The following is a 57,010-nucleotide window of genomic DNA, read 5'->3' as shown; positions in this document are numbered from 1 at the left end:
CGCATCGGCCGCCGCGGTCAATTTTGCCGGCGTCGCGAAGCACGCGACCAGCTCGGCGGCGAGGCGATCCGGGGTGAAGGCGGTCTGCTTCAGGGCGAGCGCCGCGCCGATCGCGTCGAGGGTCGCGGCGTTGGCGGCCTGGTCCTGGTCGAGGGCGCCGGGCAGCGGCACCAGGATCGAGGGCCGGCCGATCGCCGCGAGTTCCGACACCGTCGAGGCGCCCGAGCGCGAGACCACCAAGTGGCTGGCGGCCATGCGGGCCGGCAGGTCCTTGAAGAACGGCGCCGCCTCGATCCCGGCGAGGCCCATGGCGAGGTAGCGGTTCTGCACCGCCGTCAGGTCCTCGGGCCGGACCTGCTGGACGAGGTGCAGGCGGGCTCTCAGGTCGGCGGGCAGGCGCTCGATCGCCTCGGGCACGACCTCGCCCATGACCCGGGCGCCCTGGCTGCCGCCGAACACCAGGAGCTGCAAGGCATCGCCGGCGCCGAAGGCGGGATACGGGATCCCGGCCGCCTCGATCACCGCCGGGCGAAGCGGGTTGCCGGTGTGGATCCGTGGGGCGCGCGCCTTGTCGGGCACGCCGCGGACGTCCTTGAAGCCGGTGGCGATGGTCCGGGCGCCCCGCGCCAGGAAGGCGTTGGCCCGGCCCATCACGGCGTTCTGCTCGTGCAGCACCGTCGGCACCCGCAGGATCTGGCCGGCGAGCACCGGCGGCACGGTCGGGTAGCCGCCGAAGCCGACGATCGCGGCCGGGTTGATCCGGCGGATCTCCTTGGCGGCGACGCCGAAGCCGCGGCCCAGCGTGAGCACGGCGGCGGCCCGCTTCAGCGGCGAACGGCCCGACGGCGTGGCCGAGGCGATCGTGACCACCTCGGAGGCCGGGAACTCGCTCGAGATCGCGTCGACCCGGGCGTCGGTGGCGAGCGCCACCCGGATGCCCCGGGCGCGCAGGGCGTGGGCGAGGCTCTCGGCCGGGAACAGGTGCCCGCCGGTGCCGCCGGCACAGAGCAGGATCGTGGGGGTGAAGACGGTCACCGCATCACTCCGGCGACGGTGGCCGAGGCGGTGCCGGGGGGCTTCTGGCTCAGCAGGACGGTGCGCGGGCGCTTGCGGGTCAGGGCGACCAGGAAGCCGGTGCCGAGCGCCAGGGAGATCATCGACGAGCCGCCGAAGGAGACGAACGGCAGGGTCATGCCCTTGGCCGGCATCAGCTGCGTGTTCACCGCCATGTTGATGCAGGCCTGCAATCCGAACAGGGTGGTCAGGCCGGTGATCGCCAGGCGCGAGAAGGTGTCGTCGGTGCGCCGCGCCAGCTTGAGGCCGCGCAGCACGATGAAGGCGAACAGGGCCACGAGGCACAGGCAGACGATCACGCCGAACTCCTCGCCGGTGACGGAGAAGATGAAGTCGGTATGTGCGTCCGGAAGGTGCCGCTTGGCCACCCCCTCCCCCGGGCCGGTGCCGAACCAGCCGCCGGAGCGAAACGATTCCCGCGACCAGAAATCCTGGAAGCCGCCGCCGGAATCGCGGTCGAGGAACTTGTTGAAGCGCTCGCGGACGTGGTGGAAGAACAGGTAGGCCGCGAACACGCCGCCGAGCCCGAGCACGCCGAGCAGCGCCACCCAGATCAGGTGCAGGCCGGCGACGAAGAACAGCGCGCACCACACCATGGTGATCAGCATGGTCTGGCCGAAATCCGGCTGGAGCAGCAGCGGCACGATGGTGACCGGCAGGAGCAGCATCGCCAGGAAGCCGCCCGGCATGTCGCGGCGCTGCGCGCCCTCCGAGAAGGCCCAGGCGGCCACGACCACGAAGGCCGGCTTGACGAATTCCGACGGCTGCAGGCCGATCGGCCCGAACTGGATCCAGCGATGCGCGCCCTTGATCTCCGGGCCGAACTTGCCGGCGAGCAGGCACAGCGCGACGCCGCAGATCCAGGTGACCAGCGCCAGCCGCCGGACCCCGCGCAGGGACAGGAACGACACCGCGCAGATCAGCAGGATGGTCGGCGCCAGGTAGAGCGCCTGCCGGTTGAGGAAGTAGAAGGTCGGCAGGCCGATGCGCTCGGCGACCGGCGGGCCGCCGCCCATCAGGAAGACCAGGCCGGCCACCATCAGCGCGAACAGCGCTGCGAGCAGCCCGCGGTCCACCGTCCACCACCAGTCGGTGAGGGGTGTGCGTTCCGCGCGTGAGATCATGCCGGGCAACGACTCCAGGCCACACGGAGGCCGGTCCGCGTGGGTCGGGCCGATCCTGTGGGGGAATGGTAAACGGAGCCTTATGGCCGGGCGGCCCAGCGGCGGGCGGCGCTTCCGCGGCCGCGGGGAGCTACCGTATTTGACCGCCCTGTACTGTGGCCGATGTCATCGAATGTTAATCCTCGCCACGCAACCTTGAGGTGCATCGCCATCAGGTTCTGGAAGCGGCCCGTCGCGCGCCGCCGCGCCAGGCCCAATCTCCCCACAGCAGAAGTCGGTCCGCCATGTTCGCTGCCCTGAAGGCTCGTGAAACGTCCGCGAAGCTGGCCGCCCTCGACCGCGTGCAGGGGATGATCGAGTTCGATCTCGACGGCCGCATCCTCTCGGCGAATACCAATTTCCTCGACGCGGTCGGCTACACCCTGCCGGAGGTGGTCGGCCAGCACCACAGCCTGTTCGTCGATCCGGATTACCGGGATTCCGCGGAATACCGGGCGTTCTGGGATCGCCTGCGCGCCGGCGGCTTCGAGTCCGGCCAGTTCCGGCGGGTCGGCCGCGGCGGCCGGCCGATCTGGATCGAGGCGTCCTACAATCCGATGCTCGACGCTCGGGGGCGGCCCTACAAGGTGGTGAAGTTCGCCACCGACATCACCCGGCAGCGCACCGAGGAGGCCGACCGCGCCGGCCAGATCGCGGCGATCCACAAGGTCCAGGCGGTGATCGCGTTCGACCTCGACGGGATGGTGATCGAGGCCAACGACAACTTCCTGGCCGCGATGGGCTACGGGCGGGACGAGGTGGTCGGCCGGCACCACAGCCTGTTCGTCGAGCCTGCCTATCGCGACAGCGAAGCCTACCGGGTGTTCTGGGCGGCGCTGCGGAACGGCACCTATCAGGCCGCGCAGTTCCGGCGCCTCGGCAAGGACGGGCGCGAGGTCTGGATCCAGGCCTCCTACAACCCGATCCTCGACGCCGCCGGCCGCCCCTACAAGGTGGTGAAATTCGCCACCGACATCACCGAGCAGGTCCGCCTGCTCGCCGATCTCCGGAAGCTGATCGACACCAATTTCGGCGCGATTGAGCACGCGGTCCTGCACTCCACCGATGCCGCCCGGCTGGCCTCCTCGGCGGCGGATTCGACCTCGGGCAACGTTCAGACCGTCGCGGCCGCGGCCGAGGAGCTGGCCGCCTCCGTCGCCGAGATGTCCCAGAGCATCGTGCGCTCCCAGAGCGCCACCGACACCGCCTATGCCTGCGTGCGGGACGCCGACGGCCACACCAAGCGGCTCGCCGACAGCGCGACGGCGATGTCGAGCATCGTCGGCCTGATCCAGAGCATCGCCGGCCAGATCAACCTGCTGGCGCTCAACGCGACCATCGAGGCGGCGCGTGCCGGCGAGGCCGGCCGCGGCTTCGCGGTGGTCGCCTCCGAGGTGAAGGCGCTCGCCGATCAGGCGGCCCGCGCCACCGGGCAGATCAACGGCGAGATCGCGAGCGTGCAGCAGGTCTCGCAGGAGGTGGTCTCGGCGCTCGGCTCGATCGGGACCTCGGTCTCGGTGATGCGCGAGACCGTGGTGACCACCGCGGCGGCGATCGAGGAGCAGAGCGCGGTGACCCGCGACCTCGCCGAGAGCATGCAGAGCGCCGCCGGCGCGGTCACGGCGATCACCGGCAATATCGGGGCGATCGTGCAGGCGGTGGCCGACGTCTCCGAGGCGGTCGGCACCACCCGGGACGCCGCCAAGGTGCTGGCGCGCTGACGGGGATGCCGTCTCAGGGCAATCGCAGGCTGGACGATGGTCTTCGAACCTGCGCGATGGCGTGATTGCTCGTCCTTGCGGCGACGCCGGGACCCAGCACGCCGCCTTGCCGGGGCCGCGACGCGGAGCCCGAACCCTGGAAACATAGGTCGAGCACGACCTTGCGCCGTCGGCGGCTCCGGATTCGAAGCGCGCCTACGGCATCCTGGAATGACGGGCAGCGTTCGGGCGTCGATGACGGCCCTTGGCGCCCCTCAGGGCAGCGCCCGCACCAGCTCCCGGAACCGGTCGCCGCGGATCTCGAAATTGCGGAACTGGTCGTAGGAGGCGCAGGCCGGCGAGAGCAGCACCACCGGCTCCGGGGCGCCCGAAGCGGCGGCGTTCTCGGCGGCCTTGGGGACCGCGACCTCGAGGGTCTCGCAGCGGGTGTAGGGCACGACGCCTTCGAGGGTCGCCGCGAAGGCGTCCGAGGCCGCGCCGATCAGGTAGGCATGGGCGACCCGCTGGAAATACGGTACCAGCGGAAAGATCCCGCCCTCCTTGGCCTTGCCGCCGAGGATCCAGTGGATATCCCGGAAGGCGGTCAGCGCCTTCTCGGTGGAATCCGCGTTGGTCGCCTTCGAATCGTTGACGAACAGCACGGCGCCGCGCCGTCCGACCTCCTCCATCCGGTGCGGCAGCCCCGGGAACGAGGACAGGCCGGCCTGGATCGCCTCGCCGGTGAGGCCGAGGGCCCGGGCCACCGCCACCGCGACGGCGGCGTTCTGCCAATTGTGCGCCCCGCGCAGCGAGCCGATGCCGTTGACGTCGGCGAGCGCCGTGCCGTCGGGATCGCGGACGATGCCGTCGCGCACGGTCAGGGCGTCGGTGCAGAGGGCGTCGCCGGTGGGCACGTGGACCCGCACGAGGCCGCCCGCGCGCCGCTCGGCGATCGCCCGGCTCGGGCCGTCATCGATGCCGACCACCGCCAGGCCGGCGCCGGCGATCAGGCGCTCCTTGATGGCGGCGTATTGCTCCATGGTGCCGTGGCGGTCGAGATGGTCCGGCGTGATGTTCATCAGCACGCCGACCGTCGGGTCGAGGCCCGGGGTCAGGTCGATCTGGAACGACGACATCTCGATCACGTGGACGCGGCCGGTATCCGGCGGCTGCAGCGACAGGATGGCGGTGCCGATATTGCCGCCCATCTGCACGTCGCGCCCGGCCTGGGCCAGCACGTGGGCGATCAGCGCCGTGGTGGTCGACTTGCCGTTGGTGCCGGTGATCGCCACGAACGGCGCCTCGGGCGCCCGCGCCCGGCGCTCCCGGCAGAACAGCTCGATATCGCCGATGATCTCGATCCCGGCCTCGCGCGCCAGCCGGACGGTCCAGTGCGGCTCGGGATGGGTCAGGGGCACGCCGGGGCTGAGCACCAGGGCCGCGAAGCCGGACCACTCGGCCTCGCGCAGATCCTGCGTGCCGATCCCCGCCTCCCGCGCACGCGCGACGCTGTCGGCATTGTCGTCCCAGGCGATCACCTCGGCGCCGCCGGCCTTCAGCGCGTTGGCGGTGGCCAGCCCCGAGCCGCCGAGCCCGAACAGGGCGACCTTCTGGCCCGCGAAGACGGTGACGGGTGTCATGGGAAACTCAATTCAACGTGGCAACATCGCCGATCCCACCCAACCTCCTCATCCTGAGGTGCCCGCGCCAGCGGGCCTCGAAGGAGGCCCCCAGGATCACGCGGCCTTCTGGAGGGCTCCTTCGCGGCGCCCGCTTCGCGGCCGCACCTCAGGATGAGGGCCCGTTTGGGATCGGCCTTCGTGGGATACTTCTAACACATCTTCTCAGCGCAGCTTCAGGGTCGCCAGGCCGGCGAGCGCCAGGATCACCGCGATGATCCAGAACCGGATCACGACCTGCGGCTCCTTCCAGCCCTTCTGCTCGAAATGGTGGTGGATCGGCGCCATCCGGAAGACGCGCTTGCCGGTGAGCTTGAACGACGCGACCTGGATGATCACCGACATCATCTCGAGGACGAACAGGCCGCCGACGATCGCCAGGACGATCTCGTGCTTGGTCGCCACCGCCACCGCGCCGAGCAGGCCGCCCAGCGCCAGCGAGCCGGTATCCCCCATGAAGATCTGCGCCGGCGGCGCGTTGAACCAGAGGAAGCCGAGGCCGGCGCCGATCACCGCGCCGCAGACGACGGCGAGCTCGCCGGTGTCGCGGACGTAGTTCACCTGCAGATAGCTCGCGGTGAACGAGTTGCCGACGAGATACGCGATGATCCCGAACGTGCCGCAGGCGATCATCACCGGCACGATCGCCAGGCCGTCGAGGCCGTCGGTCATGTTCACGGCGTTGCCGGCGCCGACGATCACGAAGGCCCCGAACAGGGCGTAGAACCAGCCGAGGTTCAGCAGCGCGTCCTTGAAGACCGGGAAGGCGAGCTGGTTCTGGAGGGCGGCGGGCGAGTAGATCGAGATGGTCGTGCAGGCCGCGATGGCGATCAGCGCCTCGAGCGAGAGCCGGAACTTGCCGGAAAAGCCCTTGTGCGACTGCTTCGTCACCTTGAGATAGTCGTCGTAGAAGCCGATCGCCCCGAAGCCGAGGGTCACGGTCAGGGTCACCCACACGTAGTGATTGCGCGGATTGGCCCAGAGCAGGATCGCCACGACGGCCCCCGCCAGGATCATCAGGCCGCCCATGGTCGGCGTGCCGCGCTTGGTCAGCAGATGGGTCTGCGGCCCGTCCTCGCGGATCGGCTGGCCCTTGCCCTGGCGCAGGCGCAGCAGGGAGATGATCCACGGCCCGAACCAGAACACGAACAGGCCCGCCGTGAACAGCGCGCCGCCGGTGCGGAAGGTGATGTAGCGGAAGACGTTGAACGGCGTGAACGTGCCGCTCAGTTCCGAGAGAAGGTACAGCATCCGGGCGCTCGGCCCCTTTTGTTCAGGCGCGGGTTTCGGGGGGCGGCACCGATCGTCGCGAACGCTCGGGCGTGCCGATCATCGGGTGGGTCACGGCGCGGCGGCGAGACCGCGCCGGGCCGGGTTGACCGCGTAGCGGGCTTTCAGGACCTCGACAATCCGCCCCATGCGGCTGCCGTTCGATCCCTTGACCATCACGGCGTCGCCGGAGCGGAGGTTGCGGGTCAGCGGCTCGATCAGGTCGGCGGCGGTGTCGGCGACGCCGCCGCGGCGGCTCACCGGCAACGCCTCGAACAGGTTGCGCATCAGCGGACCGGAGGCGAAGACCAGATCGATCCGGGCGGCCTCGATCGCCTCGGCGAGGCCGCGATGCAGGTCGGGCGAGGCCGCGCCGAGCTCGAGCATGTCGCCCAGCACCGCGATGCGGCGGCCGCGCGGTCCGGTCTCGATGCCGGCGAGCGTGGCGATCGCGGCCCGGACCGAGGCCGGGTTGGCGTTGTAGCTCTCGTCGACCAGGTAGGCGGTGCCGCCGTCGATCTCGAGGGCGGTGCGCTCGCCGCGCCCGACCGGCGGGGCCAGCCCGGCGAGCGACAGGGCCGCCTCGGCGAGGTCGGCGCCGAGCGCGTGGATGACCGCCATCACGCCGAGGGAGTTCAGCGCCGTGTGCCGTCCGGCGGTGCCGAGCTTGTAGGTGACCGGCTGCCCCATCACGACGGCGTCGACCACCGACAGGTCGGGGCGGAGCACGATCGTCTGGGCGCGCACATCCGCCTCCGGATGCTCGCCGAAGCTCACCACCCGGCCGGCGCGCGACGCCCGCGCATGGGCGAGCAGCCGCTCGAAGGTCGCGGTGTCGCGGTTGATGATCGCCACGCCCCCGGGCTCGAGTCCTGAAAAGATCTCGCCCTTGGCGTCCGCGATCGCCGAGACCGAGGCGAAATGCTCGATATGGACCGGCTCCACCGTGGTGATCAGCGCGATGTCGGGCCGGACCTGGGCGGTCAGCGGCACGATCTCGGCCGGGTGGTTCATGCCGATCTCGAACACGCCGTAGCGGGTCGCCTGCGGCATCCGGGCGAGCGTCAGGGGCACGCCCCAATGGTTGTTGTAGGAGGCCGCCGAGGCGTGGGTCTCGCCCTGCCCGGCCAGCACGTGGCGCAGGGCCTCCTTGGTCCCGGTCTTGCCGACGGAGCCGGTCACCGCCACCACCTGGGCATCGGTGCGCGCCCGTGCGGCCTCGCCCAGGCGGGTCATCGCGGTCAGGACCGGGTCGGCGCCCGCATCCGGGACCGCCAGCACCGGGCCGTGGGCCGAGAGGTCGGCGGCGCGGGCCTCGCTCACCACCGCGGCGCCGGCTCCCCGCTTGAGCGCGTCGGCGACGAAGTCGTGGCCGTCCCGCGCCTCGCCCCGGATGGCGAAGAACAGGTCGCCGGGCTCCAGCGTGCGGGTGTCGATCGACGCGCCGCCGATCGGGCGGTCCTCGCCGATCAGCCGGCCGCCGGTGGCGGCTTCGAGGTCGTCTCGGGTCCAGAGTGCAGTCATGGTCAGCCCCCGTCCCCCATCCGGCCGCGCCATCAGCGTGCGGCCTCGGCGATTGCGGCGCGCAGGACCTCGTGGTCCGAGAACGGCAGGGTCCGATCTCCCACGATCTGGCCGGTTTCATGGCCTTTGCCGGCCACGACCAGCACGTCGCCGGGTCCGAGGCGGCGCACCGCTTCGTGAATCGCCGCGGCGCGGTCGCCGATTTCCTCGGCCTGCGGAGCGGCTTCGCGGATCGCCCGGCGGATCGCCGACGGATCTTCGGAGCGCGGGTTGTCGTCGGTGACGATCACGACGTCGGCCAGCCGCGCGGCGATCGCCCCCATGATCGGCCGCTTGCCCCGGTCGCGGTCGCCGCCGCAGCCGAACACCACCATGAGGCGGCCGGACGCGAACGGCCGCAACGCGCCCAGCACGCTCTCCAGGGCCTCGGGCTTGTGCGCGTAATCGACCAGGCACAGGCCGCCCCGCGCCTCGCCGACCCGCTCCATTCGGCCCGGAACGCCGGTGAGGTGGTCGAGGGCCGCGAACACGCCGTCCGGATCGGCGGCCCCTGCCGGGGTGGCGAGCACCAGGCCCGCCGCCACCAGGGCGTTCTCGATCTGGAACTCGCCGACCAGGGGCAGGCGTACCGTCCGGGTCGCGCCGTCATGCGAGAGCGTCACGGCCTGGGCGAAACCCTCCGTCGTCGCCGAGACCAGCCGAATATGCCGGCCCCCGCGCCCGACCGTGCGCACCGGCCGCCCGGCGCCCTCGGACGCGGCGATCACCCGGTCGGCATAGGCGCCGTCGGCGTTGACGATCGCCGGGCAGCCGTCCGGCAGCAGGTCGGTGAACAGGCGCAGCTTGGCCGCGAGGTACTCCTCGATGCTCGCGTGGTAGTCGAGGTGGTCCCGGCCGAGATTGGTGAAGCCCGCAGCCGTGAGCCGCACGCCGTCGAGGCGCCGCTGCTCGATCCCGTGCGAGGACGCCTCCATGGCGAGTTCCGTGACGCCCTCCCGGGCGAGCCGCGCCAGGGTCTGGTGCAGCGTCACCGGGTCGGGGGTGGTGAGCGAGCCGTATTCCGCGCCGCGATTCGTGACGATCCCGACGGTGCCGAGGCTCGCGGCGTCGCGGCCGAGCCGGGCCAGGATCTGGCGGACGAAGTCCGCCACCGAACTCTTGCCCGCCGTGCCGGTGACCGCCACCACGGTCCCGGGCTGCGCACCCGCGAGCCGTGCGGCGGCGAGCGCCAGCGCCCGGCGAGCATCCGGAACCGCGATCCACGCCACCGCCTCGGGCAGGTCGGCGGGACGATCCCCCTCCCCGGAGACTGCGACGGCGCCGCGTCCGGCGGCCTGGGCGGCGAACAGCCGGCCGTCGGCCTGCGTGCCCGGCACGGCGACGAACACGCCGCCCGGCACGACCTTCCGGCTGTCGGCGGTCAGCGCCGACACGGTGAGGTCGGCGGCCGGGCCGGCAGCCTCCGGGAAGAGATCGGCGAGCCGGGCGCTCATCGCTGCACCATCATGGGCCGCCCAGCTGGTTGACGTGGTAGGCGTTGAGCTTGACCATCTGGGGGAACGGCCGCACCGGCGGCTCGAATTGCGGCGGCAGGCCGAGGATCGGGGCTACGCGCTCGATCACCTTGCCGGTCACCACGCCCGAGTTCCAGGCCGCGGTGGCGTAGCCGCCCGATTCCGGCAGGCCCTGCGGCTCGTCCATGATCGTGACGAACAGGTATTTCGGATCGTTCATCGGCGCCGCCGCCATGAAGGTGGTGAACAGGCGGTTGTGGATGTAGCGGCCGCCGATCACCTTCTCGGCCGTGCCGGTCTTGCCGCCGACGAAGTAGTACGGGACCGACGCCTTCTTGGCCGAGCCCTCGGCGGCGTTCAGGCGCATGATGTAGCGCATCGCCTCGGAGGTCAGGCCCGACAGGACGTGCGTGGCGCGCGCCTTGTCGTCGGGCGCGGCCTTGAGGAAGGTCGGGGTGATCAGGTCGCCGCCATTGGCGATCGCCGCCACCGCGGCCGCCGCCTGGATCGGCGCCACCGCGATGCCGTGGCCGAACGCGATGGTGATCGTGTTGATCTCGCTCCAGCGGGACGGGACGATCGGGGCCGCGCTCTCGGGCAGCTCGGTCCGCAGCCGGTCGAGCAGGCCCATCTTCTTCAGGAACGCCTTGTGGCCGGCGACCCCGACGCCGAGCGCCATCTTGGCCGAGCCGATGTTGGAGGAATGCGTGAACACCTCCGGCATGGTGATGACCCGGTTGGTGCCGTGATACTCGTGGATCTTCTGCCGGCCCCAGTTCAGCACGCCGCCGCGGGTGTCGAAGGTCGAGTTGACGTTGTACTTGCCGGAATCGAGCGCCATGGCGAGGGTCATCGCCTTGAAGGTCGAGCCCATCTCGTAGACGCCGACATTCATGCGGTTGATGCGGTCGGGCGAGAGCGCGTCCTTCGGGTCGTTCGGGTCGAAGTCCGGCATCGAGACCAGGGCGATCACCTCGCCGGTCTTGACGTCGAGGATCATGGAGGCGCCGGCCTTGGCCTTGAAGTGGTCGATGCCCCAGGCCAGCTCGTCGCGCACCGCGAACTGGGCGCGCAGGTCGATGGAGAGCTGCACCGGCTTGAGGTCGGCCTGCTTGCTGACCAGCCCGAAGCTGTTGAGCGCCTGGAGCCCGGTCGAATCGATGTACTTCTCGATGCCGGCGATGCCGACGCCGTCGAGGTTGGTCGCGCCCAGGATGTGGGCCGCGGCGGTGCCGTTCGGATAGACCCGCTTGTGGTCGGGCAGGAAGCCGATGCCCGGGATGCCGAGCCGGTGGACCTCGGCCTGCTGCTTCGGGGTCAGCTCGCGCTTCACCCAGACGAAGCCGGCACCCTTCTTGTCCTTGCGGGAGGACAGCTTGGCGCGCAGCTCCGAGGCGTTGAGCTCCGGCAGGACCGCGGTGAGCAGCTCCACCGCCTCGTCCTTGTCGTAGATGTTGCCGGGCTCGGCGAAGACCGAGACGGTGCGGATGTCGGTGGCCAGGATCTCGCCGTTGCGGTCGACGATGTCGGGCCGGAACGCCGTCGAGGAGGCGGCCGCGACCCGGTGCTCCTGGCTGGGCGGATCGCCGAACACGGCCATCATCAGGAGCTTGGCCGAGATCGTGCCGAACACCATGACGAAGACCAGCCCGACCAGGGCGACGCGCATATGCGAGCGCTCGATGGCGAGCCGGAACATGCTCCGCACGAACGCCTTGGCGCGGGCGGCGCGCAGGTCCGGCGTCAGGGCCCGGGCGGCGGCCTCGAGCGCGGCGGCATCCTGCTCGGACACGGCGTAATGCGCCGCGTCGTGAGCCGGTGCGTCGTGCTCCGAGATCTGCACCTCGGCGGCCGCGTGTCTGATCTGGTCGGCGTCTTCGGACACGGGTGATTACCTCGAAACGGTATTCGGGGTGCGGGTCGTGGTGACGGTGCGGGTGATCGAGCCGGTGGTGCGCGGCTCGATGCTGCCCTTGTCCTTGGGCGTCGCGGTCGCGGCGAGCAGCCGGCCGATCTCGTCGCCGCGCTCCGGGCGGGCGGGCAGGTCCGACAGGCGAGCCAGGTGGCTGGTCCCGATCGGCTCCAGGGCGAGGTGCTTGTCCACCGCCGCCTGCAGCCGGTCCGGCCGGGTCAGGAGCTGCCACTCGGCGCGCAGCACCGCGATCGCCTGCCGCTCCTTGTGGAGCGCCGTCTGCAGCTTGGAGACCTGACCGCCCTGGTAGAGCGTGTCGTACTTGATCGAGTAGGCGTAGATCGCCGAGGCCACGAGGCCGGCGACCGCCAGGAGGTTCAGCAGGCGGATCATCGGCGATGGCCCCCGCGGGCGGCTTCGGGCAGGCTCGCCAGCGCGTGGAGCGCGGCGAGCGGTTCGGGCGTCTCGGATTCGGTGCGTTCGGCGGCCCGGAGCTTGGCCGAGCGGGCACGCGGGTTGCGCGCGGTCTCGGCCTCGCCCGGCAGGACCGGCCCCTTGGTGACGAGCCGGAAGCTCCGGATCGTCTCGGTCTGGCCGCCCGGCAGGTGGCGCGAGCCCTGGGCGGAGCGGCCGCTGCGTGCGGCGAAGAACTGCTTGACGATCCGGTCTTCCAGCGAATGGAACGTCACCACGGCGAGCCGCCCGCCGGGCGCCAGGACCCGCTCGGCGGCGTGGAGCGCGCGCACCAGCTCGCCGAGCTCATCGTTGACGGCGATCCGCAGGCCCTGGAAGGTCCGGGTCGCCGGGTGGATGTGGCTGCCGGGCTCGCTCCAGACCACGCTGGCCACGAGCTCGGCGAGCTGGGCGGTGGTCTCGATCCGGCCGCGGCGGCGGGCCTCGTGGATGGTCCGGGCCACGGCGCGCGAGCGCCGCTCCTCGCCGTAATGGTAGATGATGTCGGCGAGCACGGTCTCGTCGGCCTCGTTGACGATGTCGGCGGCGCTCGGGCCGTCATTGCCCATGCGCATGTCGAGGGGGCCGTCGTTGCGGAACGAGAAGCCGCGCTCCGGCGCGTCGAGCTGCATCGACGAGACGCCGATATCGAGCACGACCCGGTCGGCCTTGGCCTCGCCGGCCTCGCCGAGCAGCGCGTCGAGGTCGCCGAACCGGCCGGGCACGAGGCGCAGGCGCCCGCCCGCCTCGCCGACCAGGGTCTGGCCGTTCGCGATCGCCTGCGGGTCGCGGTCGATGGCGATCACCTGCAGCGTCGGGTCGGCGGCCAGCAGCGCACGGGTGTAGCCGCCGGCCCCGAAGGTGCCGTCGACGGCCAGGCCGCCGTCGAGCTTGAGCGACTCGACGACCTCGTCGAGCAGCACCGGCACGTGGGGCTGGGTGGAGACCGGGCCATCGCAGCGCGCGGCGGCCGCGATCTCGGCCGGGGGGCGGCGCCGAATCATGCGCGCCTCGCCGGGCCGGCGCCGGGACAATCGGTGTTTCGACGCGATCCGGGAATTCCGGCGCGGATGCGGCTCGTGCGTCTCATGGTGCCCTGTGCCGGGCCGCGCGAGCGCGGCGCGCGTGACGGGAACGGCACCGGATGCAGAGCGCGCGAAACGCCGCGCACGGACGGGACCTGCACCAGTGCAGGTTACGCCCGGCGATCCGATACACGCCGTTGACGGGAGGATGCCGGGTATCATGGGCCTCGGAGGATCGTCAACGCGCGAGCCTGGCGCTGGCGAGCCGACCGATCTGACCCCGGTACGGTTAACCGAAGGTTTTTGCCGCGCGCGAAATCCGCGCCTTGCGCCGCCCGGCAAAGCGCGGGCACGCGCAGCGTGGCGGGGTTCCGGGGGCGGTGGGATCAGCCGGCCTATAAGCCGGGTTCTGTAAGGCCGGAGCGCTCGCGCGCGCCGACGTGGCGGCCATTCCTCTGGGACGGTCGTTGCCGACCGCCTCGAGCAACCAACCCGGGCGACTGGCCTGGAGAGCGGGCCTGCCCTTCTCGCGAAGGGCGCGCCGCCCCTATTCGGTCTTGCTCCCGGTGGGGTTTGCCGTGCCGTCCGCGTTGCCGCGTCCGCGGTGCGCTCTTACCGCACCCTTTCACCCTGACCCCGGACGCATCCGGGGCGGTCTGCTTTCTGTGGCACTGTCCCTGGGGTCACCCCCGCCGGACGTTATCCGGCACCGTCTCTCCATGGAGCCCGGACTTTCCTCCCCGGACGCTGATGCGTCCGGAGCGGCCGCCCGGCCGGCTGATCCGCGGGCAGATGGGCCCGCACCGCCGTCCGGGTCAAGGGCGCCGGGGTCTTTACCAGCTGCCGGTATTCTCCATCGACGCCCACGGCTCCTGCGGCTCCTTGGCCGAGCCCTTCTGCAGGATCTCGATGGAGATCCCGTCCGGCGACTTCACGAAGGCCATGTAGCCGTCGCGGGGCGGACGGTTGATGGTCACGCCCTTGTCCTGGAGCTCGGCGCAGAAGGCGTAGATGTCATCGACCTGATAGGCGAGGTGGCCGAAATTGCGCCCGCCCGTATAGGTCTCCGGGTCCCAGTTGTAGGTCAGTTCGAGCAGCGGCGACTTGGTCGCCTGCGCCCGCTCGACATCCCCGGGGGCGGCCAGGAAGACCAGGGTGAAGCGGCCCTTCTCGTTCTCGACCCGGCGGACCTCCTTCAGGCCGAACGCGTCGACGTAGAAGGCGAGCGCGCGATCGAGATCGGCCACCCGGACCATGGTGTGCAGGTATTCCATCAGGCGGCTATCCCTCTGTCGGAGCGAGGGCCGTCGCGACGCCCTCTGCGGAAACGGACATGGCCGGCGGGGCCGGTCGCTGTCCTAGCTAGAGCGCGCCTCCCCGGCCGAGTAGGCCGCGCCGTCCATGTCACGGCTTCCCGATGCCGATATCGGCCGCCACGTCCTGCAGCCGGTCCGGCGCCCGCTCCTTGCGCTCGCTGTAGCGATCGACGAGATACCCGGCCCGCTCCCGGGTCAGCAGCGTGAACTTCATCAGCTCCTCGCAGACATCGACCACGCGCTCGTAGAGCGGCCCCGGCTTCATCCGGCCGGCCTCGTCGAATTCCTTGTAGGCCATCGGCACCGAGGACTGATTGGGGATGGTGATCATCCGCATCCAGCGGCCGAGCAGGCGCAGGCTGTTGACCGCGTTGAAGCTCTGCGAGCCGCCCGAGACCTGCATCACCGCGAGCGTGCGCCCTTGCGTCGGGCGCACCGATCCCTCGCTGAGCGGCAGCCAGTCGATCTGGCTCTTCATCACGCCGGTGAGGTTGCCGTGCCGCTCCGGCGAGACCCAGACCTGCCCCTCCGACCAGAGCGAGAGCGCGCGCAGCTCCTGCACCTTCGGGTGGTCGGCGGTGGAATCGTCGGGCAGCGGCAGGCCGTGCGCGTCGTAGATCCGGACCTCGCCGCCCATGGCTTCGAGGAGGCGGGCCGCCTCGTAGGCGAGGAAGCGGCTGAACGAGCGCGCCCGCAGCGAGCCGTAGAGGATCAGGAAGCGCGGCGGGTGCGCGAAGGGTTGCGCCACCGCGAGCTGACCGGAGGTCGGCACCGCGAAATGCGGCCGGCTCAGGTTCGGGATCCCGTCGGCGAAGGGTTGCGCAGGCTTGTTCACGGGCACGCTTTCTCGTATGATCGCACGATCGTTTGAATGTTGAAACGAAAATGGACGAGTCGCAAGCCCTCGCGGCCTTCATGGCCCTGGGCCAGGAGCACCGGTTGCGGGCGCTCCGGGCGCTGGTGAAGGCCGGCCCGGACGGCATGGCCTCGGGGGCGCTCGCCAACGCCATCGGGGTCTCCGCCTCCACCATCTCCTTCCATCTGAAGGAGCTGCAGCAGGCGGGACTGATCGGCTCCCGGCGGGCGGGGCGCTCGATCATCTACAGCGTCGCCTATCCGGTCCTATCCGGGCTGGTCGAATTTCTGATGACGGATTGCTGCCAGGGTCACCCGGAGGTCTGCGCGCGGGCGCTGGCCGCCCTGTCGGCCTGCGGCCCCAACACGAAGGACGTGGACCATGCCTGATCGCGCCATCGACGTGGTGATCTACCACAACCCGGATTGCGGCACCTCGCGCAACACCCTGGCGATGATTCGCAACGCCGGCATCGAGCCCCACGTCGTCGAGTACCTGAAGACCCCGCCCGCGCGGGCGCTGCTCAAGCAGCTCCTGGCCCGCGCCGGCCTCTCGGTGCGCGACGCCCTGCGCGAGAAGGGCACGCCCTACGCCGAACTCGGGCTGGGCGATCCCGCGCTCAGCGACGACCAGCTCCTCGACGCCATCGCGGCGCACCCGATCCTGCTCAACCGGCCGCTCGTGGTCAGCCCGAAGGGCGTCCGCCTGTGCCGGCCCTCCGAGGCGGTGCTCGAGCTGCTGCCCGCGCAGCAGGGCGAGTTCGTCAAGGAGGATGGCGAGCCGGTCGTCGACGCGCAGGGCCGCCGCGTCGGGCTCGCCTGAGCCGCTGCGGACGAGACTCGCACAAGCATGCTCGCGCTCGCCATCTTCGCCGTCACCCTGGTCTTCGTCATCTGGCAGCCCGGGGGATTCGGGATCGGCTGGAGCGCCCTGATCGGCGCGGGCGTCGCCCTGGCCACGGGGGTCATCCAGCCGGCCGACGTGCCGGTGGTCTGGCACATCGTGTGGGACGCGACCTTCACGTTCGTCGCCCTGATCATCATCTCGCTGCTGCTCGACGAGGCCGGGTTCTTCCACTGGGCGGCGCTGCATGTCGCGCGCTGGGGCGGCGGACGCGGCCGCCGTCTGTTCCCCCTGGTCGTGGTGCTCGGCGCCGCCATCGCGGCGGTGTTCGCCAATGATGGCGCCGCCCTGCTGCTGACGCCGATCGTGCTGGCGATCCTGCTCAAGCTCGACTTCAAGCCTCAGGCGGCTCTGGCCTTCATCATCGCCTGCGGCTTCGTGGCGGATTCCACCAGCCTGCCGCTGGTGATCTCCAACCTCGTCAACATCGTCTCGGCCAACGTCTTCGACCTGAGCTTCGGGCGCTACGCCGCCGTGATGGTGCCGGTCGATCTGGTCTCGCTGGCGGCGACCCTGGCGGTGCTGGGTCTCTATTTCCGCCGCGCCGTGCCGGCTGCCTACCCGGTCGGCAGGCTGGAGCCGCCCCGCGAGGCGATCCGCGACCCGCTCCTGTTCCGGGCGGCGTTCCCGCTGCTCGGGCTGCTGCTCGTCGCCTATTTCGTCACGGCGCCGTTCGGGGTCCCGGTCTCGGTCGTGACCTGCGCGGGCGCGGCTCTGATGCTGGTACTGGCCCGGCGCGGCGGCCGCATCCCGATCCGGACGGTGCTGGCCGGCGCGCCGTGGCAGATCGTGCTGTTCAGCCTCGGCATGTATCTCGTCGTCTACGGCCTCAAGAATGCCGGCCTGACCGACGGGCTGGCGCGCGGTCTCGTCTGGCTCACCGGCTACGGGCCGGTGGCGGCCACCGTCGCGGCCGGCTTCGGAGCCGCGATCCTGTCCTCGGTCATGAACAACATGCCGAGCGTGCTGATCGGCGCCCTGGCGATCCAGCAGGCCCCGGATCTCGCGCCGCTGATGCGCGAGCTCCTGGTCTACGCCAACGTCATCGGGTGCGACCTCGGGCCGAAATTCACCCCCATCGGCAGCCTCGCGACGCTGCTCTGGCTGCACGTCCTGGCCAGCAAGGGCTACCGGATCGGCTGGGGCCAGTACATGCGGGTCGGCCTGGTGATCACCGTGCCGGTGCTGCTGGCCGCGCTGCTGGCGCTGGCTCTGTGGTTGCCGCTGCTCGGCCCCAGCTGATCCGATGGCCGATCGGACCCGTCGCTGGCCGGTGATCTCAGCCCTCGGCGTGGTCCAGATCCTCGCCTGGGGCTCCTCCTTCTACATTCCCGCCGTGCTGGCGGAGCCGATCGCCCGGGACACCGGCTGGCCGCTGGCCTGGATCGTCGGCGGCTTGTCCCTCGGCCTGCTGGTCGCGGCCTTCGCGTCGCCGCGGGTCGGCGCCGTCATCCAGAGGCGCGGGGGACAGCCGGTCCTGGCGGCGGCGGCCCTGCTGCTCGCCGCCGGGCTCGCGGTGCTCGGCCTCGCCCCCACGCTCCCGGTCTTCCTCGGCGGCTGGTTGATCCTCGGCCTCGGCATGGGCTGCGGCCTGTACGATCCCGCCTACGCCACCCTCGGCCGGCTCTACGGCGCCGAGGCGCGCTCGGCGATCACCGCCCTCACCCTGATCGGCGGCTTCGCCAGCACCTTGTGCTGGCCGCTCTCGGCCTTCCTGGTCGCCCATCTCGGCTGGCGGGGGACGTGCTTCGCCTATGCCGGCCTGCACCTCGCGGTGACGCTGCCGCTCGTCCTCGTCCTGATCCCCCCGGCCCCGCCCCTGGCGATGGCGGCGACCGGGCGGGTGCGGCCGGTCGCGCCGCTGGCGCCCTGGCAGGCGCAGGCCTTCCTGCTGATGGCGGGCGTGCTGGTGCTCGGCGGCACCATCATGGCGCTGGTCTCGGTGCACCTGCTGACCCTGCTCCAGGCCCGGGGCGAGACGCTGGCGGCCGCGGTCGCCTATGGCGGGCTGATCGGGCCGTCGCAGGTCGGGGCGCGGCTGATCGAGATCGCCAACCGGGGCCGGCACCACCCGCTCTGGACCCTGACCGCCGCCTTCGTGCTGGTCGCCCTCGGCCTGCTGCTCTTGGCCGCGCACGGGCCGGTGATCGGCCTCGCCCTGGCCGTCTACGGGGCCGGCAATGGGGTCTACTCGATCGCGCGAGGCACCGTGCCCCTCGTGCTGTTCGGACCGGAGCGCTACGCGGGGCTCGTCGGCCGGCTGGCCCGGCCCGGCTTGGTCGCCCAGGCGCTCGCGCCGCCGCTCGGCGCGTTCCTGCTGGTGCGGATCGGGCCCGACGCCCTATGGGGCCTGCTGGCGCTGCTCGCCGCGATCAACCTCGTCCTGATCGGCGGGCTGTGGCGCATGAAGGGCATCGCCGCCACATCGTCCTGACCCCGGGCCCGCCGCGCCTTTCCGATCCGTGATCCGAGCTGCGCGCCCGCGTTGCGCCGGGCCGCGCGAGGGACCAGAACGGGCCGAACCCGATCCGGAGAGAGAGCCGAATGCGCACCGAGACGCCGCCGCTGATCCGCCTGGAGGAATACCGGCCGAGCGACTACCTGATCGACCGCGTCGATCTCGACATCCGCCTCGACCCGCACGCCACCCGGATCGACGCGACCCTGGCCCTGCGTCCGAACCCGGCGGGCCGCGCCGGCGCGCCGCTGCATCTCGACGGCGACGACCTTCGCCTGGTCTCGGCGGATCTCGACGGCGCGGCGCTCGCAGCGAGTTCTTACACCGCGACCCCGTCGGGCCTCACCCTGCACGCCCCGCCCCAGCAGCCGTTCGCTTTACGCCTCGTCACCGAGGTCGATCCGACCGCCAACACCAAGCTGATGGGCCTCTACCGCTCGAGCGGGGTCTATTGCACCCAGTGCGAGGCTGACGGCTTCCGCCGGATCACCTACTTCCTCGACCGCCCCGACGTGATGGCAATCTACACCGCCCGCATCGAGGCGGACCGGACCGAGGCGCCCGTGCTGCTCGGCAACGGCAACCTGGTCGAATCCGGCCCTGCCGGGGCCGATCGGCACTTCGCGATCTGGCACGACCCGCATCCGAAGCCCGCCTACCTGTTCGCTCTGGTGGGCGGCCGGCTCGGCAAGGTCGAGACCCGCTTCACCACCCAGGAGGGACGCGCCGTCACCTGCGCGGTCTATGTCGAGCCCGGCAAGGAGGCCCGCGCCGACTACGCCCTCGATGCCGTGATCCGTTCCATGAGGTGGGACGAGACCGCCTTCGGCCGCGCCTACGACCTCGACGTATTCAACGTCGTCGCCGTGTCCGACTTCAACATGGGCGCCATGGAGAATAAGGGCCTCAATATCTTCAACGACAAGTACGTTCTGGCGAGCCCCGAGACCGCGACCGACGGGGATTACGCGGCGATCGAGGCGATCATCGCCCACGAGTATTTCCACAACTGGTCGGGCAACCGGGTCACCTGCCGGGACTGGTTCCAGCTCTGCCTCAAGGAGGGGCTGACGGTCTTCCGCGACCAGGAATTCTCGTCCGACATGCGCTCCCGGCCGGTCCACCGGATCTCCGAGGTCCGGTCCCTGCGGGCGCGCCAGTTCCCCGAGGATGCCGGCCCCTTGCGCCATCCGGTGCGGCCGCGGGCCTATGCCGAGATCAACAACTTCTACACGGCGACCGTCTACGACAAGGGTGCCGAGATCGTCCGGATGCTGCGGACGCTGATCGGCCCGGAGGCGTTCCGGGCCGGCATGGACCGCTACTTCGCCGACAATGACGGCCGCGCCGCCACGGTGGAGGACTTCCTAGCGGCCTTCGCCACCGTGACCGGGCGCGACCTCTCGGCCTTCGCCCGCTGGTACGAGCGGCCCGGCACGCCGCGCCTGTCCGTCGCCCTAGCCTACGATCCGCAGGCCGCCCGCTGCACCCTGCGCTTCGCCCAGAGCCTCCCCGGCGAGACCGGCCAGGACACGCCGCCCCTGGTGATCCCGGTGGCGCTCGGCCTCGTCGGCGCTGCGGGGCCGCTCACGAACGCCACCTGCCCGGATGTCCGGAACGGGGTCTATGTCCTCGACCGTGCCGAGGCCGAGATCGTGTTCGAGCAGGTCACCGAGGAGCCGGTGCCCTCGCTCCTGCGCGACTTCTCGGCCCCGGTGCGTCTCGATTTCGACCTCACCGACGCCCAGCGCATGCGGCTGCTGGCGCAGGACAGCGACCCGTTCAACCGCTGGCAGGCGGCCCAGGACGTCGCCCTGCGGCTGATCCTCGACCCCGATCCCGCCCGGGCCGACGCCTTCGCGGACGCGCTCGGGCGCTTCCTCGACGGCGAAGCCCTGGCTGACCCGGCCTTCGCGGCCCTGGTGCTCACCCTGCCGAGCGAGGGCGAAGCCGCCGATTCCCTGTCCGCCGACGTCGATCCCGACGCGATCCACCGGGCGCGGTTCGACCTGCGGGCGCGCCTCGGCCGGACCCTGCGGCCGCGCCTGGAGCATCTCGACGCCGCCCTCGCCCCGGCCGACGGCGCGGCCTACAGCCCGGACGCTGCCTCGGCCGGGCGCCGGTCCCTGCGCAACGCCGCCCTCGACCTGATCGCCGCGGGCGATCCCGAGGCCGGGACGCAGCGCGCGGCCGAGCGCTTGGCGAACGCCACCAACATGACCGACCGGCTGGCGGCGCTCGGCACCCTGGCGCTGATCCCCGGTCAGGCCCGGGAGGACGCGCTGGCGGGCTTCGCGGAGCGCTTCGCCGACGAGCCGCTGGTCCTCGACAAGTGGTTCGCGATCCAGGCGCAGATCCCCGAGCCCGGCACCCTGGAGCGAATCACCCGGCTGAAAGCGCACCCGGCCTTCACCATGACCAACCCGAATCGGGTGCGCGCGCTGATCGGAACCTTGGCGTTCGGCAACCCGACGCAGTTCGCACGGGCCGACGGCGCCGGATTTTCCCTCGTCGCCGACACGGTCGCGGCGCTGGATTCGACCAACCCACAGGTTGCCGCGCGCCTGCTGACGGCCTTCGGATCCTGGCGTCGGCTGGAAAAATCGCGGGCCGCGAAAGCCGGCGAAATGCTTAATCGGATCAAGGCGATCCCGGGCCTGTCGCGGGACACGGCCGACATCGTCGCACGCACCCTGGGAGGTGGCTAAGTACCTGAACCTGCGGTAGAAATCGATTCTGTCGCTGAGTCGTAACCCATAGGGTCCGTCAAGGCCGAATGGTAAAAAATCCGTGGACAAACGCCCCTCGAAGATGGTTCTATCGCGTCAGATTCGAGGGGCGCGAGACGCCACGGACGGATCGCAGTTCCCTTGGGTGAGGTTCGGCCATGCCGGAGGCGGCTTCCGCTTCCTTCTCCGCGCGTGCGGATTCGAGTCTCGCCGTTTCCTGGCCGATGCGCGTCCGGGATCCGCGGCTCGGTCTGATCGAGCGGTGGCTGCGCTACGCCGTGCCGGGCATCCTGGCGGTCTTCCTGGCCTGCCTGGTCGGGCTCGCGGCGCTCCACATCCAGGGGCAGCGTGCCGAGATCCTGGCCGGCGCCAAGGCCGAGGTCGAGGGCTTCGCCCGGCTGGCCGCCCGGGCGATCGTCCCGAGCGCCGGTAAGGCCTCGGACCTGCGCGTGCTGATGCCGGAGAGCGAGCGGCATCCCGGCCGGCGCCTGCTGCTGGTGCGGCCCGATACCCGCATCGCCGCCGCCCATCCGCCCCTTCCCTCAGACGCCACGACCCTGGCGCAGGTGCTCGGCGACAGCGAGCCGCTCTCCGGCCTCGGCGAGCGCGCCGGCGCCATGGCCCTCGACCTGCCCGGCGGCGAGAGCGTGCTCGCGGCCATCCACAGCCTGCCCGACGGGGCCGGACAGGTCGCGGTGCTGCAGCCGATCGAGCCGCTGATGCGCGGCTGGAGCGCCCGGGCCCGGGACCAGATCGTGCTGGTCGGGGCCGCGATCCTGGTGATCGTCGGCGTCGGCCTGGCCTACGGGCTGCAGAGCCGGCAGGCGACCCGGGCCGACCGCGCCCGCGAGCAGATCCGCGGCCGGCTCGAGACCGCCCTGCGCCGCGGCGCCTGCGGGCTATGGGATTGGGACATCGCCCGGGGCCGGATCTACTGGTCCGATTCGATGTACGCCCTGCTCGGCTACCAGCGGCAGCACGAATATCTCTCCTTCGGGGCCGTGAACGCCCTGGTCCATCCCGATGACGGCGACCTCTACAGCCTCGCCCGGGGTCTCGCCGCCGCCCAGACCTGCGTCGACCACGCCTTCCGGATGCGGGGCGCCGACGGCGCGTATGTCTGGCTGCGCGCCCGGGCCGAGGTCATGCCCGACGCCACCGATGGCGGGCGCCACCTTGTCGGCATCGCCACCGACATCACCGAGCAGCGCGCCCTGGAGGAGACCAACGCGGCCTCCGACATGCGCCTGCGCGACGCCGTCGAGGCGATCTCCGAGGCCTTCGTCCTCTGGGATACCGGCAACCGCCTGGTGCTGTGCAATTCGAAGTTCCGCCACCTTCACGCCCTCAGCCCCGAGGATGCGCAATCCGGCCGGAGCTACACCGACGTGATGGGGCGGGGCGTGCTGCCTCAGGTCCGACGGGAATCCCCCGAGGCCGGCCTCGCCCTCACCGACATGGCCGCCCGGACCTTCGAGGCCGAGCTCACGGACGGCCGCTGGCTCCAGATCAGCGAGCGCCGCACCAAGGATGGCGGCTACGTCTCGGTCGGGACCGACATCACCAGCCTGAAGCGCCACCAGGAGCAGCTGCAGGCGTCCGAGCGCGAGCTGATCGAGACCGTCAAGGACCTCAAGCGCTCCCGCCGCACCCTCGAACTCCAGACCCAGCAGCTCGCCGACCTGGCCGAGCGCTACCTCGACCAGAAGGCCGCCGCCGAGGCCGCCAGCCAGGCCAAGTCCGAATTCCTGGCCAATATGAGCCACGAGCTGCGCACGCCGCTCAACGCGATCATCGGCTTCGCCGACGTGATGGAGAATGCGGTCCTCGGACCGCTCGGCACCCCGCGCTACACCGAATATTGCCGCGACATCCGCGAGAGCGGCTCGCACCTGCTCTCGATGATCGACGATATCCTCAACATGGCCCGGCTCGAGGCACGCCGGGTGCGGCTGAACCCGCGGCCGATCCCGGCTGAGGCCGCCGTCGCCTCCGCGCTCGGGCTGGTCGAGGCGGCCGCCCGGGACAAGGGGATCGCGCTGGGCGTCGACGTCCAGCCCGGAATCGAGCTGCTGGCCGATCCGAGCGCGATGCAGCAGATCCTGGCGAACCTCGTCCAGAACGCCGTGAAGTTCACGCCGGCCGGGGGGCGCGTCGCGGTCCGGGTCCGCCGGGCGGGCGCCAGCACCCACCTGTTCGTCGAGGATAGCGGCATCGGCATCCCCCGGGCCGACCTCGCCCGGCTCGGCCGGCCGTTCACCCAGGTCGAGGCGCAGATGACCCGCAGCCACAAGGGCTCGGGGCTCGGGCTGGCGATCACCCGCTCCATGGTCGAGCTGCACGGCGGCTCGCTGCGCATCCGCTCCGAGGAAACGGTCGGCACCGTCGTCCTCGTGCGCCTCCCGGCCCCGGCGGCCGAGCAGAAGGAGCAGCCGGGCCGTGCCGCCGGCACGAAGCGGGAGGCCGTACGTCCGGGCGCACGCCGGTCGGCCGCGGCCTGAGCCGGCCGCCGATTCACCGGCGCGGATCGAGGCCGCCCAGACGCGCCAGCCGACCCTGCTCCACCTGCCAGCGCGCATCCGCCACCGCCCGGGAGAGACGCCGGATCCGCCAGCGCCGGTAGAGCGTCAGGAGAGCGGGGCCGCCGAGCCCGGCCTGATGATGGCGCAGGCGTCGCAGCAAATCCGGCAGCACCGACGCCGCGGCATCGGCGGTGGCGATCTCGATCGCCCGCAATTCGGCCCGCAACCCGGCCTTCCAATCCTCCATGGCGACCCGGGCCCCTCGGCGAGGAATCGTCCGGGCCGGCGGAGCAGGATCCCCCCGCGACACGGATGCGCCCCCGAGAACGCGCGTCGCGCACCGGCGTTTCCCCCTTAGAGGATCCGCCCGGCGGATCGCCATGGAAAGAGACGATCGATGCGCTCCAGGACCACGCTCCGCTTCACCCTCGCGGCCCTGCTCGGGCTGGCCGCGGCCCCGGCTCTGGCGCAGAGCGTCGGCTACGCCACCGGCTTCCCCGGCAAGGACCCGGCCGGCGACGAGGAGATCGGCTGGGGCCCAGCCTATCGTCCGGAGACGAGCTTCGCCCAGCCCGGCACGCCGCCCACCCCCGGCCAGATCGCCGGCAGGGCCTATCGGGCCCGGACCGGACACGGCGTCTACGACCAGGTCCAGGGCGAGGGTCCGTACCGCAACCGGTAGGCGTCGGATTCAGCGCCGCCGCAGAGCCCGCTTGGCCGCGGCGCGCGCCGCGTGCTCGAACCGGGCGAGCCGCAGGCGTCGCTCCAGGGACAGGGTGCGATCCCCCGGCGGCAAGGCGATGATCTCGGCGATACGGGTTCGCTCGCGGTAGAGGCTCTCCAGGGCCGAGCCGTCGAGCGTCGCCGAATCGAGCGTGTCCGCAAAGCCGGTCTCGTGGCAGGCGCGCACGATCTCCGCCTCCAAGAGCAGGCCGGGCGCGTGGCTGCGCAGGTCCTCGTCGTAGGCGGTCTTCAGGAGCGTCGCTCTGCCCCCACCGACCAGGGCCAGGCTGATCGCGATCGGCCGGCCGTCGAGCGTGAGGGCATCCGCCCGGACGCCGACGGGGCCGGGCCGTTCGGCGAAGAGAGCCCGCGCGAGTGCCGCCGTGTCCAACCGGCAAGCCATCGCGGTGCCGGCCTGACCCTTCCAGCCCTTCCGCTCGAGGGCCAGGAAATCGGCCACAAGCCGCGCCAGTTCCGGCCCGCCCGCGGCGCCGACATGGGCCACAGTGCCGGCCTCGGAGAGGCGGCGGGTGCGCCGACGCAGATCCTTGAACCGGGACCGGTTCGGGTGCCCGGTCAGGAACGCGTCGTGATCGACCCGCCGCACCATCAAAGGGCGCTCGAACGCCGTCACGATGCCGATGGCCCAGCCGCGCGCCCGCATCGCCGCGAGCATCTCGGGGACGGCCCCGTCTTCCGTCGGCAGGAGCGGCCAGCGCCAGGCCCGTCCGCCGGACGCCTGTTCCAGCCCGGCGACCAGGGCCTGGATCGCCGCCGCGCGGTCGGGTCCGTCGATCACCTGGGGCGCTGTGGCGGTCACCAAGGGCGACAGGAACGGCTGCGCCACCCGGCCGCCGAGACCGGCGAGATCGCGCCGCAGCGTGAAGGGCAGGAGCGCGACCGGATCGCCGCCGCGGTGGACCGTGACGAAGCTGAGCGCCCCGGGCAGCAGCCCGGCTTCCCGATGGGCCGCGACCGCGTGGTGCGTGTAGTGCGGGTGCGGGGCGGCGCTCGACGCGTACAGCGCGTCCCACGCCGCCGGCTCGGGCGCGGGGCCGACCGAGACCGACAGGCCGGATGTCGTCCGCTTGGATTGCGCCAGGGCGTTCACCGGATCGCTCCCGCGGACCAGATCGGGGTCGGCAGCCCGTGCAGGCGGCCGGCGGCGCGGGCGAGCAACGCGGCGCGCGCGATCGTAGCCAGCGCCACCGCCAGGGCGGCCCCCAAGGTGCCGAAGAGCGGGATCAGCATCAGGCATAGGGCGCAGGCCACGATCAGCATGAGGGCGGTGATCCCGGCGCAGAGGCGCTCGCCGCCCAGCATGGTCAGGAGATCCTCGCCCGGTCCGAACAGGCTCGCCGCGACGCTGCCGGCGACCAGCACGGCCAGGATCGGCACGCTGGACCCGAGGCCGGGGCCGAACATCGCCAGCAGCAGGGGGCTCAAGCCCACGATCGCGCCGCCGACCAGGGCCGTGGCACCCGCGGTCAGCCGGCCCTGGCGGCGCACCAGATCGGCGAGCAGGGCACGGTCGGCCCGGGCATGGGCGGCGCTGTAGCGCTGGAGCGTCGCCGCGCTGGCGGCGAAATGCACGAACACCACGAATTGCTGGATCCGGGTCGCGGCGAAATACAGGCCGAGCTCGGCCGGGCTCACCAGGGCCCCGAGCACGATCACGTCGACGAAGGTGAAGCCGGCATTGGCGAGGTCGACCCCGGCGATCGGCAGGCCGGTGCCGAGCCAGGTCCGCCACCGGTAGCGCTGCGGACCGGCGGGCAGATCCGCTCGCAGCCGCGCCACGAGCAGGCCGGCCTGCAGCGCGGTGGCGATGGCGGCGGCGACCAGCATGCAGGCCATCGCGACCTCGGCCCGGGGCGGCGCCCCGAGCAGCACGGCGCCGACCATGCAGGCCATCATCAGGCCCTGGCGCAGCAGGTAGGGTGGCGCGATGGCGAGCCCGACCCAGTTCTGGCTGCGCGCCACGCCCTCGAGATAATCCTGGAGCGCGAAGAGCGGCATCACGCAGAGCGCGACCGCGATCGGCGCCCGGTAGGCCGGCGCGAACAGGCCGGGCTCCAGCCACAACAGGGCGGCGCCGAGACCGGCCACGCTGAGCGCCGCCCCGCCGGTGACCAGGGCACCGGCCCGGATATAGCCGCGGGCGAGGTCGAGATCGCCCCGTGCCTGGTCGGTCGGCACGAAGCGGCAGGCGCCCTGCGACAGGCCGAGCGTCAGGGTGTGGCCGAGCATGGCGGTCCAGACCCAGACGGCAGCGAACACCCCGTAGGCGTCCCAGCCCATCAGCCGGGCGGCGAGCACCTGGGCCGCGTAGGCGAAGCCGGCCGCCCCGACCCGGATGGCGAAGACGGTCAGCGCCGCCCGCGCCGGGCCGCTCCGCAAAGCGTGGAGGCGCCGGCCGGCGGCGGCGAGCTTGGTGGGGGCTGGGACGGCCGTGGCTGACACTACGCGCTCCGCGCCGGGCTCGGAGCATCGTCCCGAAAGGCGGCCGCCGGATCGGAAACAGACGATGTCCCGTCAAACCCGCTGGAGCATCGTCCGAGATCCAATATCCGGGGCGATAGTCCAGTGATCGTGGGTGAACGATCGCGGGTTTCCAGGTCTAGCCCGGGGCGCGTTGCGGCTCGGTTAAAGGCGGCGCGCCCGGGGCGGCCTTCGGGTCCGGAGCCGGGTCGGTGCGCATCAGCGAGGTGGCGATGGTCAGCGCCACGTGCTCGGCCATGCAGCGCAGGCCGAGATCGTTGAGCCGGAACTGGCGGCCGAGCATATGGCCCTCGCCCTTGTCGCTGCGGCTCGACAGGTAATGCAGGGCCTCGTAGCGGCGCACCAGCGGCACCTGCTGCTGGGCGGCTACGGTGCGGACCGCCTCGACGATCCGGTTGTAATCGACGTCGGCGGCCATGCTGGCGGTGTAGATCGGGTCGACCAGAACCACGTCGATCCCGTGCGAGCGGATCCAGGCCACGGCCTCGCTGAGCGCGCTCGCGAAGGCGTCGGCATCGACCCGGGCGATGGCATCGTGGGTGCCGACCTGCCAGACCACGAGGTCAGGCTCGGCCTCCGCCACCATGGTGCGCAGGCGCTCGGCCGCCCCGGAGGCGATCTCCCCCGGCAGGCCGCGATGGTCGATCGACACGTCGGTCTTCGGCAGCGCCCGTTCCAGGGCGGCTTCGAGCTTGGCCGGGTAGGAGGCCGAGGCGCCCGGCGCGGCACTGCCGCCGATCGCCAGGATCCTGAGCGGACGGTTCTCGCCGAGCGCGGTCCGGACCGCGCCCAGCTTGGCCATGGTGTAGAGCTGCGCGCCCGGGACCCGGCATTCCTGCGACAGGCCGGGCTGGTCACCGGCGCCCGTATCGGCCGGTTGCTCCGCGGCCGCCCCCGGCACCAATGCCCCCAGGATCAGCGCGGCCAGCGCCCAGCGGGGGACGGGGACGCGCGCACGCCTCACGACCGGGCCCGGGACGACTTGGTGCGGCTGCGCCATTCGACGAACCATGCGGTGAACCCCAGACCGACCAGGCCGCTTCCGGCGACCAGCATATCGACCAGCACGCCGCCGCCGGTCTGGAAACGCACGAGCTGCCCGATCAGGCTCAGGATCGAGCCCATGGAGAAGACCGCCAGGGAGTTCCGGCCCAGCTGACTCAGATAGCGCCCGACCACCCCGATTCGGGGAGCCAGAAATGCGTAGAGCGGCGCGAAGGCGAGCAATACCCCCAGGAAATGAAGAAGCCGCGCCGGTGTCAGGTAGGTCTTCTCGAACGTGAACAGCAACCGCGGCTCTGGCACCATCAGCGGATCCGGCCGGAGACCCGTCACGGCGAGCGCGATGCCCAGGATGACGATGACCACGCCGGCCGGAATCAGGCGTCGCGACCAGCGGCGCAGGGTATCGGAGCGCAGGTTCCAGCCCTGGAGCACGAAGCCCAGCACCAGCAGAACCTGCCAGCAGAAGGGATCGAAGAACCAATCCCCCTCCCCGGGCCAGGACGGGACGTTCCACTCGAAGACGAGGCTGGCGAGATAGATCGCCCCCGACAGTGCCAGGGCCGCGATCAGGCTGACACGGCCGACCAGCACGAAGATCGGCGCGATACCGATCAGCACCACGTAGAGCGGCAGGATGTTGAAGAAGCCGAGCTGGTAGGTCATCAGCGCCATGCCGCAGACCGACTGGATCGGGTCCGCGAAGAAGCCGCCGGCATTGTGCCATTCGAGGATCAGCGGGTTGTCGAGCAGCAGCGCCGACCCGGCGATGAGCGCCAGCGCCAGCAGCATCACGGTGAGCTGCGCGCGGTAGACCTCGACGGTGCGGGCGAGCAGCCGGACCACGCTCTGGCCGGCCGGCTCCGGGGTCCCGTCGCGCCGGCGCGTGGCGATGCCGATCGACCAGCCCGCCAGGAACACGAACAGCTCGGCGGCATCCGAGATGCCGTATTGCGAGAAGGTGTAGCGCTCGAAGGTGTTGCCCGGGATGTGGTTGACGAAAATCGTCACGAGGGCGAAGCCGCGCCAGAAGTCGATCGCGTTGGGGTCCCGCATCGTCGCGGCGGCTCCGGGGTTTCGACACTGGATCGGGGATGCGCGCCCCTGATACGGCGCCGGGCCCGGTCTGCAAAGGCGAACAAACGGGGAGTTCGCCCGGGGGCGCGAACCGGGTGGTCACGCTCGCGTTAGGTCCGGGCAAGGAGATCCGGACAGATGACCCGCACCATGACGATCCTCGGCCTCTCGGCCCTGCTGCCGATGCTGGCCGCGACGGCCGCCGCGGCGCAGTCCCAGACCGGAACCGGCGGCGGACCGACCTCGACGGTGACGGCGCCGCACACCTCTCCCGTCGGCCGCACGATGCCGCCCGCCTCCGGCGCCGGCGCCGCCACCCCGAACGACCGGCGCGACCGCACCCAGCAGCAGATCCAGGACGACAAGATCTCTCAGGGCATCTGCATCGGCTGCAGCCCGAAATAGGGTTTTGCGGTCTCGCCTCCTCCGAGACGGTCCGCTGCAACAATTTCCCACCCGGCACCTCATCCTGAGGTGCCGGAGCGCAGCGGAGGCCTCGAAGGAGGCCTCCAGCCAGCCGCGCGATCCCTGGAGGGATCCTTCGAGGCGGCTGCGCCGCTCCTCAGGATGAGGGGAGATTTGGAGGTCCGTCGAGCGAACGCGCCGTTCGATCGCAATGACCCCGTCAGGAGTACAGCTTACCGCAGCGCGAGTTCGTCCTCGCTCTCGCGGGCGAGGCGGAGCAGGTTCTGGCCGTAATTGGTCTTGGCGAACATCTCGCCGCGGGCGATGAGCTGATCGCGGGTGATGAAGTTCTGCAGGAAGGCGATCTCCTCCAGGCAGGCCACCTGGAGACCCTGGCGGTTCTGCAGGGTGCGGACGAACTCGCTCGCCTCCAGCAGGCTGTCATGGGTCCCGGTGTCGAGCCAGGCATAGCCGCGCGACATCCGCTCCACGTAGAGCTGGCCGCGCTCGAGATAGGCCTCGTTGACGCTGGTGATCTCCAGCTCGCCCCGGGCCGAGGGCTTCACCGCGGCGGCGATGTCGAGCACCTGGTTGTCGTAGAAGTACAGCCCGGTCACCGCCCAGGTCGATTCCGGCTTCTGCGGCTTCTCGACGATCTTGGTCGGGCGCCCGGTCTTGTCGAGATTGACCACGCCGTAGGCCTGCGGGTTGTCGACGTGGTAGGCGAACACCGTCGCGCCTGACTTGCGGGCGCGCGCCTCATTCAGCAGCTCGCGCATGCCGGCGCCGAAGAACAGGTTGTCGCCGAGGATCAGCGCCACGTCGTCGGTGCCGACGAAGTCGCGCCCGATCACGAAGGCCTGGGCGAGGCCCTCCGGCCGCGGCTGCACCGCGTAGGTGAAGTGCAGGCCGAACTGCTCGCCGGTGCCGAACAGGCGCTTGTAATTGTCGAGGTGCTCCGGCGAGGAGATGATCAGGATCTCGCGGATGCCGGCGAGCATCAGCACCGAGATCGGGTAGTAGATCATCGGCTTGTCGTAGACCGGCAGCAGCTGCTTGTTGATCGACAGCGTGGCCGGATGCAGGCGCGTGCCGGATCCGCCGGCCAGAACGATGCCCTTCATGGCTTGGAAGCTCCCTCTCGAACCGGCCCCACGAGCCGGTCCAGGATGTCGTCGAGCGCCGCCTGCCAGGGCCGGGGCGTCATGCCGTAGGCCGCCGTCAGGCTGTCGGTGGACAGGCGCGAATTGGCCGGCCGCCGGGCCGGGGTCGGGTAGGCGGAGGTCGGGATGCCGGTGACCGGGATCGACCGGCCGCCGCGTTTGGCGGATCCCGCGACGATCGCCTCGGCGAAGCCGTGCCAGGTGGTGGCGCCGGCATTCACATAATGGAACGTCCCGGTGGGCGCGTCCGAATCCTCGGCCAGGCGCCGGGCGATCGTCGCCAGGGCGGCGGCGAGGTCGGAGGCGGAGGTCGGGCAGCCGTGCTGGTCGTTGACCACCGTCAGGGCGTCGCGCTCGCCGGCGAGCCGCAGCATCGTCTTGACGAAGTTGCCCCGGTGCGGGCTCACCACCCAGGCGGTGCGCACGATCGCGTGGCGCGGATTGGCGCTGCGCACGGCGAGCTCGCCCGCGGCCTTGCTGGCGCCATAGACGCTCTGCGGGTCGATCGGCGCGTCCGGCGCGTAGGCGCCGTCCGGCTTGGTGCCGGCGAAGACGTAGTCGGTCGAGACGTGCACGAGCGGGATCGCCTTGGCGGCGGTCGCGGCCGCCAGGATCGCCGGGGCGAGGGCGTTGAGGCGCCAGGCCTCGACCACGTCGGACTCGGCCTTGTCCACGGCGGTGTAGGCGGCGGTGTTGATCACCGCCCGGTAGGCGCGCGCCTCCAGGGTCCGGGCGACGGCGCCCGCATCGGTGATGTCGAGCTCAGCCCGGGTCGGCGCGTGCACCGACACGCCGGCCGGCCAGGCCAGGGCCTGCAGCTCGGTGCCGACCTGGCCGGCGCCGCCGAGGACCAGGATGTCCATCAGCGGGTCAGCCCCAGGCGCTCGCCCGTGTAGCGGCCCTCGCGGATCGGGCGCCACCAGCTCTCGTTGTCGAGATACCAGGCCACGGTCTCCTCCAGGGCCTGCTCGAAGGTCTTCTGCGGCCGCCAGCCGAGTTCGGTCTCGGCCTTGGTGCAGTCGATGGCGTAGCGCCGGTCGTGGCCCGGCCGGTCGGTGACGAAGCTGATCAGCCGCTCGTGCGGGCCATTCTTGGGCCGTAGCCGGTCGAAGGCCGCGCAGAGCGCCTTCACCACCGCGAGGTTGTTGCGCACCGCCCGGCCGCCGAGCAGGTAGGTGTTGCCGATGCGGCCGCGCTCCAACACGGCGACCAGGCCCTTGGCGTGGTCCTCGACATGGATCCAGTCGCGCTCGTTCAGCCCGTCGCCGTAGACCGGCAGCTTCTTGCCCTCGAGGGCGTTGAGGATCATCAGCGGGATCAGCTTCTCCGGGAAGTGCCGCGGCCCGTAATTGTTCGAGCAATTGGTCACCAGCACCGGCAGCCCGTAGGTCTCGTGCCAGGCCCGCGCCAGGTGATCGGAGGCGGCCTTCGAGGCCGAGTAGGGCGAGCGCGGATCGTACCGGCTGTCCTCGGTGAAGAACGCGTCCGGGGGCAGCGAGCCGTACACCTCGTCGGTGGAGACGTGCAGGAACCGGAAGGTCGTCTTCTCCGCCTCCGGCAGGGCCTCGTAATAGCCCCGCGCCCCGTCCAGCATGGTCTGGGTGCCGATGACGTTGGTGCGCACGAAGGCGCCCGGATCGGTGATCGAGCGGTCGACATGGCTCTCGGCGGCCAGGTGCATCACCGCCTGCGGCTTGAAGGCGGCGATGGCGGCCTGCACGGCGGCGCGGTCGCAGATGTCGGCCTCGACGAGGCGGTGGCGCGGGTTGTCGGCGAGCGACGCCAGGGAGATCGGGTTGGCCGCGTAGGTCATCGCGTCGAGGGTGCAGACCTCGTGGCCGAGATCGTTGACGAGATGCAGCACCAGCGCCGAGCCGATGAAGCCGCAGCCTCCGGTCACGAGAATGCGCATGGCGGGTCCCCTTCGGATCGATCGCGGATGAAAATGAGCTGCCGGCAGCTAAAGACCGCCCGGCGTGACGAAAATACGGCCCGGCCGCGGGGCGGCCGGAAACGCCGTTCAGAACACCTGGCCGAGGTCGGCGAGCTTCGGCGCGCGGCGGTCCTTGTCGGACAGGATCGCGGCTGCGCCGGAGACCGGCCACGGGATCCCGATCGCGGGATCGTCCCAGGCCAGCGCCCGGTCGTGCTCGGGGCTGTAATAGGCGTCGACCTTGTAGGCGACCATGACGTCGGGGGTCAGGGTACAGAAGCCGTGGGCGAAGCCGTGCGGGATGTAGAGTTGCTCGCCGCACTCGGCGTCCAGCGTCACGGCGACGTATTTGCCGAAGGTCGGCGAGGCGCTGCGGATATCCACCGCCACGTCGAGGATCGCGCCCTGGAGCACCCGGATCAGCTTCGCCTGCGCCTGCGGGGCGATCTGGAAATGCAGCCCGCGGATCGTGCCCTGCGGGGCCGAGAAGGACTGGTTGTCCTGCACGAACGGCGTCGTGATCCCGGCCTTTTCCATCGCGTCGACCCGGAACGTCTCCGAGAACCAGCCGCGGCTGTCGCCGAAGCGCTTGGGCTTGATGCGCTTGACGTCCGGAATCTCGGTCTCGATCACGTCCATGCCAGCGCGTCCCTCCCCGCGGATGCCGTCGGCCAGCCCCGCGGACATCTCCGCCTCGGTCGTCCCGGGCATCGCGCCCGCCGCGCCGAGAACAACCTCGATGATCGACCCGCGACTTCCGGTCATTCGCCGGCCGTGTCAAGGCGTGTTGCCTGCGGGGATGTTCGCCCGCGCGGTTTTCGCCAGGGCTGGTCTTGCGTTATCGGGTGCCGATGACGGGCGGATCGGTCGAGTCCCTGCTGCGCGACCACCTCGCCGACCCGGCCTGTGCCTGGAGCCTCGGCGCCTACGGGGCGGTGGCGGCCTTCGCGCGGAATCCGGCCGAGCCCGTGGCGATCCGCGAGGACGGCCGGATCGGGCTTGCGACCCCGCGGGGCGCGATCGCGCTCACCGCGTCACCGGACTTGGTGCCGTTCGCCTACGAGACCGGTTTCACCGGCGGCTGGAGCCAGGCGGTCGCCCTGTGCCTGCCCGAGGCGGATTGCACCATGGGCCGGCGCGCGGTGCTGACGGAACTCGGGCCCGACGCGGCGGCCGCGCGGGTGCAGGATCGCGGGGCGATCCTGTTCGATCTCGGCCTCGGGCTTCGGGCGGTCGATGCCTGCCTGCGCGTGGCCGATCCCGGCTTGATCGACGCCCTGCGGGCCGCCGCCGGCCGGCCGGTCTTCGCGCCCGGCAACCCGATCGGGCCGATGCTCGTGGCGGCGAGCCCGCACCGGGTGTTCCTGGCCCGGTTCGGCCGGATCGAGGTCTACACGCCGATCCCGCCGGCCGGCGGCGCGAGCGCCCCCGGGCCGCACAGCCACATCCTGCCCAAACTCCTGTGGCTCGGCCGGACCCATGCGGCGACCGCGCCGATCCCGGCCGGCCTCGTGCCCTGCGCAGCGCTCCATCCGCCGCATCCCGCCAAGGACGCGGCCGGCCGCCGGGCCGGCTTCGATGCCGCCCGCCATCTCGCCTTCGGGCGCCTGCTCGACGCCTGGGGCGACCCGGCCCTCACGGCGCTTCGACGGACTGTGCTGGATGGCGATGAATCCGATCCCACGCTGGTGAACGGTCGCTTCGCCCGTTCGGCGATCCGGGCGGCGCGGGCGCAGGTTTTGGCCATGGGCGTTTAGCGCCACCGGCGTCATTGCGAGCGCAGCGAAGCAACCCAGGGCAGCGCGCGCTCTCAAGATGTAGCGCTACACTGGGTTGCTTCGCTGCGCTCGCAATGACGGTGTGGCCGGCGTGAAACCGTTGACCACACCGTCGCCAACCGCATGCGCGTTCAGCGAGCCGGAGGCGGTGGCGGCGGTGGTGCCAGGAGCGGGGCGAGCGCCGGGTGGTCGCCGGCGGTGATCCAGGCTCCGCCCTGCGGGTGGATCTGGGTGGCCGCGCTCAGGGTGCCGGCGCGCGCCTGGGCGGCCAGTTCGGAGAGCGGGAACGGGCCTTCGACCGTGTTGCGGTAGACGTAGAAGAGCGCGGCCGGCGGCGGTGGCGGCGGGACGGACGCGGCTGGGTTGGCCAGTCGCAGCAGCCCCTCCGTGGTGAAGGAAGCGGGCTCGATCACGCGCTTGTCCACGGCCCGCAGGGCTGGCGGGTCGGCCGGGTCGCGGTTGGCCTCCTCGGCCGGTACGTCCGCGAGGCTGCCCGGGATCGGCTTCGTCCAGGCGTCGATTTGGGCGAGGAACGCGTCGAACAGCCGGTCCGGATCGCCCGGCAGGCCGCCGGCCTCGACGGCGCCCTGACGCCAGCGCCGGCTCAGCGCGTCCGCCACCGCGTGGCCGATCCCGCCGACCCGGGCCTCGGCGTCGAAATTCACCGTCTCGCGCCGGGGCGCGTAGGCGCGCTTGGCGGTCCAGGCGAAGAGCGCCGCCATCGCGAGGTTCTGGACCGGCGACAGGGCCGCCTCGGCCTCGGCGAGCTGGGCCGCGATCGCCGCGCGCTGGACCCGGTCGAACAGCTTGCGCCGCAGGGTCCGCTCCGAGCCGACGCTGCGCCAGTCGCCGGGCTCGAAGGCGAAGCGCCACAGCCCGGTTTCCGGCGCGCGCTGGAGCAGGCCGAGGCAGACCGCGCGCAGGAACAGCGACAGGGTCTCGCGCAGGGCGTCGGATTCCTCGGCCGAGGGGGCGACCGGGTCTGGGAAACGCAGATAGTCCTTGTGGTTGTGGAGCGGGATCGCGTCGAGGCGGTCGAGCTCCTGCGCGTAGGCGTTGCGCCAGTCGCGCCGCAGGGGGCCGAGCACGTCGAGCGGCACGCCGGACAGCTCGCAGTAGCAGACGATGCGGCCGCGCTGGCTCGATTCGAGGAAGCCGATCTCGCCGGCGCCGAGCACCGGCGGCAGGCTCGCCCGGAGGATCGGGCCGAACTCGGCCTGGAAGGCGCGCGCGCCCTCCACCGCCAGGATCGTCTTGAACTGGTCGCCACCCGGGCTGAAGGCGTCGAAGCGCGCGTAGATCCAGGGCATGCAGCGCAGCAGCATCAGCTCCAGGGTCTCGCGCTGCCGGGCGGGGGGCAATTCCCGCAGGGCGTCGAGCGCCGAGGGGATACGAGCGCGGTGCGGCCCGAGCCGGCGCCGGGCCATGTCGCGCACCGCGTTGAGCAGGTCGGCGCGGGTGTCTTCCTCGCGCAGCAGCGCGAAGATCGCCCGGGAGCCGCCATAGGCCCGGAACGCCTCCCGGGCCCAGGCCAGCTGCTCGGCGGGCGCGACCGCGATCTTGTCCGGCAGGTCGCCCGAGGGCAGGACCAGGAAGGTGCCGCCCGAGGGGCGCTCGATGGCGTTGCGGATCTCGGCGATGTCGAGGCGCAGCTCACGCATCAGCCGGCCGACATCCTCGTGGCCTTGGTTCAGGGCGCCGAGCAGGCCGTCGTAGCGGGCGGCGCCGGTCTCCGGGTCGCGCCCGGTCCGGGTGCCCAGCTTGGCCGAGACCCGGCGCAGCAGCTCGGCCGCCTCGCGGGCGGCCACCGACCGGATGCGCAGGACGCAGGAGCCGCGCAGATCCTCCCTTGCCTGCTCCAGGTAGCGCTCGGCGTCGCGGCGATGGGAGAAGATCAGGCCGGGTCGGACCTGATCCAGCCGGCTGAGCGAGGCGGAAAAATGCTCGGCGAGCATCTCGTCGGCGAGCCGGGCATAGGTGTCGGCGGCGGCATTGAGGCGGGCGAGCGCGCCGCCATCGGCCTCGATCAGGTCCTTCACGCCCTCGATCAGCGCCCGGGCATAATCGAGGCCGCCGCGCTCCTGATCGTCGAGCAGACGGTAGAGGGCGGCCGGCAGCGTGCCGTCCTTGTCGGAGAGCCAGGCCGATTCGAGCTTGGCGCGCACGTCCAGCACCTCGGCGCCACGGGGACCGTAGGCGGCCCCTGAGCCGGTGCGGCCCAGGATGTCGTCGCGCAGGCGCTCGGCCTCCTTGCGCAGGTTCGGGGCCCAGTCCCGGGGGCTCGCGATCTCGGTCCTGATCGCGTCCACCGCCTCCTCGACGCCGAGCGCCACCGATTCCTGGATCGACGAGCCGTCCGCCCGCTGCAGCAGCGTGCCGACGAGGTCGTATTCGGGAATGCCGGGGGGCGCCGGCCGCAGCACCTTCGGGAAGGCCTCGAAGGCGGAGAATCGCAGGGCGAGGCGGTCGGCGGCGAAGCGGTCCCGCTCCTCGACCGTGGGGATGTGGCGCTCGCCCTGCCCCCGGGCGACGCCGAAGAACGCCTCGACCATGCCGAGACCCGCCCGGGCGGCGTGCTCCTCGAATTCGAGGCTGCCGCGGGTGGCGAGCACGGCCTGGCCGAGCGCCGAGTAGTTCAGGGAGAACAGGGCGGCCCGGCCGGCCCGGTCCGGGCTCGGGGGCGCCCATTTGCGCATCTTGTGCTGGGTCTGGTTGACGCCGGTCGAGCGCTTGCGGCCGGAGAATTCGGAATTGCCGAAATCCTCGAACAGCACGTCGGCCATCATGTCGTAGAGGTCGCCGATCGCGCCGGTGCGCTGGTCGGCGAGGTTCTGGGTGTCGAACAGGTAGACGTCGCTGAACGGCCGCTCGACCCCGCGGGCAACCCGGGCGTGGTCGCCCCAGCTCTCGACATAGGGCGGCTCGGGATTGCCGCGCATGGCGTATTCGAGCTCGGACAGGGTCGCGACGCCGTTGGCGAAGACCCGGTCCTTGTTGGCGCCGACATAGCCCGAGGGCAGGACCAGGAAGAGATCGACCGCGTCCGGGCGCTTGGGCGTCTCGAGCGAGGAGATCGCGTAGCCGGCGTCGATCACCGCCCCCGAGCCGGTGCCGCCGGCCACCGACGCCACCACGACGACGCGAAGGTCCGTGGCGGTGTCGAGGCCGAGCGCGCGCAGCTGCGCCTCGTTCGAGACGTTGGCCAGCACCGCGCCGGCTTTGGCGGTCAGCCGGTCCATGAAGCTGCGCACCTCGTCGAAGAACAGCAGCCGCGCGATGGCGCGGATCTGCCCCGCGCCCTTCGAGGCGTCGATGCGCGACAGGTCCCGGGCGGGCAGCCAGGAATCGATATGCGGGTAGCTGCGCCGCTCGGCCTGGTAGCGGGCGAGGTTGACCGCCTTCTGCAGGGTCTCGCCCTCGCGGAACGCGACCTTGGCCGAGAGCGCGTCGGTGGCGGCCGCCCGGCCGGCCTCGCGGGCCTCCAGGGTGTCTGTGTCGAAGTAGAGGAAGGACGCGGCCGGGAATTGGTCGAGGGCGCTGATCCGCGTCCCGTTCCAGTCGGCCTGGAGGATGCGCCGGCGCAGGCGCAGCAGCACCTCCATGCCGGTGCCGCCGAGCGCCACGAACACGGTCGGGCGGACCTTCAGGAGCGTCTCGGTCTCGGCGGGCCGGGCGTCAGCCATGGTCTCAGCGCCTCCGTTCGGGTGCGCGCAGGAACAGCACCAGGGCGGCGCCGAACAGCACGAGGCAGAGGGCGAAGCCGGCCGCCAGCCCGGCCCAGGCCTGCCAGAGCCGGCCGACCGTGGCGCTGACCAGGATCGCGGCGGTGAGCATCAGCGCCGAGAACAGCATCCAGCTCGCACCGTTGGCGGCGTCGAGCGTCGCCCGGCGGTTGATCAGGTGGGTGCGCACGCCCTGGCGGACGAACAGGAACAGCACAGCCAGAACCACCAGGGCGGCGGCGCCGAGCGCGAATTCCGTGGTGGTCGGCCCCCGTTCGAGGGTGCTGAACGGGTTCGCCCCGGTGCTCGTCCCGGTGGGGGCCGGCGCGGTCTGGATCGGATCGGCCTGCGGGGCCGGGTTCTGCGGGGCGGGGATGGTGAAATCCTGCCCGGTCCGGGCCTGGACGTGAACGAGCCCGGGAGGCCCCAGGCGGTCGAGATGCAAAGGAATCATGCGCCGGGTTCGGGCTCCTGCAGGCGGGTGGCGCGGGCCGGCCCCCACAGCCCCGCCCGCACCTGCCAGCGGCTGCCGTCGGGGGCGCGCAGGGTCTGGGTGCGATAAGGGCGCAGGCTGACCCGCTTCGGGACGGTGCCGAGCATCACGGTTTGGACCCGCGCCCGGGTGAGCGCGAGGGCCCCGAGCCCGGCCGCGGCGGCCAGCGCCAAGGCGGCGGAGGCGGCGGCGATCAGCGGCCAGGGCGAGAACGCCGCCTCGATCCGCACCGGCAGGCTCACCGACGCTTCCGAGACGCCGCGATAGTCGCGGAACAGGCCGGGCAGCCGGCCCTCCACCGCACGCGCATCCCCGACCGGCCCGCCCATCTGGTCCCCGGACAACAACCCGCTGCCGAAGATCGGCCGCACCCGTTCCAGGAAGGCCGGATCCAGCGCCAGGCGCAAGTCCGCGAGCCGTAGAGTGAGGGTGCCATCCACGGTGCGGCCGTCGGAGAGCAATCCGGCGAGGCCGCTCGGGCGCCGAATCGGCGGCAGGGTCAGCACCACGGAGAGCGGCCCGCTCTCGGCCTGCGGCGCCAGGTCGGCGATCTCGGCGGGCGAGACCGCGGCCTGAGCGAGCCCCGCCTCGGTGCCGACCTCGCTCCAGCTCAGGGCGAGCCGGGCTGCCGCGACGCGCTGTGGGTAGAGGCCGTTGCGCAGATGGGCGGTCAGCCGCAGGGCGGTGCCGGCGGCGGCATCGGCCCCGCTCACGATCAGGACGCCGTTCTCCAGCCCGGCCTGCAAGCCGCCTGTGTCGAGCCGGTCGAAGCGTAGGGTCAGGCCGCCGGCCAGCACCGGCTTCAGGCTCACCGGCGGGTGGCTGAACAGGGCCTTGAGCGCCGGGGCGCTGATGGCGGATTCGAGGGCCCGGCCGCCGGCCGCGCCGTAGCCGATGCCGTAGATGACGAACCCGCCCTCCGAGAAGTTGCGACCTTTGAGGGGCATCCGCACCGGGTAGGCGACGATCCGGCTGATCGCCGCCGAGTCGCGCAGGGCCGCGTAGAAGGCGGCGGTGTTGCGCTCGACCTCGGCGCTGTTGCCCGGGCTGTTCTTGTTGTTGGTGACCATCCAGATCACCCCGTCCCGGCCCCGCAGGCCGGTGCGGATCGCCCCGAGCAGCGCGCCGTTGAAATCGGCATCGGCATAGGCTGTGCCGCCGGCCTTGCGCGGCAGGTCGATCGAGGCGATCGCCGCCCGGACCCGCGCGGCGTCGTAGGCGCCGTCATACAGGATGCGCGGCGAGGGCCGGCCCGGGACCTGCCCGTCCTGGTCGAAGGTCGCCACGGCCATATCGGCTCCCGGGACCCGAGCCGCCGCGACCAGGGCCTCGACCAGAGGCCGGAACTGCGAGCCCTCCGCGGTCAGGAACGGCTCCATCCAGCCGGAATCCTGCACGAGGAAGACCTGCCGCACCGGCGCCTCGGCCCGGGCGTGTCCGCCGAGCGCGAGGACGAGCATCAGAAAGATCCGCAGGACCATGCTCATGCCGCGCGCAGCCGCAGGGCGTGGCAGCGGCATTCCGACCGGCTCCAGAGGTAGAGCACGCCGTCGTGCAGCAGCGCTCGCGCGTCGCCGATCCGCGACACCGCCAGACCCACCGGCAGGCGGCGCAGCCCGGCCCCGTGGGCGTGGTGGAGGATGTGGCCGGTCACCGGCGCAGGCAGGCGCTCGCCGCGCAGGAAACCGCCGCGCGGGCCGGGAATGTCGAGGGCGAGCAGGATCGTGTCGCGGGCCATCGACAGGCGGGGCACCAGCAGGTTGCCCGCATGGGTGCCGAGATTGAGGGCCTCCTCGGCGGCCTGCCAGGGCACGTCGAACCGCTCCGTGCCGGAATAGGTGCAGGGTCCGGCCGCCAGATGCGGCCCGTCGAGGCGGTGCAGGTCCGGATCCGGAGCCAGCGCGGCGACGTGATAGCGGCCCTCCGCCATGCCGAGCTGGTGATACAGGTCGGCGCGGTCCCGCCAGGGCGCCTGGGCGATGATTGGCGTGAAGCCCCCGGGCCAGGGAGTGGCCGTGGTCTCGTCACCGAGCGTCCGGCAGGCGACGAACCCGTCCGGGCCGGTCCAGACGGCGTCGCCGAGCCGGTTCATCCACGGCCCGGCGAAATCCCCATCGGGGGCGGCGCGCCCGAGGTCGCGCAGGTCGAGGGCGTCCGACTCGGCCGCAAGGCGACAGAGGACGAGGAGCCCGCCCCGCTCGCCGAGGACGAGAAGATCACCGCCGCGCCAGCACGGCGCCGACAGGAACCGCAGGCCCGCCGCCCGAGTCTCGGTGTGGACCAGACCGCGCCCGAGTTGCGGCAGTCGCACGCCGACCAGCACCTCGGCGGTGGCGTAGGCGATGCCCCTGCGGCCCGCCGTGATGCCGGTTCCGACCGGATGCGGCGGCAGCCGTTCGTGGCCCACGAAATTTCGGCCGTCCCATTCCGCGAACGCGCCGAGATTCTCCTGGAACAGGTACAGCGCGGCCGGGTGTCCGGCCCGGATCAGCGCCGGCACGCCGCTCGGCAGCGGCACTTCGGCGAGGCTGTCCAGGTCGATGTCGAGGATGTCCGGGGCCGGAAGCGGGACCGGCGGGCCCAGCGCGGCGCCGGTCTCCGGCGAGTGCGCGAAGGCGGCCGGAAACGGTCGGCCCTGCCCGTCCCGGCGAATGCCCAGATAGGCGATCCGGGCATCGGTCGCCGGGACCACGGTGCCCGCGACCTCGGCCGCGCGGGCCCGCCCGCCCCCGAAGGTCCAGCGCTGGCGCCCGGGCAGATCCGTGACCCGCGGGTCCGGATCGATCGGCCAGATGCCCTCCGGTGCGGCGTGGGCGAGCGGCGATGGATCGTCCAGGTTCAAGGGCACCGGTCCAGGGGCGGGAAAGTGGCGGGGATCGTTCCCGATTTTTGGCGGGATGGGAAGGGTGGGGGCGATGGGACGGCCCGTTCACGCCAGAACGAGATACGGGTCCCCCCTCTGCCCGCAAGCGGGGCGAGGGGAGATGCGGCCGCACGGCAGAGCTACGCCGGCCGGCCGCCTCCTCACGGGATCCCGATCATCTTGTGGGTCTGCAGCGACAGGCGCCAGCGGGCGTCCTGGCGGCAATAGGCGATGGCGGCCTGGGTGCTGGCGCCCTGCTCCGGCCCGTCCATCGGCTGGAGGAAGCGGTGCCGGAAGGCGAGGCCGACGAAATCCGCCGGGTCGGCATCGACCTGGGGATAGACCAGCTTCAGCTCGTGGCCGGTCGTCTGCGCGAGGGGATTGGCGCCCTTGGGGCTGACGCAGATCCAGTCGATGCCCGGAGGCGCCGGCAGGGTGCCGTTGGTCTCGATCGCGATCTCGAACCCATGCCCGTGCACGGCGTCGATCAGCGCGGAATCGAGCTGGAGCAGCGGCTCGCCGCCGGTGAACACCACGTAGCGGCATTCCGGCCCCCCGGCCCAGGTCCGGGCGATGGCGTCCGCCAGCGCCGTCGCATCCGCGAAGCGGCCGCCGCCCTCCCCGTCCAGGCCGACGAAGTCGGTGTCGCAGAACCGGCAGGCCGCCGCGGCGCGATCCGCCTCGCGCCCGGACCAGAGGTTGCAGCCGGCGAATCGGCAGAACACCGCGGCCCGTCCCGCCTGGGCGCCCTCCCCCTGAAGGGTGTGGAAAATCTCCTTGACCGCGTAAGCCACCGTGTCCCCGAAACCTTTTCGCTCGACCGTGATCCCGCACATAAGCGGCGCGGGCCTTCCGGACCACCGACAACCAGGCGGCGCAGCCCCGCGGTTGTGTCTCGCCTTGCTCTTGCCACGGTGGAGACGTTGATGCCGTGATGCAGCACGATGGCCGCCCCGGCGGTCCGGGCTGCGCGAATTCCGGCCGGCCGGCCGGAAGAGCGGCACCTCGCGGTGCCGACCCTGGCGATCCTCTGACGAGTCGGGCTCGAATGTCCTCTTCACTCCTCCGGCGCGTGACCGTCGGACTCGCGGCGATGACGGGTCTTCTCGGCACGAGCCTGATCGGGATCCAGGCCGCCAACGCGGTCACCGCGCCGATCCTCGTGGTCGATGTCGATTCCGGCAAGGTGATCTATTCCCAGGCCCCGACCGATCCCTGGTACCCGGCCTCGATCACCAAGCTGATGACCACCTACGTCGCCCTGGACCTGGTGCGGCAGGGCAAGGTCTCGCTCGATTCGATGATCACGATCTCGGCGGCGGCGGCCTCCGAGCCGCCCTCCAAGATGGGCTTCAAGCCGGGGACGCAGCTCACCCTCGACAACGCCCTCAAGATCATCATGGTCAAGTCGGCCAACGACATCGCCTACGCGATCGGCGAGAATCTCGGCGGCTCGATCGAGGGCTTCGCCGACCTGATGAACGAGACCGCGCAGCGGATCGGCATGCGCGACAGCCGCTGGACCAATCCCAACGGCCTGCCCGACCCGCGCCAGTGGACCTCGGCCCGCGACATGGCGGTGCTGGCCCGGGCGCTGATCCGCGACTTCCCGGATTCCCACGACCTGTTCTCGATCTCGGCGATCCAGTTCGGCCGGGCGGTCATGGCCAACCACAACGGCCTGCTCGGGCGCTATCCCGGCGCCGACGGCATGAAGACCGGCTTCATCTGCTCGGGCGGGTTCAACGTGGTCGCGACCGCCTCGCGCAACGGCCGCCGGGTCATCACCGTCGTGATGGGCCAGCCGAGCCCGCGCGAGCGCGACGTGAAGGCCGCCGACCTGTTCGATTACGCCTTCACCCAGAGCGCCGGCTGGACCAGCCCGACCCTCGACGCCCTGCCGGCCTCGGCGCTCGGCGCGCCGCCGGACATGCGCCCCTTCGTCTGCGGCGGCAAGAAGCCCCCGGCGATCGACGACGGCCCCGGCGCGGTCAGCGCCCCCGGCTCGGCGGCGCAGCTGATCGGCGGCTCCGCGGCCAATTCCCCGGCGCTCGCCATGGCCGCCTTCTCCAGCCCGGCTCTGCGTGCCCGGACGCTCCCGCCCCGGGCGCCGCTCCAGCCGATTGCGGTCTGGATCGGCCGCAACCCGGCCGAGGGTCAGCAAATCCTCGAGGCGCAGGAGAACGCCCAGAAGACGGCCGCCGCCAACACGCGGGCCGCCAAGCTCGAAGCCGCCAAGGCCAAGCGCGAGGCCGCGCTGCAGGCGGCCAAGCAGGCCCGCGAGGCCCGGCTGGAGCAGGCCAAGGCCGCCAGCGCCGCCAAGGCCGCGGCCAAGCCGGCCTCGAAGGTCGCCGCGAAGCCGGCCCACGGTCTGCCGCGCAGCGCCAGCGCCTATACCTCGTCGGTGGAAACGCCCGGCATGCCGGAGGCCAAGCCCGGCAAGGGCCTCTCGAAGCCCGCCGCCCACAAGGCGCCGGCCAAGCCCGAGGGCAAGAAGGCCGAGGTGAAGAAGGCGCCGGCCAAGAAGGCGACCGCCGAGGAGTAGCGGCCTCCCGGCATCGCGCCCCGGCGCGTTGCCTCCGTCCCCGAAAACCCCCATCTGCGCGGTCATGTCCCTGACCGCCTCGCCCGCCCCGGATCCGCGCCGCCCGGAGCCGATCCCGCTCACCGTGCTCACCGGCTTCCTGGGGGCCGGCAAGACCACCCTGCTCAACCGGCTGCTGCGCGATCCGGCGCTCGCCGACACGGTGGTGATCGTCAACGAGTTCGGCGAGATCGGCCTCGACCACTTGCTGATCGAGACGATCGACGAGGACATGGTCCTGCTCGGCGCCGGCTGCCTGTGCTGCACGGTGCGCGGCGACCTGATCGCGACCCTCGAAGACCTGCTGCGCAAGCGCGACAACGGCCGGATCAAGCCGTTCCGCCGGGTGGTAATCGAGACCACCGGCCTCGCCGACCCGGCGCCGATCCTGCACGCGCTGATCTACCACCCCTATCTCGTGCTCCGGTACCGGCTGCAGGCGGTGGTGACGGTGGTCGATGCGGTGACCGGCGCTGCCTCCCTCGATGCCCATCCGGAGGCCGTGCGCCAGGCCGCGGTGGCCGATCGGATCGTGCTGACCAAGGCCGACCTCGCCGACGACACCGCCGGGATCCGGGCGCGGCTCGCCGCCCTCAACGCGGCAGCGCCGATCCTGCCGCCGGATGCGGCGGCCGAGGACCTGCTCGGCGGGCTGTTCGGCCTCGACGGCAAGGGCGCCGACGTGCGTGCCTGGCTCGGCGACGCGGCCATGGAGGACGCGCACCACCACCCCGGCGACGTGAACCGCCACGACGCGGCGATCCAGGCCCTGTGCCTCACCAGCGCCGCGCCGGTGCCGCGGCCGGCCTTCGAGATGTTCATGGACCTGCTGCGCTCCGGCCACGGGCCGAAGCTCTTGCGGCTCAAGGGGATCGTGGCGCTGGCCGACGACCCGGAGCGCCCGATCGTGGTCCACGGGGTCCAGCACGTGTTCCACGCCCCCCTGACCCTGCCGGCTTGGCCCGATCCCGACCACACCTCCCGCCTCGTCCTGATCCTGCGCGACCTCGACCCGGCCTTCGTCCAGCGCCTCTGGGACGCCTTCCTGGGCCGCCCACGCGTGGACGCGCCCGACGCCGCGGCGCTGACCGACAACCCGCTGGCGATCCCCGGGAGCTGAGCCGCCCGGCGGCACCGTCCTTGAAGCCATCGCCCCGAACGGCGCCTCCGGGGCGCCCCGCCGTCCCGGAATGGGACGATTGGTCGAGAGGTCGGGACAGGCGATGGCGCGACGCTTCACCGTGATACAGGGCGGCCTTCCCGGGACGACGGCCCGGCAACCCGCGTCGGACCGGCCGCGCCCGGTGCTCGTCCTCGTCTGGAGCCGGGATGCTCTCACCGTCCAAGCGGCCCCCGTCCTGCTCGATGCCGACGCCGCTGCGGCGGTCGACCGGGCGATCCGCACACGGCTGGCGGCGCTCGGTCGCGCGGGTCGGCCCGCCGCTCCCGCCCGGGCGGCGGATCGCCCCCGCCGGCCGCGGGCGATCCCGGCCGAGAACCTGCTCGGCGTGCGGCCCGCGGGCTGGGCGCCGCCCGAGGTCGCCCTGCCGGTCGTCGCGGATCGCATGCCGGCCGTCGCCGTGGCGTCCGAAAACTTCTGGGGCCGGCTCTCGGCCCGGAGCGGCGCCCTCCGGTCGGCATTCCTGCGCCGGGTCGAGGGATTCGCGGCCGGCCCCTTCGGCCTCGGCGCGGGTCCCGTGGCCTGGCGCCGGGTGCGGGGCTGAACGGGGCCGTCAATCCGCCGCGTGTCGGGCCGGCCGTCCCGGCCCTAGCTGCTGGCCATGACGCGCGACACAACCCACGGCCTCCGGCCCGCACCGCGACGGACCAAGGCCCGCGCCGCGCCGCAACCCGGTGAGGTCGGCCGGGTCGCGGCGGTGCTGGCGCGTCTGGCCGAGGCCGATCCGGACCCGAAGGCCGGGTTCGACGACACCGATCCGTTCCGGCTGCTGGTGACCGTGCTGCTCTCGGCGCAATCCACCGGCCCGACGGTGGCGCGCATCGCCGACGCGCTGTTCGCCCGGGTCACGGATCCGGCCGCGATGCTGCAGCTGGGCGCGGCGCAGATCACCGAGATCATCCGCCCGGTGGGGCTCGGGCCGTCGAAGGCGCGCAACATCGTCAAGCTGTCGGCGGCCCTGATCGAGACCCACGGCGGCGCGGTGCCGCGCAGCGCGGCCGAGATGCGAAAGCTCCCGGGGATCGGCCGCAAGAGCGCCGAGGTGACGGCGAATTTCGCGTTCCACGAGCCGGTGATCGCGGTGGACACCCACGTGTTCCGGGTCTCGAACCGGATCCCGCTGGCCCAAGGCGCCACGGTGGACGCCGTGGCCGACGGGCTCGCCCAGGCCGTGCCCGAGCGGTTCAAGGACGGCGCACATATCTGGCTGTTCCGGCACGGGCGCGACATTTGCACGGCCCGCAAGCCCGCCTGCACACGCTGCCCGGTCTCGGACCTCTGCGCCTGGCCCGGCAAAGAGACCTGAGCCGGCCTACTCGTCCTCGCCGAAGCGGTTGGCGAGCAGCGCCTCGATCGTGTCGAGGCAGGTCTCCGCATCCGGGCCGACCGCGGTGACGGCGATGCGCGTGCCCATGGCGGCCCCGAGCGTCAGCAGGCCCATGATCGAGCGGCCGCCCACCGTCTCGCCGGCCCGGGTCACGGTCACGGCGGCGTCGAACCGCTCGACGGTCTGGACGAACTTCGCCGAGGCCCGGGCATGGAGGCCGCGCCGGTTGATGATCGGCAGCATCCGCAGGAAGCCGCCCTCGGGCACGGGAAGATTGTCGTCCGTCTCGAACAGGTCGTCCATCGCCCTTCGTGTTTCCCGCCCAGATTCCGGCTGATCGCGCCGCTTGCTTCGACACCTAAGCAGACTTGGCCCGGCCGGCCAACGGATCTTCGGCCGAGGTGTTTGAGCCGATGGGGATTTTGAACGCGAAACCGCGCCGCGGTGTGGTGGAGTTCGCACCGATCATTAATCGATCGCGGCGATACGGCGGGATCGAGGGGACGACAGTTTCTTACCGCTCGGCGTCGCGCCGGTGTGCGCCTACGGCAAAATCGATCGCTCCGTCATCCCGGGGCGCCGCAGGCGAGCCCGGGATCCAGAAACGCCGCCGGTGCAAGACCTTCACCTGTCGGCGGCTCTGGATCCCGGGCTCCGCTACGCGGCCCCGGGATGACTGCGAGGATGATCGAATGGTTCAGGCAGATCGCGAAACGAAGACAGACGTCCGGTGCGCCCTCGCCCCTACCACTCGTATTCCGCCCCCACCCCCAGGCTGGTCCGGCCGTCACTGCCGGCTTCGCCCTTCAGCTTGATCCGGCGGGTGACGTCGACATCCACCCCCACGGCCGTGTCGGCCGGATTGGCCCCGGCCTTCACGCCGACGCTGACCCGGTCCGAGATGTAGCGCGAGGCCCCGAGCGCCGGGCCGCCGCTCGCGCCCGTGGAGACGTCGAGGCTGTCGAGGCCCAGCCCCTTGCGGGCCTGCTCGAACACGTCCGGGCCGGCGGCCCCGCCCGAGAGCTGCGCCACGGCCTGCGCGAGCTGCAGGGCCTGGAACGGCGACAGCCCGCCGGCGGCCTTCTTGAACAGCAGGCGCGACAGGATCTCGTCCTGCGGCAGCACCGGGTCGGAGGTCAGGGTGAATTGCGGCGCGTCGGCGAAGCCGCTCACCGCCACCCGGGCGGTGACGTCGCCGGCCTTGGTCTCGGCGGCGAAGTCGAGGGCCGGGGTGGCGAGGCTGCCCGCGAAGGTGAGGTTGCCGCGGCTGAAATCCAGGCGCTGGCCGACGAGCTGGAACACCCCGCGGCGCAGGCCGAAGCCGCCCACCGCGTTCGGCGACCGCGACGTGCCGGTGACCCGGAGCGACCCGCCGAGCTCGGCGTCGATGCCGCGCCCGCGCACGAAGATCCGGCTCGGCGCATCGATCCGCACGTCCAGGGTGGCGTCGAACGGCACGGCGGGTTTGGTCGCGCGCCGCCCGGGCTTCCCTGCCGCCTTCCGGTCGGCCCGCTGCGCCAGCCGCGCCCGGGCCTCCGGCGGGGTGTTGACGTGGCGGACACCCGGCAGCGGCCTGACCGTGGCGGGCAGGCGGTCGGGCACGGCCACGTCGATCGACACGACATCGACCCGGCCGGTGATGCGCGGCGTCCGGGCGAGCGGACCGGAGAGGTTGAGATCGACGCTCGACACCGCGGTCATCAGCGGGCTGGAGACCAGCTCGGCCCTGTCGGCGGTGACGTGGAACTGACCCGGAAAATCCGGCTCCAGGGCGACTCGGCCGGTCACCGAGAGGCGGCCGCCGTTGCGGGCCGAGGCCGTCAGTCGCTCGACCACGAGGCTGTCGCCCCGGCCGGTGACGCGGCCGTCGATGTCGGTGAGGCGGATGCCGTTGAGCGGGTCGGTGAAGCTGCCGCCGGTGAGCACGGCCGAGCCCTGGGCGCGGGGCGCCGCGAGGGTCCCGGTGACGCCGCCGTCGACGGCGATCCGCCCGGTGACGCTCTGGCCGCCGACGCTCAGGAGAGTGTTGGCGAGCGACGCGTCGAGGGTGCCGCGGGCGCGCAGGTTCAGCGGACCGCCGGCCTCCACCGGCAGGGAACCCGCCACGGTCAGGGCAACGCCCTTCCCGGCCGTAACCCGACCGTCGAGGCTGGCCTGCCCGTCCGACAGGGTGCCCTTGGCGCTGGCATCCACCGGCGGCAGGCCGGCCTGGCGGGTCTGCGGCGCCACGAGCTTCGAGATGGTCAGCGCGTAATGGCCCTCCGGGCTCGCGGCCGGCCCGTGCAGGTCGGCGTCGCCGTCGAGCGTGCCCGAGAGGGCGAGGTCCGGCGCGGCGATCCGGGCGAGCGACAGCGGCAGCGCGCGGATCGCCACTTTGAGATCGAGTGCCTGGCCGGCCCGGCCCGAGACCGTCACCCGGCCGGAGCCGGCCGCGATCGACAATCCGTCGATCACCGCGCCGCCGTCGCGCAGGGTGATGCTGGCCGGACCGGTCAGGGCGAAGCGGTCGCCGCCGCGAGCGGCGGACAGACGCTGGATGTCGATGCGCGTGTCGTCGGCCGGCAACAGCCGGACCGCCCCGTCGAGGTTGAACCCGCGCGCCTTGGCGGTGAGCGTCACGTCGCTGCCCGCCGGGCTGCTAAGCGCGGCCAGCCGCACCGTATCGATCTGCTGACCCGCGGCCAGCAGCCTTTCGGCGTCGAGGCGCCCGTCGAGGACCGGGTGGGCGCCCAGGTCGCGGCCCTTCAGGTCGGCATCGAGGCGGTTGAGACCGTAAGCGCCGTAGCGCAGGGCGGCACCGGTCGCCCGGATCGCCGCGTCCTGGCGGCCGCCGTCGCGGGCGAGGTTCACCGTGGCGTCGAGCTGCCCGGCGAGGGGCTCCGGGGCCAGCGGGGAGATGTCGGCGAGGTTGCCCGCCTTCACCGAGAGCGTCCCGGCCGACAGCCAGGTTTCCGCCGCCACGATCGCGTTGCCCGAGACGGAGACGGAGCCGAGATCGAGGTCGAGCCGGTCGAGCACCCAGTCGGCCCCGGTTTTCGCGACATGGGCGCCGCCGCGCAGCGCCTTGCCGGCGACCTCGCCGGACAGTTTCAGGGTGCCGTCGGGCGCGAGCAGCGCGTCGCTGAGGACGGCCTCGGCGCGCAGGTCGCGGATCGGCTTGCCGTCCGCGGTCGCCGACGGCGCCGTGACCGTCGCGGCCAGAAGCGGATGCTCCAGGGAGCCGGTCATGCGCGCGTCGATGCCGGCGCGGCCGGTCAGGCGGCCGTCGAGGTCGGCGAGGCTCTTGAGGTCGACCCGTCCGGTCACATCCGCGGCGGCCGAGGTCGCCTCGCCCTGCAGGGTCGCGGTCAGGCCGGAGCCCTCCAGGCGCAGATGGTCGAAGCCGTAGCCGTCATAGGATTGCGACACCCGGCCCTGGAGCGTCGGGGCGCGGCCGAGCACCCGGTCGGCCGCCGCGATCCCGGTGGCGAGGCCGGCGCTGGTCACGGTGAGGTCGGCCGCTAGCGCCTTGCGGGCCGGATCGCCGCCGAGGCGCGCCTTGGCGTCGAGGCTACCGGCGAGCCCGCGCCCGGCAAGGCCGGAGAACACGGCGAGATCCGGCAGGGCTGCGTCCAGCGTGCCGGCGAGGGTGTTCTGGCCGACCCGGCCGGAATAGCTCGCCTTCGCGGTGTCGGATTCGACCCGGAGGCTCGCGACGTCGAAGACCCCGTCCGGCCCGGAGGCGGCCCGCAGGGTCAGCTGCGCGCGGCTGCCGATCGCCCGGCGCAGGGCCGGGTCTGCCAGCCGCAATCCCTCGACCTTGCCGTCCGCCGTGATGGCGAAGCGCTGGGCCGACGGGTCACCCTGCGGATCGACCCCGAGGCGCGCCTCGACCCGCTCCAGCGCCGATTCACGGCTGCGCAGGCCGGCCGCGTCGAGGTTGCCCCGCACCGTCGGCGCGGTGAGCGGACCCTTCACGCTGCCGTCGAAGACCAGCTTCTCGATCTCGGCATCGCCGGCCTTGGTCACCGCGCCCTCGGTGGGCAGGGCCCGGGCCTGGAGCGTCAGGTCGGCGATCCGGTCCTTGGTCAGGCTGCCGCCGGCGGCGAGCCGCGCGGTGCGCGAGGTCAGTTCCAGCCGGTCGATCCGGAAGGCGCCGCTATCCGCGAAGGCGACGCCGCCGTCGAGCTTGGTCGTGCCGGCGAACACGGAGGCGGCCGGCCCCGGTACCAGGCCCTCGATCCGCGCGGCGAGGTCGAGCGCCAGCCGGCGCTCGGCGCCGATCCGGGAGATCTTGGCGCCACCCTTGGCGCCGATATCCGGGCCGGCGGCGAAATCGAGCCGGGCGTTCCAGGCATCGAGGGTTCCGGTGCCCGCGAGGTCGAAATCGATCGGCGGCGTGCCAGGGACGTTGGCCGCCTTCGACAGCAGGCCGCCGGCCGGCTCGACGAGATTGGCCCTCAACTCCAGCTTGTCGCCCTCCGGCACGTAGACCAGGGAGAGCAGGAAGCGCCCGGCGGCGTCGAGGCGCTGGGCCCTGGCCTGCAGGTCGAGCCCCTCGCTGGCCGCCCCGAGCCGGGCCTTGCCCTCCGCCGAGAGCCGCGCCGGCTGACCGGCCACGGGCTCGCCCAGCACCAGCTCGGCCAGCTTGAACCCCTTGATCTCGACCTTCACGGGCAGGTCGGGCAGCAGCTTGCCGTCGGGCTTGGCCTCCGGCGGGGTCGGCCCGGGAATCGGCCGGCGCAGGACCTCGAGCCGTCCGATCTCGAGGCTGTCCACCTCCAGCCGTCCCGACAGAAGGGCGAGCCGGCGCCAGACGATCCGGGCCCGGTCGAGCTTCAGCCAGACGCCGTCGCGGTCGCTCACTGCCACGTCGCGGATCGTGGCATCCGAAGAGAGCGCGCCGTCCACCGCGCCGATCGCCACCCGCGACGACGGGGTCGAGAGCGCCCGGGACAGGAGCCCGCCGAGCACGGATTTCTCGCCGTCGTCGGCGTGAGTTGGGACGGCGGTGGGGATCAGAAGAATAAGGAGAAGCGCGAGGCAGGCCAGCACAAGCGCGGCCTTCTTGCCTTCCCTGCAGACCACAAGACGCGCAGATTCGTGCGTGAAGGCCGCGACGAGCCCCCTCTCCCGTCCGGGAGAGGGTTGGGGTGAGGGACCAGGTTGCTCCGGAAAAGTCGCACCCCTCACCCTGTCCCTCTCCCGCACGGGAGAGGGGACCCGCGCCGCATCCTGACGGGTGTGAGGTTGGCACGAGAACGGGTCGCCGCCGGGGTTCACCTCCGACGAAACGGCCTGTCTCAGCGTCCCGTAAAAACCAGCCATTCAGAACGCCTGCCCGAGGCTGAGATACAGGACGGCCGGGCGGACATGGCCGCCCTTGTAGGGATCGAGCGGGAAGGCGAGATCCGCGCGGATCGGGCCGATGCCGGTGTAGTAGCGCAGGCCGATGCCCACCGATTTCCGAATCTTCTCATCGAAATCCGGCAGTGACGAGGCGAAGGCGGTGCCCGCATCGAAGAACGGCACCACGCCGATCGTGTCGGTGATCTTGATCCGCGCCTCCACCGACGCTTCCAGCAGGCTGCGGCCGCCGATCGGCAGGTTGAACGGCCCGATCGGCCCGAGCGTCCGGTACGGATAGCCGCGCACCGAGCCGCCGCCGCCGGCGAAGAAGCGGAAGTTGTCCGGGATGTCCCCGAGCGGCGCGCCGGAGACCGAGCCGAAGCCGATCCGCCCGGCCAGGATGTACCGGGACTCGTCGTCCAGGGAATAATAGGTCGAGCCCTGCGCCTTCGCGACCACGATCCCGGGCGACGAGATCGCACCGGGATAGGCCGCCAGCGAGGCGATCGCCCGGAACCCCTTCGTCGGGTCGAGCAGGCTGTCGGTCGAATCGTAGGTCACCGAGGCCGGCACGCCGATCAGCCGGTAATTGACCGTGCCCAGCGCATCCTTCGAGCGACCGGCCTGGGCATCCAATCCGATCTGGGCCGAGAACGTATCGGAGAACCGGTGCCGGATCGCCGCCGAGACCCCGCCGCCATCCACCAGATAGCTCTGCTGGACCTCGCGGGTGATGAAGGCGTTGGCCAGGAAGTCGTTGCGGGTGCCGCCGAGCGCCGGCTGGACATAGGTCGCCGACAGGCGCCCGCCGAGTCCGTTGGTGCCGATCCGGGCGATCTTGCGCTGGGTCGCGAACGGATCGTTGCCCAACCCGAGGTAGTAGATGTCGGCATCGAGCCGGAACGTCTCGCCGCCGCCGAACAGATTGCGGTTGGCGTAGTAGGCGCGCACCCCCGGGCCGTCGACCGTGGAATAGCGCGCCGAGACGCCGACGAGATTGCGCTCGCGCTCGGTCAATTCGGCGAAGAGCGGCAGGTTTCCGTCCGTGTCGAGCGCCGTCCCTTCGCGGACCCGCGCGGCCCCGATCGCCTCGATGCGCGTCAGCGACTTGCGGATCGCCGCCACCGCCTGGGGCGAGTACGGGTCCCCCGGCTCGGCATAGATGAACGACCGGATCGTCGCCGGGTCGATCCCCGGAGCACCGCTGACCGCCACGGGCCCGAGCCCGGCCACCGGCCCGGGATCGACCGTGAAGGTCACATCCATCACGTGGGCGGCATCGTCCACCACCGGATCGCGCGCCACCACCTTGGCGAAGGGGTGCCCCTGCGCCCGGAATTCGTCCACGATCCGGGCTTCCCGGGCGAGCACCGTGGCCGAGCGGGCTGGCACGTCCTCGTCCACCCGGGTGATCCGCGGCGGCAGCACATCGTCGGGGAACGGCCGGCCGGCGACGTCGCGGACCGTGATCCGGCGCAACGTATAGAGCGGCCCGAGATCCACCGCGATCCGCACCGGCACGAGGCCGCGATTGCGCCACCGCTCCGCGGCCCCCACGGCGGAGGCGGCCGCGGCCTGACCCGCCACCGGCACGGAATCGATCCGGATCGCGGCGGTCCCTTGGTAATAGCCGTAGCCCGACAGGACATCGGTGAGCTTGGGCAGATCGGTCTCGGCCCGGCGTAGGAGCCCCTCCCCGTCCGGCGGCGGGTCCTGGCGCAGGCGGTAGAGGGTCGAGATGTCCTTGAGCGCCTGAAGCACGTCGGAATCGTCGGTGCCGGTGATCCGCACCGCATACGGCAGGGCGGTCGGGCTCGGTGCCGGCGGCTCCGGCTCCGAGCCGAACAGGCCGAACAGGTCGAAGGCCCGCGCCGTCTCGGGCTGCGCGGCAACGAGCGTCACGGATGTTGCCGCGACAAGCATCAGCCGCGGCAGCGCACGCGGCGCACCGGACAGACTCGATCGACCCAGGCGAACGGACACGCGCAAAACGCGGTCTTCAGCTCCGTTCGCAGTCGGTGGCGCGGCGCACGCGGTGATACGTCATGATCCCCCCTCCGCAGCTGAAGCCGCGTCCCCGCACGTATTGTAAAGCTCCGGATGCCGAACGCCAAATGCGGGCGGCCCGGCCTGGGGACGGACGGGGGATGACCGGGGCTGGAAACGCCCGCTCGGGACGGGTCCGGAAGGCCGATCCGCTTTTGCGAGCACGGCGGCATTGCCGCGCCGAGCCGCGATATGATGCGCCGACGGCGCCTGCCCCTGGCCTCAAGCCGATGCGGGCGATCGGCCGCTCTCGGCCCGGAAGGTCGATTCCGCGACCAGCGCTGCCAGCGCGTCGATCGCGAGGCGCACGCGCAGCGGCAGATGCGGGCTCTGGGGCCAGAGCGCGTGGCTTTCGAAGGCATGCGCCGGCAGATGGTCGAGCACGGTCACGAGTCGTCCCGCGGCCACGTCGTCCCGGATCAGCCAGGCTGGAAGCCAGGCAAGGCCTTGCCCGCCGAGCGCCGCGTCGCGAAGCGCGCCGAGATCGTCGAACCGCATCCGGCTCGGCGGGACGATCTCCGTCGCGGGGCCGCCCGGTTGTGGAAACAGCCAGGAACGTACCCGCCCGGGACGGCCATAGAGCACGGCGTGATGGCCGGTTAGATCCGCCAGGGATTCGGGCGTGCCCGCACCATCGAGATAGCGCGGCGCCGCGCAGACGCGCATGGGCTGGGACGCGATCCGCCGCGCGATCAAGCCGGGCCAATTCTGCAGCCGCCCGTTGCGCACCACAAGGTCGAAACCGTCCTCGACCACGTCGACCAGCCGGTCACTGAAGTTGAGATCGACCTCCAGCTTCGGATGTGCGTCGGCCAGACGGATCAGGATCGGCGCGATGCGCAGGCGCCCGAACAGGACCGGCATCGAGACGCGCAGCCGGCCCGCGATCGTGTGCCGGCCGGAATCGAGCAGCGCGGTCGCGAGCTGCACCTCGCCGAGGGCGCGCCGCGCGTGCTCGAACAGGGTCAGCCCGTCCTCGGTCAAGGCGAGGGAGCGGGTCGTGCGGTGGAACAGCCGGACACCGAGCCGGCGTTCCAGCCGGGCGATGCTTCGCCCGACCGCCGAGCGCGTCAGGTTCAGTTTCGCGGCCGCCGCGGCAAAGCTGCCGGCCTCGACGGCCGCGACGAACATCGGCAGCTCCGCCAGCAGATCACCCGGAATCATTGTTGCCCCGCACGCACCGATCCGGGTCCGAACTATCGCCACAGGGGGCCGTCGATCAACGCTACGCATCACCGGTCGGCAGACGATCGGAGATTCGCGAATGACCATGATGAGGCGTTGGGAGATGACCGGCTTCGGCCGCGAGGCACTCCGGCTGCAGCGGGTCCCCATCCCTGAACCAGGGCCGGGGCACATCCTGGTGAAGTCCGCGGCGGTGTCATTGAACTACCGCGACACGCTCGTGATCGAGCATGGGATGGGGCTCGCCCTCGATTTCTCGTTCACCCCGGCATCCGATTTCGCCGGGACGATCGCGGCCATCGGCGCGGGCGTCACCCGCTTCCGGGTGGGCGACCGGGTTCTGACGACCTTCTTCCCCGGCTGGATCGACGGCCCGGCCCCGGGAACCGCGAAGGCTCTGGATGTCCGATGCCTCGGCGGCGTCCATCCCGGCGTCCTGGCAGAGTACATCGCCGTTTCGGAGGATTGGTGCGTCGCTGCTCCGCACAGCCTCGATCTCGCGGAAGCCAGCACCCTGCCCTGTGCCGGCCTTACGGCCTGGTTCGCGCTCATCGAGCGCGGGCGGCTCAAGGCGGGCCAGAGCGTGCTGGTCCAGGGGACCGGCGGCGTCGCCCTGTTCGGTCTTCAGATCGCCAAGGCGCACGGCGCCGAGGTCTTCGTCACCTCGAGTGCCCCCGAGAAGCGCGAACGCGCGCGCGCCCTGGGCGCCGACCACGCCATCGACCGCGACGATTGGGTCGAAGCCGTCTATCGGCTCACCGCGGATCGCGGGATCGACCACATCCTGGAGATCGTCGGCGGCGCGCACCTCGCGCGATCGCTCGAAGCCGTGGCCGTCGATGGGCGCGTCTCGGTGATCGGCGTCATCGCAGGATACGACCTGTCGGGCGCCGCAGGGAACCTGCTGCTCAAATCCGCCACAGTCCAAGGCATCCGCGTCGGCCATCGGCGGGCCCTCGAAGACCTCGTCCGAGCCGTGGACGTCATGGCGTTGAAGCCGGTGATCGATCGACGCTACGCTCTCGAGGACGTGCCCGCCGCTCTCGATCACCTGGAGCGCGGCCCCTTCGGAAAGATCGTCATCGGGTTCGACTGACCGCAAGGCGGCGGGCGGGGCTGCGTCGCGGCCCCCTCCCCTGCCTCAACGCGCCACCGCGTTTCCACACGACCGGGCCGCGCTCCGTCTGTCGGACGTTCGCGTCAGAGGGAGCCCCGAACGCAGAAAACCCGGCTCGCGTTAGCGAGCCGGGTTTTCCGAAGGGTCGGGTCGTCGAAAGAGATTTGGTTGCGGGGACAGGATTTGAACCTGTGACCTTCAGGTTATGAGCCTGACGAGCTACCGGGCTGCTCCACCCCGCGCCAAGGTTGTGCGGCTGGTCCGGGCTGGCTGATCGCCTGTGGGGCGGGCTCCGGGGCCGATCGCGGTGATCGTGCTGAGGGAATGGTGTGATTGCGTTGTGCGGGTCTGGCGGCGACCGACTCTCCCGTGCCTTGAGACACAGTACCATGGGCGCTGGCGTGTTTAACGGCCGAGTTCGAGATGGGATCGGGTTCTGGGCACGCCGCTCAAGCCACCAGACCGGCGCAACGCAATTCTGTTCG

44 protein-coding genes, 1 tRNA gene, 1 rRNA gene and 1 other RNA gene (1 of these 47 cut by a window edge) are annotated in these 57,010 nt (G+C 71.8%); 15 read left to right on the top strand and 32 right to left on the bottom strand.

The genetic code is table 11. The annotated features are described in order from the left end of the window. Both murG and BMZ47_RS17880 read right to left on the bottom strand, forming a co-directional pair. Window positions 1–1,035: the 5' portion of an undecaprenyldiphospho-muramoylpentapeptide beta-N-acetylglucosaminyltransferase gene (murG, locus tag BMZ47_RS17885; RefSeq protein WP_091863650.1), read on the bottom strand. 75 nt of this gene lie to the left of the window's left edge; 1,035 of the gene's 1,110 nt are visible here — the first part of the coding sequence; it begins with the start codon at window positions 1,033–1,035; its stop codon lies beyond the left edge, outside the window. Beyond that, window positions 1,032–2,198, bottom strand: coding sequence for an FtsW/RodA/SpoVE family cell cycle protein (locus tag BMZ47_RS17880; protein WP_007562323.1), 1,167 nt, complete (start codon window positions 2,196–2,198; stop codon window positions 1,032–1,034). Before BMZ47_RS17880 ends, murG begins: the two co-directional genes overlap by 4 nt. Window positions 2,199–2,482: 284 nt before the next feature. Here BMZ47_RS17880 and BMZ47_RS17875 point away from each other — a divergent pair, with 284 nt between their 5' ends. Continuing rightward, a complete protein-coding gene (locus BMZ47_RS17875) occupies window positions 2,483–3,958 on the top strand; it encodes a methyl-accepting chemotaxis protein (RefSeq protein WP_091863649.1) in 1,476 nt (491 codons plus the stop codon). Window positions 3,959–4,212: 254 nt separating this feature from the next. On the opposite strand, the gene murD is transcribed toward BMZ47_RS17875, so the two are convergent. The 10 genes from murD to arsH form a co-directional block, all read right to left on the bottom strand. Then, the gene (gene murD / locus BMZ47_RS17870) at window positions 4,213–5,577 is read right to left on the bottom strand and encodes a UDP-N-acetylmuramoyl-L-alanine--D-glutamate ligase (protein ID WP_091863648.1); all 1,365 of its coding nucleotides are present in this window, start codon (window positions 5,575–5,577) and stop codon (window positions 4,213–4,215) included. 204 nt (window positions 5,578–5,781) lie between these two features. After that, on the bottom strand, window positions 5,782–6,867 hold the full coding sequence (gene mraY / locus BMZ47_RS17865) for a phospho-N-acetylmuramoyl-pentapeptide-transferase (RefSeq protein WP_007562319.1): 1,086 nt from the start codon (window positions 6,865–6,867) through the stop codon (window positions 5,782–5,784). A 90-nt stretch (window positions 6,868–6,957) separates the two neighbouring features. Next, on the bottom strand, window positions 6,958–8,409 hold the full coding sequence (locus BMZ47_RS17860) for a UDP-N-acetylmuramoylalanyl-D-glutamyl-2,6-diaminopimelate--D-alanyl-D-alanine ligase (RefSeq protein ID WP_091863647.1): 1,452 nt from the start codon (window positions 8,407–8,409) through the stop codon (window positions 6,958–6,960). Between the two features lie 32 nt (window positions 8,410–8,441). Beyond that, the gene (locus BMZ47_RS17855; RefSeq protein ID WP_091863646.1) at window positions 8,442–9,902 is read right to left on the bottom strand and encodes a UDP-N-acetylmuramoyl-L-alanyl-D-glutamate--2,6-diaminopimelate ligase; all 1,461 of its coding nucleotides are present in this window, start codon (window positions 9,900–9,902) and stop codon (window positions 8,442–8,444) included. A gap of 10 nt (window positions 9,903–9,912) precedes the next feature. Continuing rightward, entirely contained in the window at window positions 9,913–11,808 is a 1,896-nt protein-coding gene (locus tag BMZ47_RS17850; RefSeq protein WP_007562313.1) for a peptidoglycan D,D-transpeptidase FtsI family protein, read from the bottom strand. A gap of 6 nt (window positions 11,809–11,814) precedes the next feature. Next, entirely contained in the window at window positions 11,815–12,228 is a 414-nt protein-coding gene (gene ftsL, locus BMZ47_RS17845) for a cell division protein FtsL (protein WP_091863645.1), read from the bottom strand. After that, window positions 12,225–13,292, bottom strand: coding sequence for a 16S rRNA (cytosine(1402)-N(4))-methyltransferase RsmH (gene rsmH, locus BMZ47_RS17840; protein ID WP_230367378.1), 1,068 nt, complete (start codon window positions 13,290–13,292; stop codon window positions 12,225–12,227). The genes ftsL and rsmH overlap by 4 nt, the downstream gene beginning before the upstream one ends. A gap of 403 nt (window positions 13,293–13,695) precedes the next feature. Then, window positions 13,696–14,094: RNase P RNA component class A (gene rnpB, locus BMZ47_RS17835), an RNA gene on the bottom strand. Between the two features lie 52 nt (window positions 14,095–14,146). Next, window positions 14,147–14,587, bottom strand: coding sequence for a VOC family protein (locus tag BMZ47_RS17830; RefSeq protein ID WP_091863644.1), 441 nt, complete (start codon window positions 14,585–14,587; stop codon window positions 14,147–14,149). Between the two features lie 130 nt (window positions 14,588–14,717). Continuing rightward, window positions 14,718–15,464 carry an arsenical resistance protein ArsH gene (arsH, locus tag BMZ47_RS17825; protein ID WP_091863643.1) on the bottom strand — a complete coding sequence of 249 codons (747 nt, stop codon included), beginning with the start codon at window positions 15,462–15,464 and terminating at the stop codon, window positions 14,718–14,720. 50 nt (window positions 15,465–15,514) lie between these two features. On the opposite strand from arsH, the gene BMZ47_RS17820 reads away from it, so the two are divergent. From BMZ47_RS17820 to BMZ47_RS17795, 6 genes are all read left to right on the top strand, one after another. Further along, window positions 15,515–15,874: an ArsR/SmtB family transcription factor gene (locus tag BMZ47_RS17820; RefSeq protein ID WP_091863642.1), complete on the top strand. Its 360-nt coding sequence runs from the start codon at window positions 15,515–15,517 to the stop codon at window positions 15,872–15,874. Next, complete coding sequence (gene arsC / locus BMZ47_RS17815; RefSeq protein WP_208601068.1) at window positions 15,867–16,307, top strand: arsenate reductase (glutaredoxin); 441 nt, start codon at window positions 15,867–15,869, stop codon at window positions 16,305–16,307. Before BMZ47_RS17820 ends, arsC begins: the two co-directional genes overlap by 8 nt. A gap of 27 nt (window positions 16,308–16,334) precedes the next feature. After that, window positions 16,335–17,630 (top strand): arsenic transporter, encoded by a 1,296-nt coding sequence (locus BMZ47_RS17810; protein ID WP_091863641.1) that lies wholly within the window; start codon window positions 16,335–16,337, stop codon window positions 17,628–17,630. A gap of 4 nt (window positions 17,631–17,634) precedes the next feature. Next, window positions 17,635–18,822 (top strand): MFS transporter, encoded by a 1,188-nt coding sequence (locus tag BMZ47_RS17805; protein WP_091863640.1) that lies wholly within the window; start codon window positions 17,635–17,637, stop codon window positions 18,820–18,822. Between the two features lie 110 nt (window positions 18,823–18,932). After that, window positions 18,933–21,554 carry an aminopeptidase N gene (pepN, locus tag BMZ47_RS17800; protein WP_091863639.1) on the top strand — a complete coding sequence of 874 codons (2,622 nt, stop codon included), beginning with the start codon at window positions 18,933–18,935 and terminating at the stop codon, window positions 21,552–21,554. Window positions 21,555–21,733: 179 nt separating this feature from the next. Then, the gene (locus tag BMZ47_RS17795; RefSeq protein WP_091863638.1) at window positions 21,734–24,076 is read left to right on the top strand and encodes a PAS domain-containing sensor histidine kinase; all 2,343 of its coding nucleotides are present in this window, start codon (window positions 21,734–21,736) and stop codon (window positions 24,074–24,076) included. 13 nt (window positions 24,077–24,089) lie between these two features. On the opposite strand, the gene BMZ47_RS17790 is transcribed toward BMZ47_RS17795, so the two are convergent. Further along, the gene (locus BMZ47_RS17790) at window positions 24,090–24,344 is read right to left on the bottom strand and encodes a hypothetical protein (RefSeq protein WP_007562290.1); all 255 of its coding nucleotides are present in this window, start codon (window positions 24,342–24,344) and stop codon (window positions 24,090–24,092) included. Window positions 24,345–24,494: 150 nt separating this feature from the next. Between BMZ47_RS17790 and BMZ47_RS17785 the strand changes: the two genes are divergently transcribed. After that, a complete protein-coding gene (locus tag BMZ47_RS17785; RefSeq protein WP_007562288.1) occupies window positions 24,495–24,779 on the top strand; it encodes a hypothetical protein in 285 nt (94 codons plus the stop codon). Between the two features lie 9 nt (window positions 24,780–24,788). Here BMZ47_RS17785 and BMZ47_RS17780 read toward each other — a convergent pair whose 3' ends face one another. The 4 genes from BMZ47_RS17780 to BMZ47_RS17765 form a co-directional block, all read right to left on the bottom strand. After that, window positions 24,789–25,931: a GNAT family N-acetyltransferase gene (locus BMZ47_RS17780; protein WP_091863637.1), complete on the bottom strand. Its 1,143-nt coding sequence runs from the start codon at window positions 25,929–25,931 to the stop codon at window positions 24,789–24,791. Further along, window positions 25,928–27,283 (bottom strand): lipopolysaccharide biosynthesis protein, encoded by a 1,356-nt coding sequence (locus tag BMZ47_RS17775; RefSeq protein ID WP_091863636.1) that lies wholly within the window; start codon window positions 27,281–27,283, stop codon window positions 25,928–25,930. Before BMZ47_RS17775 ends, BMZ47_RS17780 begins: the two co-directional genes overlap by 4 nt. Window positions 27,284–27,440: 157 nt before the next feature. Continuing rightward, a complete protein-coding gene (locus BMZ47_RS17770; RefSeq protein WP_091863635.1) occupies window positions 27,441–28,322 on the bottom strand; it encodes an SGNH/GDSL hydrolase family protein in 882 nt (293 codons plus the stop codon). After that, window positions 28,283–29,380 carry an OpgC family protein gene (locus BMZ47_RS17765; RefSeq protein WP_007562282.1) on the bottom strand — a complete coding sequence of 366 codons (1,098 nt, stop codon included), beginning with the start codon at window positions 29,378–29,380 and terminating at the stop codon, window positions 28,283–28,285. The genes BMZ47_RS17770 and BMZ47_RS17765 overlap by 40 nt, the downstream gene beginning before the upstream one ends. Window positions 29,381–29,539: 159 nt before the next feature. Between BMZ47_RS17765 and BMZ47_RS17760 the strand changes: the two genes are divergently transcribed. After that, window positions 29,540–29,806, top strand: a complete 267-nt coding sequence (locus BMZ47_RS17760; protein ID WP_007562280.1) for a hypothetical protein — start codon at window positions 29,540–29,542, stop codon at window positions 29,804–29,806. A 233-nt stretch (window positions 29,807–30,039) separates the two neighbouring features. On the opposite strand, the gene rfbA is transcribed toward BMZ47_RS17760, so the two are convergent. The 4 genes from rfbA to rfbC all read right to left on the bottom strand — a co-directional run bounded on the left by rfbA (window position 30,040) and on the right by rfbC (window position 33,541). After that, on the bottom strand, window positions 30,040–30,930 hold the full coding sequence (gene rfbA / locus BMZ47_RS17750) for a glucose-1-phosphate thymidylyltransferase RfbA (RefSeq protein ID WP_091863633.1): 891 nt from the start codon (window positions 30,928–30,930) through the stop codon (window positions 30,040–30,042). After that, window positions 30,927–31,832, bottom strand: a complete 906-nt coding sequence (gene rfbD, locus BMZ47_RS17745; protein ID WP_091863632.1) for a dTDP-4-dehydrorhamnose reductase — start codon at window positions 31,830–31,832, stop codon at window positions 30,927–30,929. Before rfbD ends, rfbA begins: the two co-directional genes overlap by 4 nt. Continuing rightward, window positions 31,832–32,881, bottom strand: a complete 1,050-nt coding sequence (gene rfbB / locus BMZ47_RS17740) for a dTDP-glucose 4,6-dehydratase (protein WP_091863631.1) — start codon at window positions 32,879–32,881, stop codon at window positions 31,832–31,834. Before rfbB ends, rfbD begins: the two co-directional genes overlap by 1 nt. A gap of 108 nt (window positions 32,882–32,989) precedes the next feature. After that, a complete protein-coding gene (gene rfbC, locus BMZ47_RS17735; protein ID WP_091863742.1) occupies window positions 32,990–33,541 on the bottom strand; it encodes a dTDP-4-dehydrorhamnose 3,5-epimerase in 552 nt (183 codons plus the stop codon). A gap of 212 nt (window positions 33,542–33,753) precedes the next feature. On the opposite strand from rfbC, the gene BMZ47_RS17730 reads away from it, so the two are divergent. Beyond that, window positions 33,754–34,659: a DUF6925 family protein gene (locus BMZ47_RS17730; RefSeq protein WP_167369062.1), complete on the top strand. Its 906-nt coding sequence runs from the start codon at window positions 33,754–33,756 to the stop codon at window positions 34,657–34,659. A 152-nt stretch (window positions 34,660–34,811) separates the two neighbouring features. Here the strand turns inward: BMZ47_RS17730 and BMZ47_RS17725 are convergent, their stop codons facing one another. The 5 genes from BMZ47_RS17725 to queE form a co-directional block, all read right to left on the bottom strand. Continuing rightward, window positions 34,812–38,363 (bottom strand): tubulin-like doman-containing protein, encoded by a 3,552-nt coding sequence (locus tag BMZ47_RS17725; RefSeq protein ID WP_091863629.1) that lies wholly within the window; start codon window positions 38,361–38,363, stop codon window positions 34,812–34,814. 4 nt (window positions 38,364–38,367) lie between these two features. Further along, window positions 38,368–38,856, bottom strand: a complete 489-nt coding sequence (locus tag BMZ47_RS17720; RefSeq protein WP_007562262.1) for a hypothetical protein — start codon at window positions 38,854–38,856, stop codon at window positions 38,368–38,370. Then, window positions 38,853–40,382, bottom strand: a complete 1,530-nt coding sequence (locus BMZ47_RS17715; RefSeq protein WP_244536857.1) for a hypothetical protein — start codon at window positions 40,380–40,382, stop codon at window positions 38,853–38,855. The genes BMZ47_RS17720 and BMZ47_RS17715 overlap by 4 nt, the downstream gene beginning before the upstream one ends. After that, window positions 40,379–41,743 carry a hypothetical protein gene (locus tag BMZ47_RS17710; protein WP_244536856.1) on the bottom strand — a complete coding sequence of 455 codons (1,365 nt, stop codon included), beginning with the start codon at window positions 41,741–41,743 and terminating at the stop codon, window positions 40,379–40,381. Before BMZ47_RS17710 ends, BMZ47_RS17715 begins: the two co-directional genes overlap by 4 nt. 176 nt (window positions 41,744–41,919) lie before the next feature. Then, window positions 41,920–42,552, bottom strand: a complete 633-nt coding sequence (gene queE, locus BMZ47_RS17705; protein WP_091863741.1) for a 7-carboxy-7-deazaguanine synthase — start codon at window positions 42,550–42,552, stop codon at window positions 41,920–41,922. A 254-nt stretch (window positions 42,553–42,806) separates the two neighbouring features. Here queE and BMZ47_RS17700 point away from each other — a divergent pair, with 254 nt between their 5' ends. From BMZ47_RS17700 to BMZ47_RS17685, 4 genes are all read left to right on the top strand, one after another. Then, window positions 42,807–44,303 carry a D-alanyl-D-alanine carboxypeptidase family protein gene (locus tag BMZ47_RS17700; protein ID WP_091863626.1) on the top strand — a complete coding sequence of 499 codons (1,497 nt, stop codon included), beginning with the start codon at window positions 42,807–42,809 and terminating at the stop codon, window positions 44,301–44,303. Window positions 44,304–44,367: 64 nt separating this feature from the next. Next, entirely contained in the window at window positions 44,368–45,462 is a 1,095-nt protein-coding gene (locus tag BMZ47_RS17695; RefSeq protein ID WP_091863625.1) for a CobW family GTP-binding protein, read from the top strand. A gap of 103 nt (window positions 45,463–45,565) precedes the next feature. Further along, complete coding sequence (locus BMZ47_RS17690; protein ID WP_091863624.1) at window positions 45,566–46,066, top strand: hypothetical protein; 501 nt, start codon at window positions 45,566–45,568, stop codon at window positions 46,064–46,066. A 57-nt stretch (window positions 46,067–46,123) separates the two neighbouring features. Next, complete coding sequence (locus BMZ47_RS17685; protein ID WP_091863623.1) at window positions 46,124–46,828, top strand: endonuclease III domain-containing protein; 705 nt, start codon at window positions 46,124–46,126, stop codon at window positions 46,826–46,828. A 6-nt stretch (window positions 46,829–46,834) separates the two neighbouring features. On the opposite strand, the gene BMZ47_RS17680 is transcribed toward BMZ47_RS17685, so the two are convergent. The 4 genes from BMZ47_RS17680 to BMZ47_RS17665 form a co-directional block, all read right to left on the bottom strand. Next, window positions 46,835–47,152, bottom strand: a complete 318-nt coding sequence (locus BMZ47_RS17680) for an HPr family phosphocarrier protein (RefSeq protein ID WP_007562246.1) — start codon at window positions 47,150–47,152, stop codon at window positions 46,835–46,837. A gap of 441 nt (window positions 47,153–47,593) precedes the next feature. Continuing rightward, a complete protein-coding gene (locus BMZ47_RS17675; protein WP_091863622.1) occupies window positions 47,594–52,156 on the bottom strand; it encodes a translocation/assembly module TamB domain-containing protein in 4,563 nt (1,520 codons plus the stop codon). Beyond that, a complete protein-coding gene (locus BMZ47_RS17670) occupies window positions 52,157–54,100 on the bottom strand; it encodes an autotransporter assembly complex protein TamA (protein ID WP_091863621.1) in 1,944 nt (647 codons plus the stop codon). Window positions 54,101–54,445: 345 nt separating this feature from the next. After that, window positions 54,446–55,354, bottom strand: a complete 909-nt coding sequence (locus BMZ47_RS17665) for a LysR family transcriptional regulator (protein ID WP_091863740.1) — start codon at window positions 55,352–55,354, stop codon at window positions 54,446–54,448. Window positions 55,355–55,487: 133 nt separating this feature from the next. Between BMZ47_RS17665 and BMZ47_RS17660 the strand changes: the two genes are divergently transcribed. After that, window positions 55,488–56,504 carry a zinc-dependent alcohol dehydrogenase family protein gene (locus BMZ47_RS17660; RefSeq protein ID WP_091863620.1) on the top strand — a complete coding sequence of 339 codons (1,017 nt, stop codon included), beginning with the start codon at window positions 55,488–55,490 and terminating at the stop codon, window positions 56,502–56,504. Window positions 56,505–56,690: 186 nt separating this feature from the next. Here the strand turns inward: BMZ47_RS17660 and BMZ47_RS17655 are convergent. Both BMZ47_RS17655 and rrf read right to left on the bottom strand, forming a co-directional pair. After that, a tRNA-Met gene (locus tag BMZ47_RS17655) sits at window positions 56,691–56,767 on the bottom strand. A 104-nt stretch (window positions 56,768–56,871) separates the two neighbouring features. Beyond that, a 5S ribosomal RNA gene (gene rrf, locus BMZ47_RS17650) occupies window positions 56,872–56,987 on the bottom strand. Window positions 56,988–57,010: the final 23 nt, after the last annotated feature.

The organism is Methylobacterium brachiatum, assembly GCF_900113845.1.
GTDB lineage: Bacteria > Pseudomonadota > Alphaproteobacteria > Rhizobiales > Beijerinckiaceae > Methylobacterium > Methylobacterium brachiatum.
The sequence above is the reverse complement of the archived record's forward strand: the minus strand, read 5'-3'. Positions and strand labels throughout refer to the sequence as shown.

What these genes read in the sequence shown, in the direction of transcription:
- BMZ47_RS17880 (WP_007562323.1), bottom strand. Translation starts at nt 2,198, where the DNA reads ATGATCTCACGCGCGGAACGCACACCCCTCACCGACTGGTGGTGGACG.
- BMZ47_RS17875 (WP_091863649.1), top strand. Translation starts at nt 2,483, where the DNA reads ATGTTCGCTGCCCTGAAGGCTCGTGAAACGTCCGCGAAGCTGGCCGCC.
- murD (WP_091863648.1), bottom strand. Translation starts at nt 5,577, where the DNA reads ATGACACCCGTCACCGTCTTCGCGGGCCAGAAGGTCGCCCTGTTCGGG.
- mraY (WP_007562319.1), bottom strand. Translation starts at nt 6,867, where the DNA reads ATGCTGTACCTTCTCTCGGAACTGAGCGGCACGTTCACGCCGTTCAAC.
- BMZ47_RS17860 (WP_091863647.1), bottom strand. Translation starts at nt 8,409, where the DNA reads ATGACTGCACTCTGGACCCGAGACGACCTCGAAGCCGCCACCGGCGGC.
- BMZ47_RS17855 (WP_091863646.1), bottom strand. Translation starts at nt 9,902, where the DNA reads ATGAGCGCCCGGCTCGCCGATCTCTTCCCGGAGGCTGCCGGCCCGGCC.
- ftsL (WP_091863645.1), bottom strand. Translation starts at nt 12,228, where the DNA reads ATGATCCGCCTGCTGAACCTCCTGGCGGTCGCCGGCCTCGTGGCCTCG.
- rsmH (WP_230367378.1), bottom strand. Translation starts at nt 13,292, where the DNA reads ATGATTCGGCGCCGCCCCCCGGCCGAGATCGCGGCCGCCGCGCGCTGC.
- BMZ47_RS17830 (WP_091863644.1), bottom strand. Translation starts at nt 14,587, where the DNA reads ATGGAATACCTGCACACCATGGTCCGGGTGGCCGATCTCGATCGCGCG.
- BMZ47_RS17820 (WP_091863642.1), top strand. Translation starts at nt 15,515, where the DNA reads ATGGACGAGTCGCAAGCCCTCGCGGCCTTCATGGCCCTGGGCCAGGAG.
- arsC (WP_208601068.1), top strand. Translation starts at nt 15,867, where the DNA reads ATGCCTGATCGCGCCATCGACGTGGTGATCTACCACAACCCGGATTGC.
- BMZ47_RS17810 (WP_091863641.1), top strand. Translation starts at nt 16,335, where the DNA reads ATGCTCGCGCTCGCCATCTTCGCCGTCACCCTGGTCTTCGTCATCTGG.
- BMZ47_RS17805 (WP_091863640.1), top strand. Translation starts at nt 17,635, where the DNA reads ATGGCCGATCGGACCCGTCGCTGGCCGGTGATCTCAGCCCTCGGCGTG.
- pepN (WP_091863639.1), top strand. Translation starts at nt 18,933, where the DNA reads ATGCGCACCGAGACGCCGCCGCTGATCCGCCTGGAGGAATACCGGCCG.
- BMZ47_RS17795 (WP_091863638.1), top strand. Translation starts at nt 21,734, where the DNA reads ATGCCGGAGGCGGCTTCCGCTTCCTTCTCCGCGCGTGCGGATTCGAGT.
- BMZ47_RS17790 (WP_007562290.1), bottom strand. Translation starts at nt 24,344, where the DNA reads ATGGAGGATTGGAAGGCCGGGTTGCGGGCCGAATTGCGGGCGATCGAG.
- BMZ47_RS17785 (WP_007562288.1), top strand. Translation starts at nt 24,495, where the DNA reads ATGCGCTCCAGGACCACGCTCCGCTTCACCCTCGCGGCCCTGCTCGGG.
- BMZ47_RS17770 (WP_091863635.1), bottom strand. Translation starts at nt 28,322, where the DNA reads ATGGCGCAGCCGCACCAAGTCGTCCCGGGCCCGGTCGTGAGGCGTGCG.
- BMZ47_RS17765 (WP_007562282.1), bottom strand. Translation starts at nt 29,380, where the DNA reads ATGCGGGACCCCAACGCGATCGACTTCTGGCGCGGCTTCGCCCTCGTG.
- BMZ47_RS17760 (WP_007562280.1), top strand. Translation starts at nt 29,540, where the DNA reads ATGACCCGCACCATGACGATCCTCGGCCTCTCGGCCCTGCTGCCGATG.
- rfbA (WP_091863633.1), bottom strand. Translation starts at nt 30,930, where the DNA reads ATGAAGGGCATCGTTCTGGCCGGCGGATCCGGCACGCGCCTGCATCCG.
- rfbD (WP_091863632.1), bottom strand. Translation starts at nt 31,832, where the DNA reads ATGGACATCCTGGTCCTCGGCGGCGCCGGCCAGGTCGGCACCGAGCTG.
- rfbB (WP_091863631.1), bottom strand. Translation starts at nt 32,881, where the DNA reads ATGCGCATTCTCGTGACCGGAGGCTGCGGCTTCATCGGCTCGGCGCTG.
- rfbC (WP_091863742.1), bottom strand. Translation starts at nt 33,541, where the DNA reads ATGGACGTGATCGAGACCGAGATTCCGGACGTCAAGCGCATCAAGCCC.
- BMZ47_RS17730 (WP_167369062.1), top strand. Translation starts at nt 33,754, where the DNA reads ATGACGGGCGGATCGGTCGAGTCCCTGCTGCGCGACCACCTCGCCGAC.
- BMZ47_RS17725 (WP_091863629.1), bottom strand. Translation starts at nt 38,363, where the DNA reads ATGGCTGACGCCCGGCCCGCCGAGACCGAGACGCTCCTGAAGGTCCGC.
- BMZ47_RS17720 (WP_007562262.1), bottom strand. Translation starts at nt 38,856, where the DNA reads ATGATTCCTTTGCATCTCGACCGCCTGGGGCCTCCCGGGCTCGTTCAC.
- BMZ47_RS17715 (WP_244536857.1), bottom strand. Translation starts at nt 40,382, where the DNA reads ATGAGCATGGTCCTGCGGATCTTTCTGATGCTCGTCCTCGCGCTCGGC.
- BMZ47_RS17700 (WP_091863626.1), top strand. Translation starts at nt 42,807, where the DNA reads ATGTCCTCTTCACTCCTCCGGCGCGTGACCGTCGGACTCGCGGCGATG.
- BMZ47_RS17695 (WP_091863625.1), top strand. Translation starts at nt 44,368, where the DNA reads ATGTCCCTGACCGCCTCGCCCGCCCCGGATCCGCGCCGCCCGGAGCCG.
- BMZ47_RS17690 (WP_091863624.1), top strand. Translation starts at nt 45,566, where the DNA reads ATGGCGCGACGCTTCACCGTGATACAGGGCGGCCTTCCCGGGACGACG.
- BMZ47_RS17685 (WP_091863623.1), top strand. Translation starts at nt 46,124, where the DNA reads ATGACGCGCGACACAACCCACGGCCTCCGGCCCGCACCGCGACGGACC.
- BMZ47_RS17680 (WP_007562246.1), bottom strand. Translation starts at nt 47,152, where the DNA reads ATGGACGACCTGTTCGAGACGGACGACAATCTTCCCGTGCCCGAGGGC.
- BMZ47_RS17675 (WP_091863622.1), bottom strand. Translation starts at nt 52,156, where the DNA reads ATGGCTGGTTTTTACGGGACGCTGAGACAGGCCGTTTCGTCGGAGGTG.
- BMZ47_RS17670 (WP_091863621.1), bottom strand. Translation starts at nt 54,100, where the DNA reads ATGCTTGTCGCGGCAACATCCGTGACGCTCGTTGCCGCGCAGCCCGAG.
- BMZ47_RS17665 (WP_091863740.1), bottom strand. Translation starts at nt 55,354, where the DNA reads ATGTTCGTCGCGGCCGTCGAGGCCGGCAGCTTTGCCGCGGCGGCCGCG.
- BMZ47_RS17660 (WP_091863620.1), top strand. Translation starts at nt 55,488, where the DNA reads ATGACCATGATGAGGCGTTGGGAGATGACCGGCTTCGGCCGCGAGGCA.